Origin of the sequence: Streptomyces sp. NPDC059247, assembly GCF_042754005.1 — a bacterium.
Classification (GTDB): Bacteria; Actinomycetota; Actinomycetes; order Streptomycetales; family Streptomycetaceae; genus Streptomyces.
In genome coordinates, this window is record NZ_JBHYZW010000010.1 from 172,147 (window position 1) to 228,431 (window position 56,285).

At 74.2% G+C, this 56,285-nt stretch carries 53 protein-coding genes (1 of these 53 running past the window's edge); 32 read left to right on the plus strand and 21 right to left on the minus strand.

Features of this window, described 5'->3' with window-relative positions; genetic code table 11:
- Positions 1-1,038: 1,038 nt before the first annotated feature.
- A complete protein-coding gene (locus tag ACFXGN_RS19950; protein WP_384860751.1) occupies positions 1,039-1,968 on the minus strand; it encodes a DUF3027 domain-containing protein in 930 nt (309 codons plus the stop codon).
- A 437-nt stretch (positions 1,969-2,405) separates the two neighbouring features.
- Between ACFXGN_RS19950 and ACFXGN_RS19955 the strand changes: the two genes are divergently transcribed.
- The 4 genes from ACFXGN_RS19955 (at position 2,406) to ACFXGN_RS19970 (ending at position 6,516) form a co-directional block, all read left to right on the plus strand.
- Positions 2,406-3,830 carry an MFS transporter gene (locus ACFXGN_RS19955; protein ID WP_384860754.1) on the plus strand — a complete coding sequence of 475 codons (1,425 nt, stop codon included), beginning with the start codon at positions 2,406-2,408 and terminating at the stop codon, positions 3,828-3,830.
- 589 nt (positions 3,831-4,419) lie between these two features.
- On the plus strand, positions 4,420-4,899 hold the full coding sequence (locus ACFXGN_RS19960; protein WP_384860757.1) for a DUF2771 domain-containing protein: 480 nt from the start codon (positions 4,420-4,422) through the stop codon (positions 4,897-4,899).
- 7 nt (positions 4,900-4,906) lie between these two features.
- The gene (locus ACFXGN_RS19965) at positions 4,907-5,665 is read left to right on the plus strand and encodes a futalosine hydrolase (RefSeq protein WP_384860760.1); all 759 of its coding nucleotides are present in this window, start codon (positions 4,907-4,909) and stop codon (positions 5,663-5,665) included.
- Positions 5,662-6,516 carry a 1,4-dihydroxy-6-naphthoate synthase gene (locus ACFXGN_RS19970; RefSeq protein WP_384860763.1) on the plus strand — a complete coding sequence of 285 codons (855 nt, stop codon included), beginning with the start codon at positions 5,662-5,664 and terminating at the stop codon, positions 6,514-6,516. Before ACFXGN_RS19965 ends, ACFXGN_RS19970 begins: the two co-directional genes overlap by 4 nt.
- Positions 6,517-6,578: 62 nt before the next feature.
- Here ACFXGN_RS19970 and ACFXGN_RS19975 read toward each other — a convergent pair whose 3' ends face one another.
- Positions 6,579-6,962, minus strand: a complete 384-nt coding sequence (locus tag ACFXGN_RS19975) for a cold-shock protein (protein WP_351780786.1) — start codon at positions 6,960-6,962, stop codon at positions 6,579-6,581.
- A gap of 140 nt (positions 6,963-7,102) precedes the next feature.
- Between ACFXGN_RS19975 and ACFXGN_RS19980 the strand changes: the two genes are divergently transcribed.
- A complete protein-coding gene (locus ACFXGN_RS19980; RefSeq protein WP_351780785.1) occupies positions 7,103-7,381 on the plus strand; it encodes a hypothetical protein in 279 nt (92 codons plus the stop codon).
- Here the strand turns inward: ACFXGN_RS19980 and ACFXGN_RS19985 are convergent.
- Positions 7,369-8,112 carry an HAD family hydrolase gene (locus ACFXGN_RS19985; RefSeq protein ID WP_384860767.1) on the minus strand — a complete coding sequence of 248 codons (744 nt, stop codon included), beginning with the start codon at positions 8,110-8,112 and terminating at the stop codon, positions 7,369-7,371. The genes ACFXGN_RS19980 and ACFXGN_RS19985 overlap by 13 nt on opposite strands.
- Before the next feature lie 465 nt (positions 8,113-8,577).
- Here ACFXGN_RS19985 and ACFXGN_RS19990 point away from each other — a divergent pair, with 465 nt between their 5' ends.
- From ACFXGN_RS19990 to ACFXGN_RS20000, 3 genes are read left to right on the plus strand one after another with little or no spacing between them, the layout of a single operon-like run.
- Entirely contained in the window at positions 8,578-9,582 is a 1,005-nt protein-coding gene (locus ACFXGN_RS19990; protein ID WP_384860770.1) for a FecCD family ABC transporter permease, read from the plus strand.
- Positions 9,579-10,661, plus strand: a complete 1,083-nt coding sequence (locus tag ACFXGN_RS19995; protein ID WP_384860773.1) for a FecCD family ABC transporter permease — start codon at positions 9,579-9,581, stop codon at positions 10,659-10,661. The genes ACFXGN_RS19990 and ACFXGN_RS19995 overlap by 4 nt, the downstream gene beginning before the upstream one ends.
- Entirely contained in the window at positions 10,658-11,548 is an 891-nt protein-coding gene (locus tag ACFXGN_RS20000; RefSeq protein ID WP_384860775.1) for an ABC transporter ATP-binding protein, read from the plus strand. The genes ACFXGN_RS19995 and ACFXGN_RS20000 overlap by 4 nt, the downstream gene beginning before the upstream one ends.
- Before the next feature lie 507 nt (positions 11,549-12,055).
- Here the strand turns inward: ACFXGN_RS20000 and ACFXGN_RS20005 are convergent.
- The gene (locus ACFXGN_RS20005) at positions 12,056-13,348 is read right to left on the minus strand and encodes a hypothetical protein (RefSeq protein WP_384860778.1); all 1,293 of its coding nucleotides are present in this window, start codon (positions 13,346-13,348) and stop codon (positions 12,056-12,058) included.
- Positions 13,349-13,420: 72 nt separating this feature from the next.
- Between ACFXGN_RS20005 and ACFXGN_RS20010 the strand changes: the two genes are divergently transcribed.
- Positions 13,421-15,970, plus strand: a complete 2,550-nt coding sequence (locus tag ACFXGN_RS20010; RefSeq protein ID WP_384860780.1) for a helicase-associated domain-containing protein — start codon at positions 13,421-13,423, stop codon at positions 15,968-15,970.
- Positions 15,971-16,115: 145 nt separating this feature from the next.
- The gene (locus tag ACFXGN_RS20015; RefSeq protein ID WP_384860783.1) at positions 16,116-17,756 is read left to right on the plus strand and encodes a DNA repair helicase XPB; all 1,641 of its coding nucleotides are present in this window, start codon (positions 16,116-16,118) and stop codon (positions 17,754-17,756) included.
- A 132-nt stretch (positions 17,757-17,888) separates the two neighbouring features.
- On the opposite strand, the gene ACFXGN_RS20020 is transcribed toward ACFXGN_RS20015, so the two are convergent.
- On the minus strand, positions 17,889-18,095 hold the full coding sequence (locus tag ACFXGN_RS20020; RefSeq protein WP_384860786.1) for a hypothetical protein: 207 nt from the start codon (positions 18,093-18,095) through the stop codon (positions 17,889-17,891).
- Positions 18,096-18,530: 435 nt separating this feature from the next.
- Between ACFXGN_RS20020 and ACFXGN_RS20025 the strand changes: the two genes are divergently transcribed.
- The 3 genes from ACFXGN_RS20025 to ACFXGN_RS20035 all read left to right on the plus strand — a co-directional run bounded on the left by ACFXGN_RS20025 (position 18,531) and on the right by ACFXGN_RS20035 (position 21,630).
- The gene (locus tag ACFXGN_RS20025) at positions 18,531-20,555 is read left to right on the plus strand and encodes a HelD family protein (RefSeq protein ID WP_384860789.1); all 2,025 of its coding nucleotides are present in this window, start codon (positions 18,531-18,533) and stop codon (positions 20,553-20,555) included.
- Positions 20,552-20,968 (plus strand): VOC family protein, encoded by a 417-nt coding sequence (locus tag ACFXGN_RS20030; protein ID WP_384860792.1) that lies wholly within the window; start codon positions 20,552-20,554, stop codon positions 20,966-20,968. Before ACFXGN_RS20025 ends, ACFXGN_RS20030 begins: the two co-directional genes overlap by 4 nt.
- Before the next feature lie 89 nt (positions 20,969-21,057).
- Positions 21,058-21,630, plus strand: a complete 573-nt coding sequence (locus ACFXGN_RS20035) for a dihydrofolate reductase family protein (protein WP_384860795.1) — start codon at positions 21,058-21,060, stop codon at positions 21,628-21,630.
- A 104-nt stretch (positions 21,631-21,734) separates the two neighbouring features.
- Here the strand turns inward: ACFXGN_RS20035 and ACFXGN_RS20040 are convergent, their stop codons facing one another.
- The 3 genes from ACFXGN_RS20040 to ACFXGN_RS20050 all read right to left on the minus strand — a co-directional run bounded on the left by ACFXGN_RS20040 (position 21,735) and on the right by ACFXGN_RS20050 (position 24,826).
- Positions 21,735-22,649 carry an aminoglycoside phosphotransferase family protein gene (locus ACFXGN_RS20040; RefSeq protein ID WP_384860798.1) on the minus strand — a complete coding sequence of 305 codons (915 nt, stop codon included), beginning with the start codon at positions 22,647-22,649 and terminating at the stop codon, positions 21,735-21,737.
- Positions 22,650-23,068: 419 nt separating this feature from the next.
- A complete protein-coding gene (locus ACFXGN_RS20045) occupies positions 23,069-23,767 on the minus strand; it encodes a copper homeostasis protein CutC (RefSeq protein WP_384860800.1) in 699 nt (232 codons plus the stop codon).
- Between the two features lie 51 nt (positions 23,768-23,818).
- Entirely contained in the window at positions 23,819-24,826 is a 1,008-nt protein-coding gene (locus tag ACFXGN_RS20050) for a hypothetical protein (protein ID WP_384860803.1), read from the minus strand.
- Between the two features lie 185 nt (positions 24,827-25,011).
- Here ACFXGN_RS20050 and ACFXGN_RS20055 point away from each other — a divergent pair, with 185 nt between their 5' ends.
- From ACFXGN_RS20055 to ACFXGN_RS20065, 3 genes are all read left to right on the plus strand, one after another.
- Positions 25,012-25,293 (plus strand): heavy-metal-associated domain-containing protein, encoded by a 282-nt coding sequence (locus ACFXGN_RS20055; protein ID WP_366439875.1) that lies wholly within the window; start codon positions 25,012-25,014, stop codon positions 25,291-25,293.
- Positions 25,294-25,375: 82 nt separating this feature from the next.
- Complete coding sequence (locus ACFXGN_RS20060) at positions 25,376-27,640, plus strand: heavy metal translocating P-type ATPase (protein ID WP_384860805.1); 2,265 nt, start codon at positions 25,376-25,378, stop codon at positions 27,638-27,640.
- A 76-nt stretch (positions 27,641-27,716) separates the two neighbouring features.
- Entirely contained in the window at positions 27,717-27,998 is a 282-nt protein-coding gene (locus ACFXGN_RS20065) for a metal-sensitive transcriptional regulator (RefSeq protein ID WP_015035316.1), read from the plus strand.
- A 19-nt stretch (positions 27,999-28,017) separates the two neighbouring features.
- Here ACFXGN_RS20065 and ACFXGN_RS20070 read toward each other — a convergent pair whose 3' ends face one another.
- Positions 28,018-28,197: a hypothetical protein gene (locus ACFXGN_RS20070; protein WP_384860808.1), complete on the minus strand. Its 180-nt coding sequence runs from the start codon at positions 28,195-28,197 to the stop codon at positions 28,018-28,020.
- Between the two features lie 83 nt (positions 28,198-28,280).
- On the opposite strand from ACFXGN_RS20070, the gene ACFXGN_RS20075 reads away from it, so the two are divergent.
- The 7 genes from ACFXGN_RS20075 (at position 28,281) to ACFXGN_RS20105 (ending at position 34,294) form a co-directional block, all read left to right on the plus strand.
- The gene (locus ACFXGN_RS20075; RefSeq protein ID WP_384860811.1) at positions 28,281-28,670 is read left to right on the plus strand and encodes a BlaI/MecI/CopY family transcriptional regulator; all 390 of its coding nucleotides are present in this window, start codon (positions 28,281-28,283) and stop codon (positions 28,668-28,670) included.
- Positions 28,667-29,575, plus strand: a complete 909-nt coding sequence (locus tag ACFXGN_RS20080; RefSeq protein WP_384860813.1) for a M56 family metallopeptidase — start codon at positions 28,667-28,669, stop codon at positions 29,573-29,575. The genes ACFXGN_RS20075 and ACFXGN_RS20080 overlap by 4 nt, the downstream gene beginning before the upstream one ends.
- Before the next feature lie 324 nt (positions 29,576-29,899).
- Positions 29,900-30,181 carry a GNAT family N-acetyltransferase gene (locus ACFXGN_RS20085; protein WP_384860816.1) on the plus strand — a complete coding sequence of 94 codons (282 nt, stop codon included), beginning with the start codon at positions 29,900-29,902 and terminating at the stop codon, positions 30,179-30,181.
- Positions 30,182-30,390: 209 nt separating this feature from the next.
- Positions 30,391-31,284, plus strand: coding sequence for an SAM-dependent methyltransferase (locus ACFXGN_RS20090; protein WP_384860819.1), 894 nt, complete (start codon positions 30,391-30,393; stop codon positions 31,282-31,284).
- A gap of 155 nt (positions 31,285-31,439) precedes the next feature.
- On the plus strand, positions 31,440-31,880 hold the full coding sequence (locus ACFXGN_RS20095; protein ID WP_384860822.1) for a Fur family transcriptional regulator: 441 nt from the start codon (positions 31,440-31,442) through the stop codon (positions 31,878-31,880).
- Between the two features lie 98 nt (positions 31,881-31,978).
- Positions 31,979-33,127, plus strand: coding sequence for a LuxR C-terminal-related transcriptional regulator (locus ACFXGN_RS20100; RefSeq protein ID WP_384860823.1), 1,149 nt, complete (start codon positions 31,979-31,981; stop codon positions 33,125-33,127).
- A gap of 114 nt (positions 33,128-33,241) precedes the next feature.
- On the plus strand, positions 33,242-34,294 hold the full coding sequence (locus tag ACFXGN_RS20105) for a LuxR C-terminal-related transcriptional regulator (protein WP_384860826.1): 1,053 nt from the start codon (positions 33,242-33,244) through the stop codon (positions 34,292-34,294).
- 120 nt (positions 34,295-34,414) lie between these two features.
- On the opposite strand, the gene ACFXGN_RS20110 is transcribed toward ACFXGN_RS20105, so the two are convergent.
- The 6 genes from ACFXGN_RS20110 to asnB all read right to left on the minus strand — a co-directional run bounded on the left by ACFXGN_RS20110 (position 34,415) and on the right by asnB (position 42,046).
- Positions 34,415-34,615, minus strand: a complete 201-nt coding sequence (locus ACFXGN_RS20110) for a hypothetical protein (protein ID WP_384860828.1) — start codon at positions 34,613-34,615, stop codon at positions 34,415-34,417.
- A gap of 216 nt (positions 34,616-34,831) precedes the next feature.
- A complete protein-coding gene (gene mshA, locus ACFXGN_RS20115) occupies positions 34,832-36,217 on the minus strand; it encodes a D-inositol-3-phosphate glycosyltransferase (RefSeq protein WP_384860831.1) in 1,386 nt (461 codons plus the stop codon).
- Between the two features lie 193 nt (positions 36,218-36,410).
- Positions 36,411-37,976, minus strand: a complete 1,566-nt coding sequence (locus ACFXGN_RS20120) for a class I tRNA ligase family protein (RefSeq protein WP_384860834.1) — start codon at positions 37,974-37,976, stop codon at positions 36,411-36,413.
- Between the two features lie 100 nt (positions 37,977-38,076).
- Complete coding sequence (locus ACFXGN_RS20125; protein ID WP_351780725.1) at positions 38,077-38,823, minus strand: SDR family oxidoreductase; 747 nt, start codon at positions 38,821-38,823, stop codon at positions 38,077-38,079.
- Between the two features lie 91 nt (positions 38,824-38,914).
- Positions 38,915-40,039: a hypothetical protein gene (locus ACFXGN_RS20130; protein ID WP_384860837.1), complete on the minus strand. Its 1,125-nt coding sequence runs from the start codon at positions 40,037-40,039 to the stop codon at positions 38,915-38,917.
- A gap of 201 nt (positions 40,040-40,240) precedes the next feature.
- Entirely contained in the window at positions 40,241-42,046 is a 1,806-nt protein-coding gene (gene asnB, locus ACFXGN_RS20135; RefSeq protein ID WP_384860840.1) for an asparagine synthase (glutamine-hydrolyzing), read from the minus strand.
- A gap of 156 nt (positions 42,047-42,202) precedes the next feature.
- Here asnB and ACFXGN_RS20140 point away from each other — a divergent pair, with 156 nt between their 5' ends.
- Together ACFXGN_RS20140 and ACFXGN_RS20145 are read left to right on the plus strand one after the other, a co-directional pair.
- Positions 42,203-42,967 (plus strand): PIG-L deacetylase family protein, encoded by a 765-nt coding sequence (locus ACFXGN_RS20140; protein WP_384860843.1) that lies wholly within the window; start codon positions 42,203-42,205, stop codon positions 42,965-42,967.
- A gap of 170 nt (positions 42,968-43,137) precedes the next feature.
- A complete protein-coding gene (locus tag ACFXGN_RS20145) occupies positions 43,138-44,340 on the plus strand; it encodes a hypothetical protein (RefSeq protein WP_384860846.1) in 1,203 nt (400 codons plus the stop codon).
- Between the two features lie 242 nt (positions 44,341-44,582).
- Here the strand turns inward: ACFXGN_RS20145 and ACFXGN_RS20150 are convergent, their stop codons facing one another.
- A complete protein-coding gene (locus ACFXGN_RS20150) occupies positions 44,583-46,103 on the minus strand; it encodes a glycosyl hydrolase family 18 protein (protein WP_384860957.1) in 1,521 nt (506 codons plus the stop codon).
- 503 nt (positions 46,104-46,606) lie between these two features.
- On the opposite strand from ACFXGN_RS20150, the gene ACFXGN_RS20155 reads away from it, so the two are divergent.
- The 4 genes from ACFXGN_RS20155 (at position 46,607) to ACFXGN_RS20170 (ending at position 51,117) form a co-directional block, all read left to right on the plus strand.
- A complete protein-coding gene (locus ACFXGN_RS20155; protein ID WP_384860848.1) occupies positions 46,607-48,904 on the plus strand; it encodes an FG-GAP repeat domain-containing protein in 2,298 nt (765 codons plus the stop codon).
- Between the two features lie 349 nt (positions 48,905-49,253).
- Positions 49,254-49,859 (plus strand): hypothetical protein, encoded by a 606-nt coding sequence (locus ACFXGN_RS20160; protein ID WP_384860851.1) that lies wholly within the window; start codon positions 49,254-49,256, stop codon positions 49,857-49,859.
- 20 nt (positions 49,860-49,879) lie between these two features.
- Entirely contained in the window at positions 49,880-50,428 is a 549-nt protein-coding gene (locus ACFXGN_RS20165) for a hypothetical protein (RefSeq protein WP_384860854.1), read from the plus strand.
- Positions 50,429-50,505: 77 nt separating this feature from the next.
- Positions 50,506-51,117: a hypothetical protein gene (locus tag ACFXGN_RS20170; RefSeq protein WP_384860857.1), complete on the plus strand. Its 612-nt coding sequence runs from the start codon at positions 50,506-50,508 to the stop codon at positions 51,115-51,117.
- Positions 51,118-51,210: 93 nt separating this feature from the next.
- Here ACFXGN_RS20170 and ACFXGN_RS20175 read toward each other — a convergent pair whose 3' ends face one another.
- From ACFXGN_RS20175 to ACFXGN_RS20185, 3 genes are all read right to left on the minus strand, one after another.
- Positions 51,211-51,525: a DUF2087 domain-containing protein gene (locus ACFXGN_RS20175; protein ID WP_384860860.1), complete on the minus strand. Its 315-nt coding sequence runs from the start codon at positions 51,523-51,525 to the stop codon at positions 51,211-51,213.
- A 183-nt stretch (positions 51,526-51,708) separates the two neighbouring features.
- On the minus strand, positions 51,709-51,999 hold the full coding sequence (locus ACFXGN_RS20180) for a hypothetical protein (protein ID WP_384860863.1): 291 nt from the start codon (positions 51,997-51,999) through the stop codon (positions 51,709-51,711).
- 143 nt (positions 52,000-52,142) lie between these two features.
- On the minus strand, positions 52,143-52,796 hold the full coding sequence (locus ACFXGN_RS20185; protein WP_384860866.1) for a TetR/AcrR family transcriptional regulator: 654 nt from the start codon (positions 52,794-52,796) through the stop codon (positions 52,143-52,145).
- Positions 52,797-52,925: 129 nt separating this feature from the next.
- Between ACFXGN_RS20185 and ACFXGN_RS20190 the strand changes: the two genes are divergently transcribed.
- Both ACFXGN_RS20190 and ACFXGN_RS20195 read left to right on the plus strand, forming a co-directional pair.
- Positions 52,926-54,056, plus strand: a complete 1,131-nt coding sequence (locus ACFXGN_RS20190; RefSeq protein WP_384860869.1) for an ABC transporter permease — start codon at positions 52,926-52,928, stop codon at positions 54,054-54,056.
- Positions 54,053-54,727, plus strand: a complete 675-nt coding sequence (locus tag ACFXGN_RS20195; protein WP_384860872.1) for an ABC transporter ATP-binding protein — start codon at positions 54,053-54,055, stop codon at positions 54,725-54,727. The genes ACFXGN_RS20190 and ACFXGN_RS20195 overlap by 4 nt, the downstream gene beginning before the upstream one ends.
- Positions 54,728-54,849: 122 nt before the next feature.
- On the opposite strand, the gene ACFXGN_RS20200 is transcribed toward ACFXGN_RS20195, so the two are convergent.
- Positions 54,850-55,236 carry a winged helix-turn-helix transcriptional regulator gene (locus ACFXGN_RS20200; protein WP_384860875.1) on the minus strand — a complete coding sequence of 129 codons (387 nt, stop codon included), beginning with the start codon at positions 55,234-55,236 and terminating at the stop codon, positions 54,850-54,852.
- 93 nt (positions 55,237-55,329) lie between these two features.
- On the opposite strand from ACFXGN_RS20200, the gene ACFXGN_RS20205 reads away from it, so the two are divergent.
- Positions 55,330-56,040 carry an NADPH-dependent F420 reductase gene (locus ACFXGN_RS20205; RefSeq protein WP_384860877.1) on the plus strand — a complete coding sequence of 237 codons (711 nt, stop codon included), beginning with the start codon at positions 55,330-55,332 and terminating at the stop codon, positions 56,038-56,040.
- 238 nt (positions 56,041-56,278) lie between these two features.
- On the opposite strand, the gene ACFXGN_RS20210 is transcribed toward ACFXGN_RS20205, so the two are convergent.
- A protein-coding gene (locus tag ACFXGN_RS20210) for a hypothetical protein (RefSeq protein WP_384860880.1) crosses the window boundary here: on the minus strand, positions 56,279-56,285 show its final stretch. It continues 482 nt past the right edge of the window; only the last 7 of its 489 coding nucleotides appear in the window; its start codon lies off the right edge, out of view — the gene reads right to left on this strand; it ends in the stop codon at positions 56,279-56,281.

The window sequence follows — 56,285 nt, forward strand, 5'->3', positions numbered from 1 at the left end:
TCGGGGACTCGCGGCTCGGCCCGGGACCGGGACCGGGCGGGTCCGGCCCACTCCGCGTACGACGAGCGGCCGGGGCTCACAGCCCCGGTGGCGGGCGGGCCCGGTCTGTCCGGCGTACGGCCGCAGTTCCGGCCGACCCCGAGCACGGCAAGCGGTCGGGGACTCGCGGCTCGGCCCGGGACCGGGACCGGGGCCGGGGCCGGGGCCGGGACCGGGACCGGGGCCGGGGCCGGGGCCGGGACCGGGACCGGGGCCGGGGCCGGGGCCGGGACCGGGGCCGGGGCCGGGGCCGGGACCGGGGCCGGGGCCGGGGCCGGGACCGGGACCGGGACCGGGGCCGGGACCGGGACCGGGCGGGTCTGGCGCACTCCGCGTACGACGAGCGGCCGGGGCTCACAATCCCGGTGCCGGGCGGGTTCGGCCTGTCCGGCGTACGGCCACGGCCCGGCGCACTCCCACACGTACGACGAACGGCCGAGCGGCTCGGCCCCGGCGCGGAATCCGATGCCGGACGGCGCCGGATGGCCCGGTGGGCGGCCACGGCCCTGCGGGACCCCGTACGACGAATCGTCGGCACTCACAGGCCCGGCGCCGGGTGGGCCCGGTCTCTCCGGCGTACGGCCACGGCCCGGCGCACTCCCACACGTACGGCGGATGGCCGAGCGGCTCGGCCCCTGCGCCGCGCGGGCGGCCGACGGCGCCGGTCCCGGTCCGGGGCGGGGTCGGCGTACGGCCACGGGTCGGTGAATCCGGTGCCCGGCGGGCGGTCCGGCCCCGGGCGGGGCCGGGGGCCCGCGTGGAGCGCGTACGGATCGGGGCGGGTCCGGCTCACGACCGCCGGGCGCCCGGCGGTCCGGCGTGCGGCCGGTCCGGGGAGTCCGGCGTACGGCCGCCTGGCGGTTCCGGTGCGTACGGCCGCCCGCCGGTCCGGGGTGCGGGGCCGGTGTGGGGCGGGTGGGGCCGGTGGGTCGGGGGTGACCCACCGGGGGGCGGGACGGGTGGCCGTTCCCGGGGCGGGAGCGCCCCGGGGCGGGTGGGCTACGAGTGGCCCAGGTCCTCCGACGCCGCGTCCGGTTCCGTCGTCGAGCCGGAGTCGTCGGCCGGGCGGAGCGGGAAGACGTCCACGCCCACCGAGTCGAGGACCGGGGCCGCCGGGCGCGGCGTGTTCGGCATGACGGCGGCCTCGGAGTGCCCGCCGCAGCCGTACGCGAGGGACACGACCCGGCCGTCCGCCGGGGAGAACTCGTTGGCGCAGATCCCGAACGCCTGCTTCAGCGACCCCGCCAGCGGCACCAGGAAGGCGCAGGAGACGCAGGGCGCGGGCGCGGCGAGGGCCATCGGCGTCCGGGGGCCGAACGCCTCGTCCCAGCGGTCGGCGGCCATGTGGAGCCCGTACCGGGACAGGACACGGGCCCGGCGCGTGCCCAGTTCGTCGGCGACCGAGGCGATCGCGCCGCGCGAGGGCGCGCGGGTGACGATCTCGGCGTCCTCGACGTCGAGGTGCGCGGCCAACTCATCGGAGACGACGGAGTTCGGCGGCGGTTCGTCCTCGCCGGTGTAGCCGGGCTCCAGGCGCGGATCGTCCTCCTCGGTGGGCAGGAGGTCGCCGGGGCCCATGTCGCCGGGGCGCAGCCGCTCGCTCCACGGCACCCACTCGGGGGCGAGGAGGGCGTCGGAGCCGGGCAGCAGGACGGTCTCGTCGAGCGTGACGTTCTTCGCGCGGGAGGCGCGGGTGACCGTCACCGCCCAGCGCCAGCCCCGGTAGCCCGGTTCCTTGGACTCGAAGTAATGGGTGACGACGCGGTCACCCTCGGCGACCACGTCGACATGGGCGCCGACGACGCCCGGGGCGGCCGCCTCCTCGGCGGCCTCCCGCGCGAGGTCTACGGCCTCGGCGCACAGGCGGTCGGGGGTACGCGTGGCTCGCGGGGTACGCGGGGTACCGCTTCGCGTCGTCGCAGCACTCACAGGTCTCGCTTCTCTCCTACGCCGTCTCACGGGTGCGCCGGCCGAGCGACGGGAGCGAACCTCGGGCGGCGGGCGGAGCGGACCTGTGGGCCGCATCGACGTCCGCGCACCCGACTTGTCTCGCGTGTCTCGGGCACACCTATCGCCATCCATTCTGCGGGATGCCGAAGAGGCGCGCGGCCGAAAGCTTCCGCCGGTGACGCGCTACGCACGCTACCCCGTTCCCGGGCCAGAGCCCACCTGCCCGTCCCAAGTGGCCCCGATCACAGGTCACGGATCGGGTGGCGAGGACGGCCGAAAAGGGGTGGACGGCGGGGCGGCGGACGGCCGGGAAGGGTGGTGGGGGACGGGCGGAAGTGGCCGTGGGAGACGGGCGGGAGGCGTGTCCACCGCCGCGCCACGGTTCGTCCGGCGGGCCGGTGGGGCACTATGACGGAGTGGCAGCCGCACGGTCCCCCGCACGATCCGAAGATCATGCCGGGCCGCTCCGCCGAGCGGGCCGGAAGGTCGGTCGTGTCCTGCACCTGCCCTTCACCGGGACGGCGAGGGGCATCCGGAAGGCGACGCACGCGCACGGCGCGGGCGAGTCGGGGCTCGGGAAGCTGATCGAGCTGCACGCCGTGAACGGCGCCGGGGACGTCATGATCACCGTCGCCCTCGCGTCGACGGTGTTCTTCTCCGTGCCGACCGACGAGGCCCGTGGGCGCGTCGCGCTGTATCTGGCCATCACGATGGCGCCGTTCACCCTCCTCGCCCCGGTGATCGGTCCGCTCCTGGACCGCGTCCCGCACGGGCGGCGGGCGGCGATGGCAGGCGCGATGCTGACCCGGGCGGTCCTCGCGCTGGTGCTCTCGGGTCTGGTGGCGACGGGCGGGATCGAGCTGTACCCGGCGGCGCTCGGGGTCCTGGTGGCGTCGAAGGCGTACGGGGTGGTGCGCAGCGCGGTGGTGCCCCGGCTGCTACCGCCGGGCTTCTCGCTGGTGAAGGCGAACTCGCGGGTGACCCTGGCGGGGCTGCTCGCGACGGGGGTCGCCGCGCCGGTGGGCGCGGGGCTCCACCTCCTCGGCACGCCGTACCCGCTGTACGGGGCGTGCGCGCTGTTCCTGCTCGGGACGTTCTGGGCGCTGCGGATGCCGCCGAAGGTGGACTCGGCGAAGGGCGAACGGCGGGCCCATCTGCTGGCGCACGGCGGGAAGGGAGAGAAGGGCGGGAAGGGCTCCAGGGGTGAGAAGGGTGAGAAGCCGCCGAACCTGCGGACGGTGGGGCCGTCCGTGCTGCACGGTCTGCAGGCGAACGCGGCGCAGCGGATGCTGTCGGGTTTCCTGATCTTCTTCCTGGCGTTCCTGCTGCGGGAGCATCCGCTGTCGGGGCAGAGCGCCGCCGTGTCGCTGGGGATCGTGGGCGTGGCGGCGGGCGTGGGCAACGCGTGCGGGACGGCCGTGGGCTCGCTGCTCCGGGACCGGGGGCAGGGACCCGAGGTGATCATCGCCACGATGATCAGCGTGGTGTGCGGTACGGCGGTCCTGACGGCGGTGTTCTTCGGCGGGGTGATGGTCGCGGTGCTGGGCGCGGTCGCGGGGCTCACCCAGGCGCTGTCGAAGCTGTCGCTGGACGCGCTGATCCAGCGGGACGTGCCGGAGTCGGTACGGACCTCGGCGTTCGCCCGGTCGGAGACGGCGCTGCAGATGGCGTGGGTGGTGGGCGGCGGCATCGGGATCGCGCTGCCGCTGAACGGCACCCTCGGCATGTCGGTGGCCGCCGCGATCCTCGCGCTGGGCGCGGCGCTCGCGGTCCGTGGCCTGCTCGCCGAGGCCCGCCGCCCCCCGGGCCCGAAGAACCGCCCGAAGGCCCGGGTGGCCTGACGGGGCCTTCGGCCTGAGCGGGGGGGGCAGGCCGCTGGCCTGTACGGGGGCTGGGCCTCCACCCGGAGCGGGGGCCGGGCCTCCGGCCTGAGCGGGGGCTGGGCCTCCACCCGGAGCGGGGATGCGCCTCCACCCGGAGCGGGGCCGGGCCTCCGGCCGCCGGGCCGTCACCGGGCGGGGCGAGCGCGGCTGGCGCGGCGGCTCAGGCGCGGCGGCTCACCGGACTCCGAGCCCACCGGCCCCTCCGGCCCACGGGGGGCCCACCGGACTCCGGGCCCACCGGCCCCCACCGGCCCCTCTGGCCCACCGGCCCCCTCCGGACCCACCGGTCCTCTCCGGACCGTCAGCCCCCTCCGGACTCTCCGGACCCTCCGGACCGTCAGCCCCCCTCCGGACCCTCAGGGGCGGGCCCCTCCCCGGCCGCCGCGCCCCAAGGGTCCGGGGCTTTCCGGGCCGCGCCCGAAAGGCCCCGGGGGCCCTTCTCGTACCGTCGAGGCGGCCGTCGCGCGGGGGTGCCCCGGAGGTACCCCGGGGCGGCACGCCGTACCCCCTCGTGGCGTGGACGCGACGGCCCGATAGCCTTCGGCTCATGACCGTTGCGTTCTTCTCCGGCTCGGGCCGCCGGGCCGCCGTCGCCCTCGGGGCCGTCTCCGCCGGGCTCCTCGTCCTCTCCGCCTGCGACAAGCCGACGCCTGTCGCGACCCTGACGGTCGGGACCGACTCGATCCACTCCGAGGCCGCCTGCTACAACGACGGCGAAGCCATCAAGGAGTCGCAGATCCAGCAGTGCCTCAACAAGAAGGCCGAGAAGTCCATCTCCGTCGCGATGGACGACAAGATCCGCTTCGGGGTCGACCCCGACATCGCGGAGAACGGCTGGACCATCTTCCTCGGCGGCCAGCAGGCCGAGCCCGAGCCGTACAAGAAGACGTACCGGACCATTCCGGCCAGCGCCTTCTTCTCGACCCAGTCCGGCGAGGCCACCAACTCCAGCCAGGTGACCATCGTCGAGAACACCGGCAAGAAGCTGACCGGCATCTGGCACTTCCAGCTGAAGAAGGAATCCTGATCCTCCGGTGGCCCACCGGAGCCTGATCGTGACGGCCGTGGCGGCTGAGGCGGACTCCGTCTCCGCCGGCCTCGGCCCCCACCTCGGCGGCCCCGCGCTCCTCCCGCTGCCGGGGGGCCTCGTGCTGCGCCGTCACACGGCCGGCACCGACGCCGGTCCCGTACGGGTCGACGTGCTCGTCGGCGGGGTGGGACCCGCCGCGGTCGCCGCCGCCACGGCCACGGCCCTGACCTCCGCCGCGCTCACCGGCCCCGACGCCCCCTACGGGCTCGTCGTGTCCGCCGGGATCGCGGGCGGCTTCCTCCCCCTCGCCCCGCTCGGTTCGGTCGTCGTCTCGGCGTCCGTCGTCGCCGCCGACCTCGGCGCGCGGACCCCCGACGCCTATCTGACCGTCGAGGAACTGGGCTTCGGCCGGTCCGCCCATCCCGTGCCGGACGCGCTGACCGGCCGGATCTCCGCCGCCCTGACGGCGGGCGGCCTCCCGCACGCCGTCGCCCCCGTCCTCACCGTCTCCACCGTCACCGGCACCGCCGACCGCGCCGCCGAACTCGCCGGGCGCCACCCCGGGGCCGGGGCCGAGGCCATGGAGGGCTTCGGGGTCGCCGAGGCCGCCGCCGCGCACGGCCTGCCCGTCGTCGAGATCCGGGCCGTGTCGAACGCCGTCGGCCCCCGCGACCGTGCCGCCTGGCGCATCGGCGACGCCCTGGAATCCCTGCGGCACGCCTTCGAGCTGCTCAGCAGCACCGTCCTCGTGGAGCCGTCGTGACCGAGCTGAAGATCGCCTACTCGCCCTGCCCCAACGACACCTTCGTCTTCGACGCCTGGGCCCACGGCCGCGTCCCGGGCGCGCCCCGGCTCGACGTGACGTTCGCCGACATCGACGTCACCAACGGCTGGGCGGAGGGCGGCACCGACGACCACGACGTGCTGAAGGTGTCGTACGCCGTGCTGCCCTGGATCCTCGACGAGTACGCGCTGCTGCCCTGCGGCGGCGCCCTCGGCCGGGGCTGCGGGCCGCTCGTCCTGACCCGGGAGGCGGCCACCGGAGCGGACCTGGCCGGGCGGACGGTCGCGGTGCCGAGCGAGCGCTCGACCGCGTACCTGCTGTTCCGGCTCTGGGCCGCCGACCAGGTGCCCGGCGGGGTCGGGAAGGTCGTCGTGATGCCGTTCCACGAGATCATGCCCGCCGTCCGCGACGGGAAGGTCGACGCCGGGCTCGTCATCCACGAGGCCCGCTTCACCTATCAGGAGTACGGGCTGCGCCGCCTCGCCGACATGGGCGAGCACTGGGAGGCCACGACCGGGCTCCCGATCCCCCTCGGAGCGATCGTGGCCCGCCGCTCGCTGGGCGCGGAGACCCTGCGGCGGCTCGCCGACGCGGCCCGCGCGTCGGTGCGGATGGCCTGGGACGACCCGGCGGCCTCCCGCCCGTACGTCCTCGAACACGCCCAGGAGATGGACCCGGGCGTGGCCGACCAGCACATCGGTCTGTACGTCAACGAGTTCACCGCCGACCTCGGCGAGGACGGCTACGCGGCGGTCCGCGGGCTGCTCACCCGCGCCGCGGCCGAGGGACTCGTACCGCCCCTCGGCCCGGACGCGCTCGCGTTCCCCTGAGGGAGACGGCCGGGCGCGTTCCCTGACGGGGGCGGCCCGGCGCGCCGCCCGTCAGGAGGGCGTCACACGTCCAGCTGGTCGGCGACCGCGCGCAGCAGACCCGCGATGTTCTTGCCCTGGGTCTTCTCCGGGTACCGGCCGCGCTCCAGCATCGGCGTGATGTTCTCCAGGAGCGTCGTCAGGTCCTGGACGATGGACGCCAGTTCGTCGGGCTTGCGGCGCTGGGCCGCCGCGACGGACGGGGTCGGGTCGAGGATCGTGACGGACAGGGCCTGGTCGCCGCGCTGTCCGGCGACGACGCCGAACTCGACCCGCTGTCCGGGCTTCAGCGCGTCGACTCCGGCAGGGAGCACCGACGAGTGGACGAAGACGTCGCCGCCGTCGTCACGGGAGAGAAAGCCGAAGCCCTTCTCACTGTTGAACCATTTGACCTTGCCGGTAGGCACGTCTTTCCTCGTCCTCGTCCTTGTCGATGGGGATGGCAGACAGCGGGCCGACCGGCCCGCCGGGACCAGGCTAGTGCTCCCGGGACCGGTGACAAGACGTCGCCGGTGTGTTCCTGTGGCCTGGGAACTACCCTGGCCGGATGCGTAGTGAAACCCCCGCCGCCCCGGCGGACGACAGCGCCCCCGGCGACGGCCTCGTCAAGGCCGGTGTGATCATCTTCGCGGTGGGCGCGGTGGCGACGCTGGTCACCGTGGCCCCGCTGTTCCTGGGCACCGACCCGTTCCCCACCGTGGCGTACACCGTGTCCATGCTGATGGGCGTCGGATTCATGGTCGCGGGCGCGGGCGTGCTGCGCGCGATCGCCGCCCAGCGGCGGCAGGCGCGCGACGGCGGGGCCGTACCGGTTCAGGCCAGGTAGCCCGCCCACCACTCCCGGAAATCCGTCAGGTCCGTCAGGACCACGTCCGCCCCGGCCGCCGTCAGCTCCCCGGCGGCGCAGGGGCCGGTGGCGACCGCCACCGAGAGGGCCCCGGCCGCCGCCGCGCCCCGGACGTCGCCGACGTGGTCCCCGACGTACACCTGGGCGCCGTGCGCGCGCAGGGCCTCCGCCTTGCCCTCCGCCCACAGGCTGCCGACGACCGCGTCCGGCTCGATGCCCAGGTGCGCCAGGTGCAGCTCGGCGTGCGGGCCGTTCTTCGCGGTGACGACGATCGTCCGGCCGCCCGCCTCGCGGACCGCCCGGATCGCGTCCCGGGCGCCCGGCATGGGGTGCGAGGGCTCGATCGCGTACGCCGGGTAGAGCGCGCGGTAGCGGGCGGTCATCGCGGTCACCGCCTCCTCGGGCACCCAGTGCGCCATCTCGTGCTCCAGCGGCGGGCCGAGCCGGTTGACGACCAGGTCGATGTCGGCCGTGACACCGGTCTCGGCACAGAAGGCCTCCCAGGTCGCCCTGATGCCGGGCCGGGTGTCGATCAGCGTCAGGTCGAGATCGAACCCGACGGTGAGCGGTACGCCGCCGGGCCCCGCCGCCGTCTCCGTCTCCGTCTCCGTCTCTGCCTGCGCTTCTGCTTTCGCCTTTGTCTTCGCCGGACTGCTGGCGGGGGGCGTGGCCGGGGACGGGGTGGCTGAGGTCGTCGTCATACGCCCCATTCTCCGGGGTCGCCCCTGAGACGGACCGGGGCGATCCCGGACCTCCTGTCCGGGGCCGGATCCCTTTCGGGGGGGGCCAGCCCGGGAGCGGTCGCTCTGGGAGCGGTCGCTCCGGGGCCGGTCTGTCCGCGGGCGCTCCCGGAATCTCCCGCGTGAGGTGCGCCACCCGGCTCCCGCCCCAGGACGGGGCCTGGGCCCTATGTCCAGCGCGCGCGGACCCCTGAGCGCCCCGGCCCTCAGGAGCCGCCCGTAGGGGCCCGGCCGCACGGGGCCCGCCAGTACCGGCCCCGGCCCCACCGGTCCCGCCCCACAAGGTCCCGCCCTGCCCGCCCCGACCCGTAAGGGCTCCCGTACGCGCTCCCGCGAGGGCTCCCGCGAGGGTCCTCCGGCCCGCGTCCGGGGTGGTGAGTGGTGCTTACACTGAGCCAAGCCTTACCAAACCCGTACTCCCCCCGATGGGTCCCGATGCCAGCCGCTCTCCGTACCAGACGGGTCCTCGCGACCTCGGCGGCTGTCGTCGCCCTCCTCCTCGCCGTCCTCCTCAGCCTCGCCGTCGGCGCCCGCGCCATCGCCCCCTCGACGGTGTTCGACGCCCTGCTGCATGGCGGCACGAGCGCCGACGCCGAGGTCGTACGGGGCCTCCGCGTCCCCCGTACCCTCATCGGCCTCATGGTCGGCGCCGCGCTCGCCCTCGCGGGCACCGCCCTCCAGGGCATCACCCGCAACCCGATCGCCGACCCCGGCATCCTCGGCATCAGCCAGGGCTCCGCCGTCGCCGTCGTCGTCGCCATCGCCTTCTTCGGCGTGCACGGACTCAGCGGCTACGTGTGGTTCGCCTTCGCCGGTGCCGCCGTCGCCGCGGTCGCCGTGCACGCCGTCGCCTCCGGCGGGCGCGGCGGCGCGACCCCCGTGAAACTGGCCCTCGGCGGCGCCGCGATCAACGCCCTGCTGCTCTCCGTCACCACCGGCATCCTCACCACCCGCGCCTCCGCGCTCGACGAGTTCCGGTTCTGGCAGACCGGCTCCCTCGACGGGCGCGACGCGCAGATCGTCGCCCAGGTCTGGCCCTTCCTGCTGGTCGGCGCGCTCCTCGTGGTCTCCGTGGCGCGCGGCCTCGACGCGCTCGCGCTCGGCGAGGACGTCGCCAAGGGCCTGGGACAGCGCGTCGCGACGGTACGGATCGTGGGCGGGGCCGGAGCGACCGTCCTCACCGGCGCGGCCGTCGCCGCCGCCGGACCGGTCGCCTTCGTCGGCCTCGCCGTCCCGCACATCGCCCGCGCCGTCGTCGGCTCCGACCACCGCTGGGTGCTGCCGATGGCCGCGCTCATCGGCCCGGTCATGCTGCTCGTCGCGGACGTCGCCGGACGGATCGTGTTCCCGCCGGGCGAAGTCCCCGCCGGAGTGATGACCGCCCTCATCGGCGTGCCGTTCCTGGTCGCCCTCGTCCGTCGCAAGGCGGTGGCCGCGTGAGCACCGGAACCGCCGCCCGCCCCGCCGCGACCCGCCCGAGCCCCCGCCCCGCCGGGTACGGCCTGGTCCGCGCCGGGAGCGCCTCCTTCCTCGTGCACCGCCGTTCGGCCCTGGTCGCCGGGGCCCTGCTGCTGCTCCTGGCCGTGTCCTCGGTCGCGTACCTCTGTGTCGGCGAGAAGTTCGTCGCCCCCTCCGAGGTCCTGCGGATCCTGCTCGGGCACTCCTCGCCGTCCGCGTTCGTCGTGGCGGAGCTGCGCGAGCCCCGGCTCGTCGTCGCCCTCGCCGTCGGCGCCGCCTTCGGCATCGCGGGCGGGCTCATCCAGACCGTGGCCCGCAATCCGCTCGCCAGCCCCGACATCATCGGCATCAGCCAGGGCGCCGGGGCCGTCACCGTCGCCGCGATGACCTTCGGCCTCACCTCGTACACCGTGCTGCCGTACCTGTCGATCGCGGGCGGTGTCCTCGCCGCCGCCCTCGTCTACGCCTTCGCCTGGCGCGGCGGACTGCACGCCACCCGCTTCGTCCTCATCGGCATCGGCTTCGCCATCGCGCTGCGGTCCCTCACCACCCTCTTCATGACCAAGGGCGACTACCTGGTCGCCCAGCAGGCCCAGATCTGGATGACGGGCTCCCTCAACGGGCGCGGCTGGGACGAGTCCGCGCCGGTCCGCTGGACGCTGCTGCTCCTGCTGCCCGCCGTGCTGTGGGCGGCCCGCGCGCAGCGGACCGTCTCCCTCGACGACGACACGGCGACCGGGCTGGGCGTCCGGCTCGGGCGGGTCCGGCTCGGGCTGGTCGCCGTCGGCGTGGTCCTGGCGTCGGTGGCGACCGGGGTCGCCGGGCCCGTCGACTTCGTCGCGCTGCTCGCCCCGCAGATCGCCCGCCGCATGACCAGGACCGCGCAGATCCCGCTGTTCTGCTCGGCGCTCGCGGGCGCCCTGGTCGTGGTCCTCGCCGACCTGCTCGGCAGGCGGCTCCTCTCCCCCGTCGAACTGCCGGTGGGAGTCCTGACGGCGGCGGTCGGCGCCCCGTATCTGATCTGGCTCATCGTCCGCAGCCGTACCGGAGGGAAGGCATGACCAGCAGGCTCACCGCGCGCGGGCTGACGCTCGCCTACGAGGACCGCACCGTGGTCCACGAACTGGACCTCGCGATTCCCGACGGCCGGGTGACCGTGATCGTCGGCCCCAACGCCTGCGGCAAGTCCACCACCCTCCGGGCGCTCGGGCGGCTCCTCAAGCCCCGGGGCGGCGCCGTGCTGCTCGACGGCGAGGACCTCGCGAAGCTCCCGACGAAGAGCGTCGCCCGCTCGGTCGGACTGCTCCCGCAGACCCCGGTCGCGCCGGAGGCCATCACCGTCGCCGACCTCGTCTCGCGCGGACGGCAGCCGCACCAGGCGTGGTGGAAGCAGTGGTCCGAGGAGGACGAGCGGGCCGTCACCGACGCCATGGAACGCACGGACGTCGCCGCGCTCGCCGACCGGTCCGTCGACGCGCTCTCCGGCGGCCAGCGGCAGCGGGTGTGGATCGCGATGGCCCTCGCGCAGGAGACGGAACTGCTGCTCCTCGACGAGCCCACCACCTATCTGGACATCTCCCACCAGGTGGAGGTCCTCGACCTGGTCCGCCGCCTCAACCGGCTGCGCGGCCGGACCGTCGTCCTCGTCCTGCACGACCTGAACCAGGCGGCGCGGTACGCGGACCACCTGATCGCCATGAAGGAGGGCCGGGTCGTCGCGGAGGGCCCGCCGTCGGAGATCGTGACGGAGGACCTCGTCCGGGACGTCTTCGGCCTCGCCTCGGTCGTCGTCCCCGACCCGGTGACGGGCTCCCCCCTGGTGATCCCGGGAGCACCGTGGAGGTCGGACACGGACACGAGCGCGGACGCGCGTCCGGATGCGGGTACGGGTACGGGGGCCGTGCCCGGGTCGCGGCCCGGGTCCGAGCCCGAGGTCTCCAAGGGCTGACGGCCCGGACACGGGCGCGGACGCGCGTACGGATGTGGATACGGGTACGGGGGCGATGCCCGAGTCACGGTCCCGCGAGGGAGCCCGGTCCCGCGCGGCCCGAGCCTGAGCCCGAGGTCTCCCAGAGCTGACGCCCCAGGGACGGCGGGCCGGATACGGGTGCGGATGCGGGCGTAGGCGCGCGTACGGATGTGGGTACGGGTACGGGTACGGGCCCGTGCCCGAGTCACGGCCCGGTGCCGGGCCTGGGACCGCACGGAACCCGGTCCCGGGCGGCCCGGGTCCGACCCGAGCCGAGGTCTCCCGGGGCTGACGGGCCCGGATACGGACACGAGTGCGGACGCACATACAGGTACGGGTCCGTGCCCGAGTCGCGGTCCGGCGCCGGGACCGGGACCGGGACCGCGCGGGAATCCGGTCCCGGGCGGCCCGGGTCCGAGGTCTCCAAGGGCTGACGCCCCGGCGAGCTCGGCGAGCACGGACCCGGGGCGCGGCGGGGCGCCGGGCTCAGCGGCGGCGGGACCGCCACAGCAGGAACAGTGCCGAGGCGACCGCCGCGCCCCGCAGGACCCACGGCCAGGTCTCCGAGACCGCCGCGCCCATCGCCTCGCCGCCCGCCACGACGGGGGCGCCCCAGCGGCCGTCGACCCTGCCCCACAGCCAGAGGACGCCGGAGGCGGCGGCGAGGCCGGGGATCACCAGGACGGCGGTCTTCGCCTCGCCGGGGGTGAGCCGCCGGGAGGCATACGCGAGGAGCCAGCCCGCCGCCAGGGCGAGGAGCGAGCCGAAGAGGGCGCCGCCGAGCAGCAGCAGGGCGGCGAGCAGCACGAACGGGTTCGAGAGACGGAAGCGGGCGGCGGGCACCTCCGGTGCCGCCTCGGGTTCCGGTGCGGCGGGCGCCTCGGGCTTGCGACGGCGCAGGACCCGGACGAGACGGCGGCGCACGGGCGCGGCGGCCCCGGGACCGTGACCCCCCTCGCCCTCCCCGTCCCCCTCGGTCCCGTCCCCGTCCCCGTTCTCGTCGTCCTCGTCCTCCGGGAGGGGTTCCTTGAAGAGGTCGGGGCGTTCGACCCCGCCGAAGAAGCCGGGCAGTCCGTCGGCGGCGTCCACCGCCTCGGCGTCCCGCCACCAGTCGGACCCGGTGTCGGACCCGGTGTCGGACCCGGCGCCGCCGAAGCCGGTGGGGCCGGACCCGGTGGACGGGGCGGCGGACACGGGTGCGGCGGGTGGGCCGACACGCCCGGCGGGCCGTCGGCCGTCCGCCGGAGTCCCGGCACCGTCCGCGAGGGCGCCGGAGCCGTCCCGGGGACGGCGGCGGCCCGGCAGCCATCCGGCGCCCCGCCCGGCCCGCGCCCCCGGGACCTCTCCCCGCCCCGACGCCCCTCCCGTACGGGTCCGAGGAGATTCCGCACCGGGTCCCTGGGCGGACCCCTGACCCGGTCCCTTACGGCTTCCCGTACGGGGTGCCTCGGGGGAGTCCGCGCCCGGGGACCCGCCCCGGCCCGTGCCCCCACCGGGTTCCCGCCGCTCTCCCTGACGGGGTGCCGGGACCCCGGGTCCGGGGCGCGGCGGCCGGTCGCCCGCCCGGTCCACCACCTCGTCGGGGGTCCCGAGGGAGCCGAGGATGCCCCGGACCGCCGCCGGACTCTCCTCGCCGCGCGTGGCGCGACGGCGGTCGATCTCGTCGCGGAGGCCCGACACCAGACGCATCCGCTCGCTCGCGGGAAGCTGCCGCTGCTGGGCCAGATCGCCGACCCGGCTCAGATAGTCGTAGACCAACTGGTCGCTCTCGATCCCCATGCTGCCCCTCCACGGCCGGTTCGCCCGGTACGGCCCGACGTTAGCGCCTGAACAGCGGCTAACGTGGTCCGGATGGGGATCGGTGAGCTCGACCGGGAGGCGCACGTGCCCGAGGTAACTGGCGCCACCGCGCCGCGCACGCTCGCGGAGGCGCTGCGCGCACGCGGTGACGAGGGGCTCGCCGCGCTGCTGCGGGCCAGACCGGACCTGCTGAACCCGGTCCCGAACGACCTGACGCAGTTGGCGACGCGCGCCGGGACGCGGGGCTCGGTGGTCCGCGCCCTCGAACGGCTCGACCGGTTCGCCCTCCAGGCGGCGGAAGCGCTGGCGGTGGCCCCGGACCCGGCACCGTACCCCCTGCTCCTGGGCCTGCTCACCGGTGACGAGGGCGATCCGGGGATCGAGGCGGCGCTGCCGGGCACGGTGGGGCTGCTGCGCGAACAGGCCCTCGTGTGGGGGGACGACGACCGGCTGAGGCTGGTGCGGACGGCCCGCGAACTGCTGGCGCCCTCGCCGCAGCACCCGTCGCCGACCGGTCTCGGGCCGACGGTGGCGGAGGCGACGTCGGGGATGTCGCCGGGCCGGGTGCAGGAGATCATCGCGGCGGCGGGACTGCCCACGACGCACGACCCGGTGTCGGCGGTGGCGCTGCTCACGGGGCTGTTCACGGACCGGTCGCGGATGGAGGCGCTGCTCGACACGGCGCCGCCGGAGGCGCTGACGGTCCTCGACCGGCTGGTGTGGGGTCCGCCGTACGGGGAGGTGACGGCGAATCCGGCGCCGCCGGTGCGCTGGCTGCGGGACCGGGGGCTGCTGCTCCCGGTGTCGGCGCGGACGATGGTGCTGCCGCGCGAGGTGGCGCTGCACCTGCGGGGCGGGCGGGCGCACCGGACGCCGGAGCCGTACGCGCCGGAGATCGGGGTGGAACGCGACTACCGTCCCCAGGTTGTGGACAGTGCCGCGGCCGGGCAGGCGCAGCTCGCGGTGGCGACCGCCGAGGAGCTGCTGAAGTCCTGGGACCGGGGCGGGCCCCCGGTGCTGCGCGCGGGCGGCATGTCGGTGCGGGACCTGCGGCGGGTGGCGGTGGCGCTGGACGTGCCGGAGGAGACGGCGGCGTTCTGGCTGGAACTGTGTCTGGGTGCCGGACTGCTCGCGTCGGACGGGGAGGCGGACGAGCGGTACGCGCCGACGCCCGCGTACGACGCGTGGCTGGACCTGCCGCCCGCCGAGCGGTGGGCGCGGCTCGTCGCGCCGTGGCTGACGGCGACCCGTACGGCGGGGCTGGTCGGCGGGCAGGACGCGAAGGGGCGGACGCTGTCGGTGCTGGGTCCGGACCTGGACCGGGCGCCCGCGCCGGAGGTCCGGCACCGGGTGCTCGTCCTCCTGGCGACGCTGCCGCCGGGTGCGGCGGCCGATCAGGGGTCGCTCCTGGCCCGGCTGCGCTGGGAGCGTCCGCTGCGGGGTGCGGCACCGGCCGGGCCGGACGAGGTCCAGTGGTCCGGCGGGGCGCCCACGGACCTGCGGTCGCGGCTCGCCCGCTGGACGCTCGCGGAGGCGGAGCTGCTGGGGCTCACGGGGCGGGGGGCGTTGTCGGGCCCGGCTCGGGCGCTGCTGAACCTGCCGCTGGCGGAGGCGGCTCCGGCGGACGGGGACGGCGGCGGGGTGGAGCTGTCGGTGGCGGCGGGGCGGGCGGCGACGCTCCTGGCGCCGCTGCTGCCCGAGACGGTGGACGAGGTGCTGTTGCAGGCGGATCTGACGGCGGTGGCGCCGGGTCCGCTGCGACGGCCGCTCGCGGACGCGCTCGCGGTGCTCGCGGACGTGGAGTCGAAGGGCGGCGCGACGGTCTACCGGTTCACTCCGGGGTCGGTGCGGCGGGCGCTCGACGCGGGCCGGTCGGCGTCGGACCTGCACGAGTTCCTGCGGACGCATTCCCGTACGCCGGTGCCGCAGCCCCTGTCGTACCTGGTGGACGACGTGGCGCGGCGGCACGGGCACCTGCGGGTGGGGACGGCTTCGGCGTACGTCCGCTGTGACGACGACGCGGTCCTCGGGGAGATCCTGGCGGACCGGCGGTCGGCGGCGCTGGGCCTGCGGAGGCTGGCGCCGACGGTGCTCGCGGCGCAGACGGACCCGGGGTCGCTGCTCGACGGGCTGCGGTCGATGGGGTACGCGCCCGCGGCGGAGTCGGCGGCGGGCGATGTCCTGATCACCCGGGCGGACGTGTACCGCACGGGCCCGAGGAAGGCCCCGGTGCCGGTGCCGGACGGCCCGCCGTCCCCGGACGGGACGCTGCTCGGCGCGGCGGTCCGGGTGATCCGGGCGGGCGACCGGGCGGCGACGGCGGTACGGAAGGAACCGGCGTCGTCCCCGACGACCCCGGGCGCCCTGCCCCGCACCTCGGCGGCGGAGACCCTGGCGACGGTCCAGGCGGCGGCGATGACGGGCTCGGCGGTGTGGATCGGCTACGTGAACGCGGAGGGCGCGGCGAGCCAGCGGGTCATCGCCCCGGTCCGCGTGGAGGGCGGCTTCGTGACGGGCTACGACCACACGGCCGACGAGGTCCGCACGTACCCCCTGCATCGCATCACGGGCGTGGCGGAACTGGCGGACGACCAGGTGTGAGACGCCCGCCCCGGAGCCGGGCGGGTAGTGCGGCGGGTGTGGTGGGGGCGGGCCGGGCCGGGTCCTGAGCAGGGGGGTGGGTGATGCGGCACACTGGAGGATTGGCCGTTACCGGAACGGCAGGGTGTCGGAAGGACCTGATCACGTGAGTGGACCGCTCATCGTCCAGAGTGACAAGACGCTGCTCCTGGAGGTCGATCACGAGCTGGCCGGGGCCTGTCGGCGGGCCATCGCGCCGTTCGCCGAGCTGGAGCGGGCGCCGGAGCACATCCACACCTACCGGGTGACGCCGCTCGGGCTGTGGAACGCGCGGGCCGCCGGGCACGACGCCGAGCAGGTCGTCGACGCGCTCGTCGCGTACTCGCGCTACCCGGTGCCGCACGCGCTGCTCGTGGACATCGCCGAGACCATGGACCGGTACGGGCGGCTCACCCTGTCCAAGCACCCCACCCACGGTCTCGTCCTGACCAGCACCGACCGGCCGGTCCTGGAGGAGGTGCTGCGCTCCCGGAAGGTGCAGCCGCTCGTCGGGGAGCGGATCGACGCCGACACCGTCGCCGTGCACCCCTCCGAGCGCGGGCAGATCAAGCAGACCCTGCTGAAGCTGGGCTGGCCCGCCGAGGACCTCGCCGGGTACGTCGACGGCGAGGCGCACCGGATCGACCTCGCGGAGGACGGCTGGAGCCTGCGCCCCTACCAGCAGCAGGCCGTCGAGGGGTTCTGGCACGGCGGTTCCGGGGTGGTCGTACTGCCCTGCGGCGCGGGGAAGACGCTGGTCGGGGCCGGTGCGATGGCCCGCGCGAAGGCGACGACCCTGATCCTCGTCACCAACACCGTCTCGGCCCGGCAGTGGAAGCACGAGCTGGTGAAGCGGACCTCGCTCACCGAGGACGAGATCGGCGAGTACAGCGGGACCCGCAAGGAGATCCGGCCGGTCACCATCGCCACCTACCAGGTGCTCACCACCCGGCGGAAGGGCGTCTACCCGCACCTGGAGCTCTTCGACTCCCGGGACTGGGGGCTGATCGTGTACGACGAGGTGCACCTGCTGCCCGCGCCCGTCTTCAAGTTCACCGCCGACCTCCAGGCCCGGCGGCGGCTCGGCCTGACGGCGACCCTCGTACGGGAGGACGGGCGGGAGTCCGACGTCTTCTCGCTGATCGGCCCCAAGCGGTTCGACGCGCCCTGGAAGGAGATCGAGGCGCAGGGCTACATCGCGCCCGCCGACTGCGTCGAGGTCCGGGTCAACCTGACCGACTCGGAGCGGCTCGCGTACGCCACCGCCGAGGCCGAGGAGAAGTACCGCTTCTGCGCCACAACCGCGACGAAGCGGAAGGTGACGGAAGCGCTGGTGAAGAAGTTCGAGGGCCAGCAGACCCTCGTCATCGGGCAGTACATCGACCAGCTCGACGAACTGGGCGAGCACCTGAACGCCCCGGTCATCAAGGGCGAGACGCCGAACGCGCAGCGGGAGAAGCTGTTCGACGCCTTCCGCAACGGTGAGATCAGCGTCCTCGTCGTCTCGAAGGTCGCCAACTTCTCGATCGACCTGCCCGAGGCCACGGTCGCCATCCAGGTGTCGGGGACGTTCGGCTCCCGGCAGGAGGAGGCGCAGCGGCTGGGCCGGGTGCTGCGGCCGAAGGCGGACGGGCACAAGGCGCACTTCTACTCGGTGGTCGCCCGGGACACCATCGACCAGGACTTCGCCGCGCACCGGCAGCGGTTCCTGGCCGAGCAGGGGTACGCGTACCGGATCGTCGACGCGGACGAGCTGCTCGCCCCGTAGTTCCCCGTCGCCCCCGTAGCCGGGTGGCTTCGTCGCCGAGTGGGTCCGTAGCCGGGTGGCTCCGGGCTCCGGGCTTCCCGTGAGGGCTCGGGCTTCCCGTGAGGGTTCCGGGCTCCCCGTGAGGGTTCCGGGTCAGTCCGGGGCCGGGCCGTGGCCCGGGCCGACCCGGCCCGTGTGCGTGGGGTGCGGGTTCCTGACGGCCGCTCCCGGCGGGCCGCAGTCGCCCAGGAGGACCACTCCGGCGACGGCACCGCCGAAGGCGCGTATCGCGCGCAGGGCGGAGGCGGTGCGCCGGAGGCGGGGCACGGTGGTCACGAGGGTGAACGTCGTCGCGGTCATGTCTCCATGATGGAATTCGGACATTACGAACACATCGGTCTGGGGGCTGAACCGGGGCCCGACCGCCGTCCGACGTGAGACGGACCCCCTCCCCTACGGGGATGACCCGGGGGCGGCCCGGGACCCGTAGGGGTCGGACCCGCCCCGTACGGGCCCCCGGGTCACACCGGTACGGGCCCCCGGGTCCCACCCGTACGGCTCCCCAGGTCACGGCCCGTACGAGTCCCCAGGTCACGCCCCCTGCGGGCTCCGGGACGCCCCCGTACGGGCTCCGGCGCCGGTCCCGTATTCGTTCGCCTTCGCGTCCCGCCGGAGCTACACTCGCCAGCTTCCCCGCCTCCCTCCGCGGAGCGCCGCCGCCCGGTCGGAAACCGGCGGCCACCTCGACGTGTCCGCGCATCCACGCATCCGCGTGTCCGACCCGGAGGCTCCACCGTGCCCGTATCCGACGATCCCCTCGCGCGCGAACGCGCCCACCTGGCGTCCTCGCGCGCCGCCCTGCGCGCGATGCGCGAGGACGTGGAGGCGCTCGACATCAAGGACGTCACCGCCAACTGGGTCAACTCCCTCGTCCTCGGGCGGCAGATCGAGGACCGCGTCAAGGCGCTGGCCGACCTCTCGCACACCCCCCTGTTCTTCGGGCGCCTCGACTACCTGCACACCACGCAGGAGGGGCAGCGCTTCTACATCGGACGGCGGCACGTCCACGACGCCGACGGCGACCCGATGGTGATCGACTGGCGCGCGCCGGTCTCCCAGCCGTACTACCAGGCGTCCCGGAAGGACCCCAGGGACGTCGGGCTCCGCCGCCGCTTCGGCTACACGGGCGGCGAGCTGACCGCGTACGAGGACGAGCACCTGTCCGATCCGGCGGAGCTGGAGACCACCAGCCGACTGCTCCAGGCGGAGATCGAACGGCCCCGCGTCGGCCCCATGCGGGACATCGTCGCCACCATCCAGCCCGAGCAGGACGGGATCGTCCGCTCCGGTCTGTCGGGGACGGTCTGCGTGCAGGGCGGCCCCGGCACCGGCAAGACCGCCGTGGGCCTGCACCGGGTCGCCTACCTGCTGTACGCCCACCGGGAGCGGCTGGCCCGCACCGGCGCCCTCGTCATCGGCCCGAACCGGTCCTTCCTCCAGTACATCGAGCAGGTGCTGCCCGCCCTGGGCGAGCTGGAGGTGCGGCAGGCGACCGTCGACGACCTCGTCGCCCACGTCGAGGTGCGGGGCACCGACGAGGCGCCGACGGCCGTGGTCAAGGGCGACGCCCGGATGGCGGAACTGCTGCGGCGGGCCCTGCGCTCCCACGTGTCGCCGCCCACCGAGCCCCTGATGGTGATCCGGGGCTCGCGCCGCTGGCGGGTGCCCGCGTACGAACTGGAGGAGATCGTCAGGGAACTGACGGACCGTGACATCCGGTACGGGGCCGCCCGCGAGGCGCTTCCGCAGCGGGTCGCGCACGCCGTCCTGGTCCGGATGGAGCAGGCGGGCGAGGCCCCCGACGACCGGGTGCAGAACGCCGTCGCCCGCGACACCGCCGTCAAGGCCCTGGTGAACGCGTGCTGGCCGGCCGTGGACCCCGCGAAGCTGGTGCTGCGGCTCCTCGGCGACCCGGAGTTCCTCGCCGAGCACGCCGAGGGGCTGTTCACCGGGGACGAGCAGAAGCTGCTCCTGTGGGCGAAGCCCGCCCGTGGCGTGAGGACGGCGAAGTGGTCGGCGGCCGACGCCGTCCTCGTCGACGAGGCGCGGGACCTGGTGGAGCGGACCCACTCGCTCGGCCATGTCGTCCTCGACGAGGCGCAGGACCTGTCCCCGATGCAGTACCGGGCGGTGGGCCGCCGCTGCACGACCGGCTCGGCGACCGTCCTCGGCGACCTCGCGCAGGGCACCACCCCGTGGGCGACGGAGAGCTGGGCGCAGGCCCTCGCGCACCTGGGCAAGCCGGACGCGCTGGTGGAGGAGCTGACCGCCGGTTTCCGCGTGCCGCGCGAGGTCATCGCGTACGCCTCCCGGCTCCTGCCGCACATGTCCCCCGGGCTCGCCCCGGTCGAGTCCGTGCGGGAGAACCCCGGCTCCCTGGAGGTGCGTCCCAGCGAGGCGCTCGACACGGACGTGGTCGCGGCCTGCCGGGAGGCGCTGGCGCACGAGGGGTCGATCGGTCTGATCGCGGCGGACGCCCGGATCGCGCCGCTCGCGGCGGCCCTGGCGGACGCCGGGCTCGCGCACCTCTCCCCCGGTGAGGAGACGACCGCCGAGTCCCGGCTGACCCTGGTCCCCGCCTCGCTCGCGAAGGGCCTGGAGTACGACTACGTGGTCCTGGACGAGCCCGCCGCCGTCGTCGGCGGCGAGCCGGACGAGCGGACCGGGCTGCGACGGCTCTACGTGGCCCTGACCCGCGCGGTGTCCGGCCTGACGGTCGTTCACTCCGCTCCCGTTCCCCATCAGTTGGGGGAGGTGTGAGCGCTCCTGTCGGGGCGCTGCACCACATCGAGGTGTGGGTGGCGGACCTGAAGCGCGCCGAGGAGAGCTTCGGCTGGCTGCTCGGCGCCCTCGGGTACCGGCCGTTCCAGCGCTGGGAGGGCGGCCGGAGCTGGGCGCTCGGCCCCACCTACCTCGTGGTCGAGCGGTCCCCGGCGCTCAGCTCCGACCGGCACGACCGGCTGCGGCCCGGGGTCAACCACCTGGCCTTCCACGCCGGGGACAGGGCCGCCGTCGACGCGCTCGCGGCGGCGGCACCGGCGCACGGCTGGCGCCTGATGTTCGCCGACCGGCACCCGTACGCGGGCGGCGAGGGCGTCTACGCGGCCTATCTGGAGAACGCCGACGGCTTCGAGGTCGAACTCGTCGCCGAAGACCTCCGCGACGACCGATGAGTTTTCGGACACGGCCCGGTCTGACAGGGTGAAGTGCCGCTCGGCGGTCATGCTGAGCGGCAGGAACGAACCGAAACGGGAGAACCCAGATGCGCACCCTGATCAGCTCCGCCTTCGTCTCGCTCGACGGCGTCGTCGAGGCTCCCGGCGGCGAGGAGGGCTACCGGAACGCGGGCTGGACCTTCAAGGACATCGAGTTCGTCCCCGAGGCGTTCGCGCTCAAGGGCGCGGAGCAGGAGCAGGCCACGGCGATGCTGCTCGGCCGCACCAGCTACGAGGCGTTCAGCGGTGTGTGGCCGGACATGGAGGACTTCGCGCGCTACAAGGCGCTGCCGAAGTACGTGGTGTCGACGACGCTCACCGAGGACGGTCTGGTCGACAACTGGGGCGACACCACGATCCTGCGGTCGCTCGACGAGGTCGCCGCGCTGAAGGAGACCGAGGGCGGTCCGATCATCGTGCACGGCAGCGCGAGCCTGAACCGGGCGCTGTCCGACGCCGGGCTGATCGACCGCTACCACCTGCTGGTCTTCCCGCTGCTCCTCGGCGCGGGCAAGCGCCTGTTCAGCGCCACCGACAAGGACGCCCAGAAGCTGAAGCTGGTCGAGCACGAGACGTACGCCAACGGCATCCAGAAGAACGTCTTCGACGTCGTACGGTAAGCCCCCCCGCAGTCGTACGGCGGGCCCCGCCATCCCGGGGCGGGGCCGTGGGGCAGCCCCCGCCGCCCCGGGGCGGGGCCCTGCGGTGAGACCGTCACCGCGGGTCAGAGCGGTACGTCCGCCGCGTACTCCCCGAGGGCCTCGGTGCGGGTGCGGCGGGCCACGGACGCGAGGACCGGGTTCGTGTCGCGGTAGTGGTGCTCGGTGACCAGGCCCCAGGCCAGGGCCCAGCCCCGGCCGCGCGCCCAGGTGGCGTCGTCGGCGCGGGCCGCCTCCCGGAACAGGGGGCGGCTGTCGGCGGTGAGCAGCGACCAGGCGGGCAGCAGGTCGCAGGCCGGGTCGCCGGTGCCGAGGCCGCCGAAGTCGATGACGGCGCTGAGCCGTCCCGCGCGGCCCAGGAGGTTGCCGGGGAGCAGGTCGCCGTGGAGCCAGACGGGCGGGCCGTCCCGGCGCGGGAGCCGCAGGACCGCCGCCCAGGCGGCGGTGGCGAGGTCCGCGTCGACGGCGCCGTCGGCCGCCAGACCCCGGACCGCGCCCGGCAGTTGCCCGGCCTCCCAGTCGGTGACGGGGCCGCCCCGGAAGGAGGCGGGTCCGCCGCTCGCGTCGACGGCGCGCAGGGCCGTGCCGAAGCGGCCCAGCTCCTCGGCCGCGTGGGCGAGGTCGGTGAGCGGCACGGTGTGGGTGTCGTCGCCGTCGAGCCAGCGGTAGACCGACCAGGGCATCGGGAAGCCGGGGCCCGGTCCGGCCCTGCCGACGGGGACGGGGACGGCGAGCGGCAGGTGCGGGGCGAGCAGGGGCAGCCAGCGCTGCTCCTTCTCCACGTGGTGGGCGGCGTACGGGACGCGGGGCAGGCGGACGACGAGGTCGTCGCCGAGCCGGAACATCAGATTGTCCGTCCCGGCGGACGGTACGGCCCGCACCGGCAGCCCGGCCCACTCGGGAAACCTCCCGGCGACGAGCCGCCGGACGGCCTCCGCGTCGGGCCGGGGCCGTACCGGGGTGTCGCCGTCGTCCGTCACGCGCCGAGGCTAACGACCGCGCGCCGACCGGGTCGAAGGGTTTTCCGGACCGTACGGGACGGGTCCGAGAGCTTTCGGGACCGTACGGGACGGGCCCACGCCGGAGCCCGCGCCCCGAACCCACCCGTGGGGGAAGTCCCGTACGGGGAAGGGACCTTGACCGCGCCCGTACGGGCAAGTGCCGTACAGGGAAGGCGCCTTGACCGCACCCGTACGGGCAAGTGCCGTACGGGAAGCGCCGTACGGGAAGGCCCGTAGGGGCACGGGACCCTGCCCGCGCCCGTACGGGAAAGCCCGTACGGGAAGACCCGCAGGGGAAGCCCGCAGGGGAAAGCCCGCAGGGGAAGCGCCGTACGGGTGCGGTCAGGTCCCGGAGGCCGCCCGCACCCGTCCGCGCCGTCCGGCGCCGTCCGGCGCCGTTACGCGTCCACCGCCGCCCGCCAGGTGCGGACCGCGTCGGCCGAGAGCGGGGCGGCCCAGCCCTGGGGGCGGGCGGCGCCGCCGATGTGGAAGGCGTTCAGGCCCGCCGCGCGGAGTCCGGGGAGGTGGTCGAGGCGCAGACCGCCGCCGACGAGGATCTGGGGCTCGTAGCCGGGCTCGCCCGTGCGGGCGGCTTCGGCCTCCAGGGTGGCGAGACCGTCGTCGACACCGCCCGCCGCGCCCGCCGTGAGGTAGGTGTCGAGGCCGGGCAGGTCGGCGAGGGCCTTGCGCAGCCGGTCGCGGTCGGCGGCGCGGTCGATCGCCCGGTGGAAGGTCCACCGGCAGCCGTCGAGGACGGTGATCAGCCGCTCGACGGCCACCAGGTCGGGCTCGCCGTCCGCGGTGAGGAAGCCGAGGACGAACTCGTCCGCGCCCGCCTCGCGGAGTTCGGCCGCACGGGCCACGAGGGCGTCGGTGCCCCCGGGCCCGCCCGCCGAGAATCCGTCGGTGAGCCGGAGCATCACACGCAGCGGGATGTCGACGGCGGCGCGGATGGCGGCGAAGCCGGTCCGGGACGGGGTGAGTCCGTCGGCCGCCATGTCGGTGACGAGTTCGAGCCGATCGGCCCCACCGGTCTGGGCGGCGACCGCGTCTTCCTCGTCGAGGGCGATCACCTCAAGGACTGCACGGTTGCTCATCGAGCCCATTCCTCCATGAATGACGGCTATAGGTCTAGTCCAATGACCAGCCTAGCCGTGCGCGTGCTCTCCCGCATCGCTTGTGGCCTCACCCGGCGCGGGCGCGGGGGCCTTCGCGGGAGCGCCCGTGGCCCCCGCGGTGACCGTGAAGGCGGCCGTGCGGACCTTGCCCTCGTGCTGGAAGTCGAGGAAGAGACGGTACGTTCCCGCGCTGGGCGGCGTCGCGGTGAAGGAGACGTCGGGGCCGGGCCCGCCCTCGTTCGGGTGCACGTGGAGGTAGGCGAGGTCGCCGTCGCGGAGGGCGACGAGGTGCCCGTACGCGCCGAGGTAGGGCTCCAGGTTCGTGACGGGCTTGCCGCCCTTGGTGACGGTGAGCCGCAGCTCACCCGCCTTGCCGGGGTCCAGGGTGCCGCCGAGGCGGACCTGGTAGCCGTCGACGGCGGCGGTCGGGGCGACGGCGGGCAGCGGCTTCGGCGCGTACCCGCCCGGCACGGACAGGTCGGCGCCGAGCGTGATGCCCTTGGCGCCGGGCGCGGCGGGCTTGAAGTCGGCGAAGGCCTTGTAGCCGCCCGCGGCGGGCAGGTCGACGGGGGTCGTCCAGGTGCCGTCCGCCGCCTTCACGGGGTGCAGGTGGCGGAAGGTCGTCAGGTCGCGGGAGGCGACGATGAAGTGCAGCTCCTTGCCGTGCTCGGTGGTGAAGGCGGTGACCTTCTTGCCGCCCGCGTCCTTGACGGAGAACTTCAGGACGCTCTTTCCGGCGGGGGTGACGGGGGTCTCCAGGGCGAGGGTGTAGCCGCCGTCGGAGATCTGGAGCCCGCCGGGGAGGTCCGCGGCGGGGGCGGTCCCCTTCGTGCCGCCCTCCTCGTGTCCGGCGTGCCCGCCGGGCTTCTCCGGCTTGGCCCCCTCCCCCGTCGTGCCGGGCTTCGCGGCGGCGTGCTCGCCGTGTCCGGCCTTCGCGGGCTCCGCGACGGGGCCGATGCCCTTGCCGACCCCGTACGCGGTCCCGAAGGTCGCGGCGAGCGTGGCGGCAAAGGCAGTGATCTTCACTCCGGTGTTCATGACTGCTCTCCCGGTACGTGGGGGTGGCGCGTGGACCGTTCCATGCACTTCACCATACCCCTGGGGGGTATCAAGTCAAGTCGGGGAAATACTTGCGTCCGATACCACCGGGGGGTATACATGGACTCATAACGAATACCCCCCGAGGGTATTCGGGTCCACAAGAACCGACCGAGGAGGAAGCCATGGGCTCCTGCTGCACCCCCGACAACAGCTGCTCGACCACGGAGGCCACCGCTGTCGCGGTCGTCGACAGCACCGCCACCGTCTACGCCGTCTCCGGCATGACCTGCGGACACTGCAAGACCGCGATCACCAAGTCCGTCAGCGCCCTGGACGGCGTCCTCGCCGTGGACGTCGACGTCGCCGGCGGCCTGGTGACCGTCACCACGGGCGGCGAGCCCGACGACGCCGCGATCACCGCGGCGGTCGACGACGCGGGCTACGAGCTCACCGGCCGCGCCTGACCGACAGCCCCCCTCGGCCGCCGGGGCCCGCCCGACCCGTTCGGGCCCCGGCCCCCGAACCCGTTTCACGAGGAGCAGACGCATGACAACGACGACACCGGGCACCGCCCAGGTCGAGCTCGCCATCGGCGGCATGACCTGCGCCTCGTGTGCGGCCCGCATCGAGAAGAAGCTCAACCGGATGGACGGGGTCGAGGCCACCGTCAACTACGCCACCGAGAAGGCGAAGGTCACCTTCGACGCCGACATCGACGTCGCCGCCCTGATCGCCACCGTCGAGGCCACCGGCTACACCGCCGCCGAGCCCGCGCCCCCGAAGTCCGAGACCCCCGGCGCCGAGGGCCCCACCGACGAGGAGAAGGCCGACGAGGAGCTGCGGCCCCTCAAGCAGCGGCTGATCACCGCCGTCGCGCTCGCCGTGCCGGTCATCGCGATGGCGATGACCCCCGCGCTCCAGATCGAGTACTGGCAGTGGCTGAGCCTCACGCTCACCGCGCCGGTCGTCGTCTACGCCGCCTGGCCCTTCCACAAGGCCGCCTGGACCAACGCCAAGCACGGCGCGGCCACCATGGACACCCTGATCTCGGTCGGCACGATCGCCGCGTTCCTGTGGTCCCTGTGGGCGCTGTTCTTCGGCACCGCCGGTACGCCGGGCATGACCCACCCGTTCGAGTTCACCATCGCCCGCTCCGACGGCGCCGGGAACATCTACCTGGAGGCCGCCGCCGGAGTCACCGCCTTCATCCTGGCGGGCCGCTACTTCGAGGCCCGCTCGAAGCGCAAGGCGGGCGCCGCGCTCAAGGCCCTGATGCAGCTGGGCGCCAAGGAGGTCACCGTGCTGCGCGGCGGCCAGGAGGTCACCGTGCCCACGGCCGACCTCCAGGTCGGCGACCGCTTCCTGGTCCGCCCCGGCGAGAAGATCGCCACCGACGGCACCGTCGTCGAGGGTTCGTCCGCCGTGGACGCCTCCATGCTCACCGGCGAGTCCGTCCCGGTCGAGGTCTCCGTCGGCGACTCCGTCACCGGCGCCACCCTGAACGCGGGCGGCCGACTGGTCGTCGAGGCCACCCGGGTCGGCTCGGACACCCAGCTCGCCCGGATGGCGAAGCTCGTCGAGGACGCGCAGAACGGCAAGGCCGCCGCCCAGCGCCTCGCCGACCGGATCTCCGCCGTCTTCGTACCGATCGTGATCGCGCTGGCGCTCGGCACCCTCGGCTTCTGGCTCGGCACCGGACAGGGCCTCACGGCCGCCTTCACCGCCGCCGTCGCCGTCCTGATCATCGCCTGCCCCTGCGCCCTCGGCCTGGCCACCCCGACCGCCCTCATGGTCGGCACCGGCCGCGGCGCGCAGCTCGGCATCCTGATCAAGGGACCCGAGGTCCTGGAGACCACCCGCAAGGTCGACACCATCGTCCTCGACAAGACCGGCACCGTCACCACCGGCCGGATGACCCTGATCCGCACGCACGTCGCCGAAGGCGTCGACGAGCGGGACGTCCTGCGGCTCGCGGGCGCCCTGGAGCACTCCTCGGAGCACCCGATCGCCCAGGCAGTCGCCGCGGGCGCCGCCGCCAAGGTGGGCACCCTGCCGACCCCCGAGGACTTCGTGAACGTCCCCGGTCTCGGCGTCCAGGGCGTCGTCGACGGCCACGCCGTCCTCGTCGGCCGCGAGAAGCTGCTCGAAGAGTGGGCGATGGACCTCCCGGCGGACCTCAAGTCCGCGAAGGACGCGGCCGAGAAGGCGGGCAAGACCGCCATCGCGGTCGCCTGGGACGGCGAGGCGCGTGCGGTCCTGGAGGTCGCCGACGCGGTCAAGGAGACCAGCGCCGAGGCCATCCGGCGGCTGCGCGGACTGGGGCTCACCCCGATCCTGCTCACCGGTGACAACAAGGCGGTCGCGGAGGCCGTCGCCGCCGAGGTCGGCATCGACGAGGTCATCGCGGAGGTCATGCCGCAGGACAAGGTCGACGTCGTCAAGAAGCTCCAGGCGGAGGGCCGTTCGGTCGCCATGGTCGGCGACGGCGTCAACGACGCCGCCGCGCTCGCCCAGGCCGATCTGGGTCTGGCGATGGGCACGGGGACGGACGCCGCCATCGAGGCCGGCGACCTGACCCTCGTACGAGGTGACCTGCGGGCCGCGGCCGACGCCATCCGGCTCTCCCGCAAGACGCTCGGCACGATCCGCTCGAACCTCTTCTGGGCCTTCGCCTACAACGTGGCGGCCCTGCCGCTGGCGGCGGCCGGACTGCTCAACCCGATGATCGCGGGCGCGGCCATGGCCTTCTCCTCGGTCTTCGTGGTCGGCAACAGCCTGCGGCTCCGGGGCTTCCAGGCCGCCGACCGCTGACCCGCCGCACCACCGCCCCGCCCCGCACTTCCCCGCCCATCCCCTCCCTCCCCCTCCCCTCCCCGAGGAGCCCGTCGTGGCAGGTTACGGACAGCACAAGGAAGACATCATCAGACGCCTGCGCCGCATCGAGGGCCAGGTCAGGGGGGTGCAGCGGATGGTGGACGAGGACGTCTACTGCATCGACGTCCTCACCCAGGTCTCCGCGATCAACGCGGCCCTCCAGTCCTGCGCGGTGGCCCTCCTGGACGAGCACCTGAGCTGCTGCGTGACGGAGGCCATCGCCCAGGGCGGGGACCAGGCCAAGGTGAAGGTGGGCGAGGCCTCGAAGGCCATCGCCCGGCTGATCCGGACGTAGGGCCCCTCGGAGGGGGAGATCAACCGCTCTTGCGCGAAGGGCAGTCGGCGGACAGCGTGGGACTCGGCCGGAGACAGCGGCCGAGCGGCTGCCGGAGGAGCACCGGCTTCACCGCACCGGGGACACCGGGGCCGGGGACCTTCGCGCGGGGGCGGTTCTTCTCGCGTGGTGACGCGAGGAACCCGATGAGGGCCGACATCCCGCCACCGTACCCCTAGGGGGTATACCTGAGCGGGGGAGGCGGCCCGTACGATGAGCCGCCCGTAGGGGGAGGGGATGCACGTGCGCCGCCTTGGAGACCTGGAGACCGAGATCATGGACCGGCTGTGGGCCTGGCAACGGCCCGCCACGGTCCGCGAGATCGTCGACGACATCAACCGGGGACGGCGGGTCGCGTACACGACCGTGATGACCGTCGCCGACATCCTGCACCGCAAGGGCTGGCTGCGGCGCGAGAAGGCGGGCCGGGCCTGGCTGTACGAACCGGTCCGCAGCCGCGAGGAGTACACGGCGGGACTCATGCGGGACGCCCTCGGCGACAGCCAGGACCGCCCCGCCGCCCTGCTGCGCTTCGTCGAGGTCATCTCGGACGAGGACATGGCCGCCCTGGACGCCGCCCTGCGCGCCGCCCGGGGCTGTCACGGACCCCGCGAGGACGGGGGCCGCCCGTGAACCACCACCTGCTCGTCCCGGTCGGGCTCGCCCTGCTCTCCGGGTTCGCGGTCCCCTGGCTGGTGGTCCGGGCCCGCTGGGCCCAGCAGGCGCCCCGGCTCGCCCTCGCCGTGTGGGCCGCCTGCGGTGCCTTCTTCGCCGCCGCCACCGCCCTCCTCCCCGCCCAGCTGGTGCTGCCCGCCGAGAGCAGCCACCGGCTGGGCGAAGCGCTGTTCGCCCTCCAGCCGCCCACCCTGGAGCAGGTGCTCCACCTCGAAGGACGCGAACGGCTCGCGTTCTCCCTCTCCCTCGCCGCGCTCTCGCTGCCCGTCGCCGCGTTCGCCCGCCGACTGGCCAGGGCCCGCCGGATGCGGGTCCGGCACGCCGGGGTGCTGCGGCTGGTCGGCCGGTACGACCCCGCCCTGCGGGCCACCGTCCTGGACGACGAACGGCCCGCCGTCTACTGCCTGCCCGGCAGCTCCCGCCGGGTCGTCGTCTCCTCGGGCGCGGTGCACACCCTCACCCCGGCGCAGCTCGCGGCGGCGCTCGCGCACGAGCGGGCCCACATCACCGGTCGCCACCACCTCCTGGTGGCGGCGACCGAGGCGTTCGCGGCCGTCTTCCCGCGTCTGCCGCTGGCCCGGCACGGCGGCACGGCCGTACCGCTGCTCCTCGAAATGGCGGCGGACGACCGGGCGTTGCGCCGCTGTACCCGGGACGCGCTGGCCACCGCGCTGTACGCGCTCGCCTCGGGCCGGGCGCCCCGGTCCGCCTTCGCCGCGGGCGGCCCTTCGGCCGCGCTGCGGATGCGCCGCATCCTCACCCCGCACAGCGCGGGACACCCGGTCCTGCTCGGTCTGCTGACCATCGCGTCGGCGGCGCTCGCGATGGCGCCCCTGGTCATCGCCTGCTGCTCGTTCCCCTGATAAGCCACGGTTATTTACTAAGCGAATTCGTAGATTTCGCATCGGTCACGGACAACTGAATTCCCCGCTATTGTGGGTATGTTGGGGCTCACGCTCGGCACGTCGAAGGGTACGAAACCAATGCAGCTGGCTGGCGTACGGACGGCCGCGGCCGGCGATGCGACGACGATATCCAGGCTGCTTGCGGACTCCATTCGTAGCAGCTACACCGAAATACTGGCCGAAATCCCGATGCGGAGGCTGATCTCCGCACAATGCGCACTCCCCCGCATACGAGCGGAAATTGAAATTCCGGGTGGCGCGCCGGGCTGGCTCGGCTGGCTGGTGGCGACCGACGCGGAGGGCGTGATCGTCGGAGCCACCGCCGGCGGGGTCCCCGTACCGGGCGAGGGCGAGGTGTACGCGCTGGCCGTGACGGACGGCTCCCGGCGCCGGGGCGTGGGGACCGCGCTCCTCACGGCGGCCACCGAGCGGATGCGCGACCACGGCGCCCTCGACCAGCGGGTGGAGCTCCCCGCGGCGGCCGATCCCGCGCTCCCCTTCTACACCCGGCTCGGTTTCTCGGCCCTCTCCCCGACCCGCTGGAGCCGCCCGCTGGCCCCCTAGGGGCACCCCAGGGACCCCGCTCCTCGAACTCCTCTTCGCGCGCTCACCCCTCAGGGGGACGTGGCAGATCCACGCCATCGCGTGTTCACGCAGCCCGATCCGGTAGATCGGCGTTCCCTCCCCAGGTCAGGATGGGTCCAGCGGCGCGATCCCGGCGGCACGGGAACCACGCCCGGACGGCATGGACCGAGCGAGCCCCTGGAGGAGCGATGCACACACCGAGCGGCACTTCCCTGCCCGTCGTGCCCGCGACGCTCGCGCCGGTCCTGCCGTCCCGATACGACCGGGAGCGGGAACCCGCCCCCGGAGCGGGCATCCGGGTCACCCCGGACACCCTCCCCGGGCTCGAGTCGGTCTCCCCCTCGGACGAGCACTCCGTCTGGCTGCACGACGCGTTGCTCGGCCCGCACAGCGCGGACATCGTCCGGTACCTCAGCCTCGCCCGCTCCACCGGCGGACCCGTTCTGGACCTCGGCTCCGGCGCCGGGCGGCTCGCCGTCCCGTTCGCCCGCCACGGCTTCGCCGTGGAAGCCGTGGACCGGGACGCCTCGGCCCTTGAGCGCCTCGAAAGCTGGGCACGCCGGATCGGTCCGCAGGTGGCCGGGCTCGTCGTCACCCACCGGGCGGACCTGGCCGGGCTGCGGCTGAGCGGCAGCTACCGGCTCGCGCTCCTCGCGGGCGCCATGGTCTCCGCGGTGCCCCCCGCCCGGCGCCCCGCCCTCCTGCGGGAGGTCGCCGCGCACCTGGACACGGGCGGGGCACTGGCCCTGGACTACACGGCGCACCAGTTGCCGGGGCTGATCGCGGAGCCGCGCAGGACCTGGGCCTTCCAGGTGCCGCGCTTCGACGGCATCGACGAGTGGGTGGTGGCCCGGCAGGTCTTCGACCTGCCGTCGATGAGCGAGCGGATCACGTACTACGCGGCGCGGACCGGGAAGGTCTCGACCGAGCGGGTCGTGCTCACCACCGACAAGTGGATCGTGGACCCGGAGCGGCTCGCGGCGGAGCTGCACTCGGCGGGCCTGCACATCGAGGGGCGGCGGCGGCACCGGATCGACGAGCGGACGGAGTCCGTCCTGCTGGTGTGCAGGACGGACGACTGAACGGCGGGTACGGGGCGCCCGCCTCGTACGACCGGGCGGCGGGCGGCACCCGGCGCGGACGGCCGGGCGGCGACCACGGGACACCTGACGACGTTGACGAGCAAGAGGTACGATGCCTACAAAAGTTTGAGCCGACCAGGTGGCGGGCGGAGAAGATGGCAGTCGTGGAAGAGCTGACGGGCCGCGAGGCGGTGATCCAGCGCCTGCGCGATGTCGGGCTGCGGGTCACGGGCCCGCGCCTCGAAGTGCTCACGGTGCTCGCCGCGGGCGGCCATCTCGACGTCGAGGCGATCACCACGACCGCCCGGGAGCGGCTCGGCACGCTGACCAGTCAGGCCGTGTACGAGATGCTGCGGCACTTCCAGGAGACGGGCCTGGTCAGCAAGTTCGACCGGCCCGGTCTGCCCGCGGTCTTCGAGGTGTCGGGACCGCCCCACCAGCACGCCCTGTGCACGGTGTGCGGCCGGGTGGAGAACGTGTCGGCGACCGCGCCCGAACCCCCGCGCGGAGCCCTGCCGGAGTGGCGGGTCGAGGACGCGGAGATCGTGTTCAAGGGCCTGTGCCCGGAGTGCCGGGCGAGCGCCTCCGCCGTCTGAGCAGTGGTCAACTCCGTGCGTGTCGTTCGAATTTGTGGCACTGTCTAGCGGGGCGATTCAACAGGGTCCGCCGGGATCCGAGGGGAGTCTGCTGCGCCGTGTCAAGAAACGCCGCCGTGTCCCGGGTGGGCAGCGAGCAGGCCCTCGCCGTGTACCAGGAGCTCCGTTGCCGTCCGGAGGCCACGTTCGACGAGGCCGCGGACCGGCTTGAGCTGTCCGCCGACGAGCGCGACCGCTGCCGGGGGGAACTCGCTTCCTTAGGCCTCACCGAGCCGCGCCCGCACGCGCCGGACGGTCCTTCCGCCGGGGGGTCCCCGGGCACGGGGGGCGCGGTGACCACCGGGTGCGACCAGCCCGTTCGCGGGGACGGGAGCCCCGGGGCGGACGCCGCCGGAGTGCCGGGCGGGACCGGTGAGTACACCGTCGTGGAACCCGATGTCGCCCTGCTGCGGCTGCTGCGGCGGGAGCGCGACCGGCTCCAGGACCGGCTGGCGGCGGCGAGCCGGGCGCACACCGCCCTCGAAACCCTTGCCGGACCGTTTCTGCGGGCCGGAGCCGCGCCCTGTTCCGAGGTCGAGGTCGAGATCGTCACCGATCCGCAGCGGGTGCTACGGGAGCTGACGGAGCTGACCGCTTCCGTCCGGGGCGCCGTCCATGTGATGCACACCGGATCGGTGCGCCGCGAGGACATGGCCGCCGAGCTGGAGCGGGACCGCTCGCGGGCGGCCCGGGGGGTGCGGGTGCGCGCCATGTACAGCCGCCGGGTCGGCACCGTACCGGAGATGACCCAGCACCTGGAGGAGCGCGCCGCCCTCGGGGTGGAGCTGCGGCTCTCGCCGGTCGTCCCGATGAACATGGTCCTCGCGGACGAGAACTTCGCGCTGCTGCCGACGGATCCGCACGATCCGCGGTCGCCCACCATCCTGGCCCGGGGTCCCGGGCTGGTCCGCTCGTACCTCGCGCTGTACGAGTACTGCTGGCAGGCGGCGTCCCGCTACGGCGAGGAGCCGGGCGAGAGCGGCGGCGACGGACTGTCGGTCCAGCAGCGCGCGGCGCTCCAGATGCTGGCGTCCGGCATCAAGGACGAGCAGATCGCGCGCAGTCTCGGGGTGTCGTTGCGGACCGTCAGCCGGCTGCTCTCCGAGGTCATGCAGGAACTGGGTGCGGCGAGCCGCTTCGAAGCCGGGGTGAAAGCGGCCCGGCTCGGCCTCCTGGACGGCGAGGGGTCCGAACAGGGGGCCGGTTAAGAGGAGTTCGTTTTGCTTCACGGTAGGTGCAGACAACGCACGACGGACTCCCGCCGAGCCGTATGACAGGGTGAGGGCGGGGGCGACTCGGAGGATGAGGGGGGTCACTTCGCCATGGTCACCGCGGGAGACCACAGGGGGGACGGCACGACCGACGTCCTGCTGACCGTGTACCAGGAGCTGCGCCGCCGGGGCGTCTCGGACTTCGAGGAGGTCCGGGGGGAGCTGGGACTCGCGGCGGAGGAGTACGAGCGATGTCGCCGCGAGCTGCTGGAGCTGGGCCTCATCGTGCCCACCGGGCAGGCGCACGCCACCGTGACGGCCGTGGCGGACGGCAGTTGGCGCTCCGAGACGGACACGGTCGCGGCGATCGATCCGGAGATCGCGCTGCTGCGGCTCCTGGAGCGGGAGCGGGAGCGGCTGCGGGAGCACCTGGCGGAGGCGGACGAGGCGTACAGCACGCTGGAGATCCTGGCGGGGTCCTATCTGCGGGCGGAGGCGCTGACCCGGGCGGAGGCGCATGTGGAGGCGCTGACCGATTACCGCAGGATCCAGCAGGCCATCGAGGACATCACCGATGTGATGCAGGAGAGTTCGGCGGCGATGCACCCGGGGATGCCGGGGCGGCAGAATCCTGAGCGGATGCTGGACCGGGACCGGCGGCAGATCGCCAACGGGGTGCGGGTCCGCGCCGTCTACGGCCGTCAGGAGGCCACGGACCCGTACATGGAGAAGTTCCTGGGGCTGCGGGCGGAGGTCGGCGTGGAGATCAGGCTGGCTCCGGTGGTGCCGATGAACATGATCATCGCGGACCAGCAGTTCGCCCTGGTGCCGATCCGGCCGGACGATCCGGGCGAGGGCGCGATCCTGGCGCGGGGCAGTGCGCTGGTGCGGCCGTATCTGAGCCTGTACGAGCACTGCTGGCACACGGCGACGCCGTACGGGAACGAGACGGCGGCGGAGGCGGGCGGCGACGGGCTCTCGGAGCAGCAGCGGGCGGCCCTGCACATGCTGGCGTCGGGGATGAAGGACGAGCGGATCGCGCGGACGCTGGGGGTGTCGCTGCGGACGGTCAGCCGGATGATCTCGGAGCTGATGCAGGAGCTGGGGGCGACGAGCCGTTTCGAGGCGGGGGCCCGCGCGGTGCGGCTCGGCTGGCTGGACTGAGCCTCCGGAATTTCCGGGGCGGTGAATTGCGTGGGGGAATTGCCGAGGCCCCACAATCGTGGCAGCGATTGCGGGGCCTGGGGGGCACGAATTACCGGGGCAATGTCCGGTGGTGGTAGGTCAGTTGGTCGGGGTCGGCTTCGGGGGGACGACCGGCCAGCCGTTGTCCTCGGCGACGCCCGCGAAGGTCTGGGGGGCGACGGGGGCGTTGCCCGAGTCGAGGGCGAAGGCGGCGCCGCCCGCGACGGCGGTACAGGCGACCATGGCGACCAGCAGCTGACGGACGGCCTTGCGGATTCCGGTGTTCTGCGCAACGGACATGATTCCTCCAGGATTTGGAATGTCGAATTCTCTTCTGGGGGCCCGTGCCGCCGGGCGTTCCCTGAAGACATCTCTATTCTGTCCCGGCGTTCGAATCGAATCCAGGGATCCTCTCTGCGTGGACCCGCCATGGCGTGGATGCGTCAATCCGCCATCTCCACAACGGAATTGGCCGATCCGGAGCGCGCCATATCTTTGGTTCGACCAAAAGAGATGCTAGACTTGTGCTACGGCCTTCTCGTTCCTCCAGGAGAGAGGGGCCGCCGGGGCAGGGGCGTGCCGCCGCCCCTGCCCCACCCCCCCGGGAAGGACCGGCCGGCGCGTCTCCGCGAGCGCGGCCCGGTACACCTCCACGGTCCGTGCGGCCGACGCGCGCCAGCTCATCCCGCGCGCGTGGCCGACCGCCGCCGCCCCCATGGTCACGACCGCCGCCGGGTGCTCCGCGAGCCACCGCAGCCGCCGGGCGTACTCCACCGGGTCGTGGCCGTGCACGAGCAGACCCGTCACCCCGTCCCACACCGCCGTCGGCAGCCCGCCGACCGCCGCCGCGAGCACCGGGGTCCCGCAGGCCTGCGCCTCCAGGGCCACCAGTCCGAACGACTCGCTGCGCGAGGGCACCACCAGGACGTCCGCCGCCCGGTACCAGTCCGCCAGGACGTGCTGGGCCACCGGCGGACAGAGCCGCAGCACATCGGTCACGCCCAGCTCGCGGGCCAGCTGCCACGCGGTGCCCTCCCGGGTCGCGCCCGAGTGGCCGCCGATCACCGGCACGAGGAGCCTGCGGCGCAGGTGCGGTGCCCCGGCCAGCAGTTCGGCGACGGCCCGTACGAGCACGTCCGGGCCCTTCAGCGGCTGTATGCGGCCCGCGTAGAGCGGGACGAACGCGTCGGCGGGGAGTCCCAGCCGGGCGCGGGCCGCCGCCCGGCCGTCCGCCGGGTGGAAGGTCCGCAGATCGACCCCGGGCCGGACGATCTCGGTGCGGGGCTCCTCCGCCCCGTAGAGGTCGCGCAGCGCCTCCGCCTCGTCGGGGCTGTTGGCGATCAGCCGGTCGGCGGCGGCCACCACCTGGTGTTCGCCCAGGACCCGCAGTTCCGGCTCGGGGGTGTCACCGGCGGCCAGCGAGGCGTTCTTCACCCGGGCCAGGGTGTGGGCGGTGTGCACCAGCGGGACGCGCCAGCCGACCGAGGCGATCCGGCCCGCCTGCCCGGAGAGCCAGTAGTGCGAGTGGACCAGGTCGTAGCGGCGTTCCTCCTTGAGGAGCGCGAGCGAGAACGGCACCACCAGGTCGGGCATGGCCTCCTTGGGCAGCGGCTCGCGGGGCCCGGCGTTCAGGTGCAGGACCTCCACGCCGGGGGCGAGTTCGACCCGGGGGGCGCGGTCCTCGCCCCGGCAGCGGGTGAACAGGTCGATCTCGGCGCCCTGTTCGGCCAGGGCCCGGGCCAGCTCGACCATGTAGACGTTCATCCCGCCCGCGTCCCCCGTTCCGGGCTGGTGGAGCGGGGAGGTGTGGACGCTGAGCATGGCGACGCGCAGGGACACGAGGGGCTCCTGGGGAGAGGGGCCGCGGGTGTCCCTGCGCGTCGCTCGCGCGCGCACGGACACACGCGGCGGGGAGGGGCGAACGGTCTGATGCGATCTTCTTCGCTCTGGACTCTTCTTTTTCTGGCTCTTCTTTTTTCTTGCTCTTCTTCAGTTCTGGTCTTTGTTTGGTTCTGGTCTTTTTTGTTCTGGTCGCGCTCGGAATTCCACGTATGTACTTAGTGGATTAGTAGTTGAGGGCCGTCGTGTGGGCCGGTCAGAAGCCGAAGACCGGACCCGACGGCGGTTCGAGCCGGGCCCCCGGCAGGGGCGCGGTCAGGGCGTGCCAGTCGACCGGACGCCCCGGTGCCACCTGGAGCGCCGCCGCCAGCCGGTCGGAACCCTCCGGCATCACCGGCCGCGCCCACGCCGACAGGGCCGAGGCCACCGCCAACTGAGCCGCGAGCGCGGGCAGATGACGGCAGGAGGTGCTGGGACGGCAGCGCTCATGGGCGTTGACGTACCCGAAGTCGGCCACCGACCGGACCATCTCGTCCAGGACCGCCACCGCCCGGCGCGGGTCGAACGCGTCGGGGCCGTACGCCTCGCGCAGATCGTCCACGCCCCGGTGCAGCCGCCGCTCCAGGACCTCCCAGCCCGTGCCGCCGGGCAGTGCCTGCGGCGCGAGTCCGGAGCACTCCTCCCGCACGGCGGCGAAGAGCCGGGCCAGCCAGCTGTTCCAGTTCTCGTCCAGCTCCCGCCTGGCCGATGCCAGGCGCTCCCGCTGGAAGACCGTGCGGCGGCCCAGCGGGCGGGCCTGGAGGACGTGCCTGCGCAGGGTGTCGGAGCCGTACTCGGTGAGCAGGTCCAGCGCCCAGACGTTGCCCTCCCGGACGCCTTCCTCGATGACGTACGACTCGTTCACGTTGAAGTCCTGCGGCAGCTTGACGTCCTGCGCGAGCAGCAGCACCGGCAGCAGCACGGCGTGGCAGAAGGCGTGTCCGAAGCCGCAGAAGTGGATGGCGCGGCGGGGCAGCGGACCGGTCACGTCGTAGCCGAAGAGGTGCATCGCCGCCGCCTCGAAGCAGCCGTCGATCCGGTGCTCGGGGAAGCCCTCGACCGGGACCGGCAGGCCCCAGTCGGCGGGGTGGCCGACCGCGATGTCCGGCAGCCCGTCCTCGACGAGCGACTCGCACAGCGCCGCGAGCCGGGGCGGCAGGCCCGCCGTCGCCCAGTACTCCGCGAGGGTCTCCCGGAACGGCTCCAGGGGCACGTACAGCCTGCGGCAGCGGCGGGCCACCGCCGGGGTGTCGCAGAGCGCGCAGCGGGCCGCGATCAGGTCGCCGCCGTCGTTGGGGCGGGCGCACTCGTGGCACATGCCGCCGTCGCTGGCCGCCCCGCAGTGCGGACAGGTGCCGGTGGCGTGCGCCCCGTGCAGCCAGCGGTCGCACGGCTCGCAGTAGGGCAGCAGCCGGGTGCGCGGGGCGATGACGCCCTGCGCGTACAGACGGCCGAAGAGGTCCTGCACCCAGCGCGCGTAGCCCTTGTCGCGGCGCGGGCGCACGATGTGGTCGAACTCCACGCCGGACCGCAGCCAGTCGGCGGTGATCGCGGCACGGTAGCCCTCCGCGACCTCCTCCGGCTTGCGGTGGTGGCGCAGCGCCCTGACCTCGACGGAGCTGGCGTGGTCGGCGGTGCCGGTGGTGAACCGCACCGCCTCGCCCTCGGCGCGCAGATAGCGGGTGAGGACGTCGGCGGCGACGTACGGCCCCGCGAGGTGGCCGATGTGCAGCTCGCCGTGGGTGGCGGGAGGGGTCGCGGTGATCCAGACGGGGGTGCTCATGGGACCTCCTTGACGCTGTGGTGCGGTGGGCTTCAGCGGTCGCGGTCGGCGGAGCGCTGTCGGCGCAGGGCGGCCAGCGGGGTCGGGTCGGCGGTACGGGTCAGCGGGGCTCGAAGTGGAAGGACCGGATGAAGCAGTCGCGCGGCTGCTCGACCGCGTAGACGATGCATTCGAAGAGGGCCTGCGTCGTCAGCTTCTCGTCGGGTGCTATGCCGTCCGGGTTCGATCCGTCCCATTCCGCGAAGCGCGGGTCGGAGATCGAGAAGTCGGGCGGGAAGAGGGAGAACACGCGGACTCCGGAGGGCCGCAGGCGGCGCGAGAGGATGTCGGCGAATCCCGCCTGGGCGCTCTTCGCCGCCCAGAAGGCCTCGTGCGCGGCGCCCGCGGTGGCGGCGGAGGCGCCCTCCGCGTCGCGGACGGCGACCATGTTGACGATGTCGGGCCGCAGCGAGCCGCGCAGCAGCGGCAGGAAGTGCTTCACCATGAGGACCGTGCCGCCGGCCGTCGACTCGATCGTCTCGACGATCTCGGCGTCGCTGGCCGCCTCCAGGTCCATGCCGTCGAGCCAGCGGGCCCCGTTGTTCACCAACAGGTCTACGCGGTCGGTGTGTTCGGAGACCCGGGAGGCGAACTCCCTGATCTCGGAGGGCTTGCTGAGGTCACAGCCGAAGGCGTGGATGCGGTCGCGGGCGGAACCCATGACCTCCGCGCGGGTGCGTTCGGCGGCCTCGACGGTACGTGCCGAGACGTACACCTCGGCGCCGAGATGGGCGAATCCGACGGCGAGCGCGCGACCGAAATAGCGGGACGCTCCGGTCACGACGACACGCAGATTCTCGAATTTCATGTGTGTCTGCTCTCCCCACGGATACCGATTGCCGGTCCCGTCCAGCGTGGCAGAGGGAGGCGGCTCCCCACCTGGTGAGAGGGGTGCGCGTTCACGCCGTTGCGTGGACACGCCAGGGTAGTTCGAGCCTGTCGAGCACGTCCGCGCGCTTGTGGTGGACCCCCACCCGGTCGGGTCCCGCCGTCACCGTGACCGGCCCGCCGGGGGTGCGGACGGGGCCGTGGACCGGCGGGACGACCGTGCCGTCGAGGGCCCCGGCGGCGGCGAGGGCGGCGGCGCCCGTGAGGGCGAGCCGGGGGTGCCAGCCGCCGACGGTCAGGGCCCGTACGGACAGCCCGCCGGGCCCCGCGCCGAAGGCGGCGATCTTGGGGAGCGCGGAGTGCGGCGGGTGCCCGAGGAGCCGGGCGGCCTCGGCGCGCAGCACGAGCAGCCGGTCCCGCAGGGCGTCGTCGCCCCGGTGCGCGGACAGGTGCCGGACGTCGACGAAGACGTACGGGTTGCCGTACGACACGAGGGAGACGGGCGTCCCGTCGAGCACGTCGACGGGCCGCCCGCTGGGCAGCCCGCCGGGCGCGCCGGGGGCCCGCAGGAAGTGCAGGGTGTACGGGGTCGAGGGGGCGGGACCGGGGGCGTACGGCGGTGGGGGCGGGGGCCCGGGGGTGGTGTGCGGCGGTACGGGGCCGGGTTCCGGTGTGCAGAGGACCGTGTCGCCGGTGGTGACCGCGCGGACGGTGACGGGCCCTGGGCGGCCCTCGGCGACCACGCAGGCGAGGAGGGAGTGCCCGCAGCCGGTGCGGAAGTCGAACCGGCCGTCCGGGAGCGCCTGGACGAACCGGTAGTCGAGGTCCCGCCCGGGGCGGGCGGCGGGGCCGTACAGGGCGATCTTGTTGAGCCGCGCGTACGGCGTCCCGGCGAGCGCCCGGCGCAGTCGGGCCAGTTCGCCCCCGAGCGCGAGGGCCCCGGCGGGCAGTTGGTCGAGCCGCACGACGAGCGTGGGCCCGGGGGCGTCCCGCGCCCGGACGACGGTGGCCCGGACGGTGGCGGGACGGAGGGTGGTGGGACGGGCGGTGGTGGGGTGGGTCGTGTTCCCGGGTCCGGGCGGGGTCCTCGGCCCGGCGGCGGGTCCGGGCGCGGGTCCGACGGCGGGTCCGGACGCGGGCCTGACGGCCGGTCCGGACGCGGGTCCGAGGGCAGGTCCGGACGCGGGCCTGGTCACGGCCCGGACCCGGATCGGGACGCGGGACCGGACTCAGCCACGGCCCCAGCCTCGGACACGGTCCCGGCGGCGGGCCCGGCAGCAGGACCGGCGGCGGGCCCGGATCCGGACACGGGCCCGGACGCGGGCCCGGACGCGGGCCCGGACCACGGCCCGGCCCCAGCCCCGGGCCCACGCCGGGGCCCGGACCCGGGCCGGTGGTCAGGCCGCACAGCCGACCGGGATGCGCATTCCCTGGACCACCTCCGTCCACAGCTCGTGGACGGCGAGGGCCCACAGGGCCTGCGCGTCGTGGCGCGAGGGGCGTTCGAGCTGACGGGCGAGGAGCTTCTGGACGCGGTCCGCGCGGACCTTCCCGCCGAGGACGAGCCGGGCCGGGGAGAGGAGTTCGCGGACGGTTTCCAGGAGCGGGCTGCCGGGCGTGAGCATCGCCGCGACCGGCAGCGTGAAGGGCTGCTTGGGGCGCCGCAGCACCGTGGCGGGCAGCAGTTCGGCCCCCGCCTCGTACAGCGCGCGCTTGCCCGTCCGCGCCGCCGCCGGAAGTCCGCGGGCATGGGCCACGACGGACGGCTGGCAGAACGGCAGGCGCGCCTCCACGGCCCAGGCCATGGAGAGGTGGTCGACCCGCCGCAGGTGGTACGCGGGGAGCCGCCAGCGGGTCTCGAAAGCCGTCATGGCGGTGAGCCGGTCCTCGCCGACGGCCTCGGCGGAGCGCAGCTCCTGCTCGATGCGGTCGGCCGCGGAGCCCTGATCGGCGATGTGGGCACGGTAGTTGGCGGTGTAGAGGTGTTCGCGGAGCAGTCGGGGGGCGGCGGACAGGGCGTCGGTGTAGAGCGCGGCCCAGTCGGACCCGGCGGGCGCGGTGAGCGCCTCCCGCATCCGGTCGTAGCCGCCGAAGAGTTCGTCGGCGCCGTCGCCGGTGAGGGCGACGGTGAAGCCGCTCTGCCGGACGGCGCGGAACAGCGCGTACGTGGAGAGGGTGATGGGGTCGGCGTTGGGCTGTCCCAGGTGGCGGACGGTCCGGGTGAGGAGGGAGCCGAGTTCGTCGGGGTCGACCACGACCTCGTGGTGGACGGTCCGGGTGCGGCGGGCGACGGAACGGGCGTACGCGGCCTCGGAGTCGGGCCACCGGCCCCGGTAGGTGAGGTGGAAGGTGTGCAGCGGCGGCGCGTCGGCCTCCCGGGCCTGCTCGGCGGCGAGCGCGGTGACGAGGCCGGAGTCGAGCCCGCCGCTGGTGATCGCGCAGACGGGCACCTCGGCCTGGGCGAGCCTGCGCACCTCGTGCCGCAGCACGTCCTGGGTGTCGCCGACGGGAACGGCCCGGTGGGGTCCCCGGCGGCGGACGACGGGTGCGGTGCCGGGCCGGACGAGGGCGGTGGCGCCGGGCGGCAGGACGCTGACGCCGTCGAGCGCGGTGTGGGCGGAGAAGGAGGTGCGGGTGGCGAGGACGGTGTCGAGGGAGTCCTCGCGGGGGGCGATGCGCACCCCTTCGAAGGCGAGGAGGGCGGGGATCTCGGAGGCGAAGCGGGTGGAGCCGTCGTAGGGGTCGTGGTGGAGGTGGAGCGGCTTCATGCCCATGTCGTCGACGGCCAGGACGAGTTGGGTGCTGCCGGGGCGCAGGTCGAGGACGGCGACGGCGAACATGCCGTCGAGGTGTTCGGCGAAGGCGGGGCCGTACTCGGCGTAGAGCGCGGGGAGCACGGTGCCGTCGCAGCGGTCGGGGAAGCGGTGGCCGCGCGCGGCGAGGGTCCGGCGCAGCTCGACGTGGTTGTAGATCTCGCCGTTGAGCACGGCGAGGATGCCGGGGAGATGGGGCAGCCGGTAGGGCTGCTGTCCGCCGCAGGGGTCGGTGACGGCGAGCCGGTCGCAGCCGAGGGACCAGCCGGGCCCGCTGAGCACCTGGTGTTCGTCGGGCCCGCCGTGGCGTTGGCGCGCGGAGACCGCCGCGAGCTGGGCCGGCTCGGGGCGGTCCGCCCCTGCGGCGAAGGAGCCGAGAACTCTGCACACGCCGATCGCCTCCTGATCCGAAGTCACTGCCTGTCATGACGCGTTGCACCCAATGATTTGAATCTACCAAGCTTTTGAATGGCGCGTAAGTGCCATGTCCAGTTCACGCCACGACGTGACCTTGCGACGCCCCCGCCGCCCCCACAGGCTGGCCCCATGAGGGACATGGAGGACCACGCGACGAGCGCCCTGGCGGACACGGCCCCCGACCGCGGCGCACCGGAATCTCTGCTGGTCGTGGCCGCGCACCCGGACGACATCGAGTTCTGTGTCAGCGGCACGGTCATGCAGTGGATCGAGCGCGGCACCCGTGTCACGTACTGCATCGTCACGGACGGCGGCGCCGGTGGTTACGACGAGCGGCTGCCCCGGCAGGCGATGGCGGACCTGCGCCGCGCCGAGCAGGTCCACTCCGCCAAGCTCAGCGGAGTCGCCGACGTCCGCTTCCTCGGCTACCCCGACAGCTTCGTCGAGGCGTCCGTCAAGCTCCGCCGCGACCTGTGCCGGATCATCCGCGAGGTACGGCCGCAGCGGGCCATCATCCCCTCCCCCGAGATCAACTGGTCCCGGGTCGCCGACCTCCACCCCGACCACCGCGCCGTCGGCGACGCCTGTCTCCGCGCGATCTACCCCGAGGCCCGCAACCCCTTCGCCCACTCCGAACTCCTCAAGCACGAGGGCCTCAAGCCCTGGACGGTCCACGAGCTGTGGCTGATGACGGGACCCACCCCCAACCAGTACGTGGACGTCACCCCCGTCTTCGAGCGCAAGGTCGAGGCGCTGCGCATCCACACCTCCCAGACGGCCCACTTCGACGACCTGGCGGGGCTGCTCCGCACCTGGCTCGGCGAGCACGCGACGGCGGGCGGACTGCCCCCGGGCCGGATGGCCGAGGCGTTCCAGATCGTGCACATCGACTGACGGCGCCGCCCGTGCGTGGACCGGCCGCCGCCGCGCGCCCCGGGCCGTGGGTCCGTGCGCTTCGGGTGCCTCCCGTACGCCCCCGGCGGGCCGCCGCGCGCCTTGTGGGGTGATCGGGCCCATGAGACCGTTTGCGCCCAAAACAGCTTCCGCTGGGGGGAGTTCACTCGGTGACGATCGAGCGCACGCACGGGGAGCGGGCCCTGTCGGACGAGCACGGCCTGCCCTGGCCCACGGCGGACGAGGACGCCGCGAGCCGGGCGGCGAGCAGTCTGCGCACCTGCGCGGACCACCTCGCGGACGACGGCGCGGACACCGCCAAGGCCCTGCAGGGGCCGCTGTCCGGCGGTCGCGGGGAGGCCACGGAGGCGCTCGCCGCGCACGGGGCCCGCGTCCGGGGCCATTTCACCCGCGCGGACGAGGCCGCCGTCCTGATCGCCTCGGAGCTGCTGAACTGCGGTGACGTCATCGCCGTGCACAAGGACATGGCCCGTGACGCCGTCGCCCGCCTCGCCGCCGTGCTCCCGCCGCCCTCCCCCGTGCCCGGAAGCATCCGGCCGCCGCTGGACGCGGCGGGGCGGAACGCCGTCGCGGACGCCCGCGCCGCACTCCGGTCGATCGAGGCGGAGGCGTTCGACGGCTGCCGCGCCCGGTCGGCCGCCGCCCGCGCCGACCCGGCGGTCGCGGGGCTCCCGGACGTCCCCGCCGACCTGGCCGGCGGGCGCCGGGCGACCGGCGGCGCGGGCCCCGGCATCACGGGCGGAACGGGGATCGTGGGCGGAGGCACGGGCGGGACGGGCGGCGGAGTCGGCGGAGTCGGTGCCGGTGCCGGTGCCGGTGCCGGTGCCGGTGCCGGTGCCGGGGGGAGCGGTGGAGCCGTCGGGGGCGGCGGCGCGGTCGTCGGAGGCAGTGGCTCGGCGATCGGAGGCGGCGGCGCGGTCGTCGGAAGTGGCGGCGCGGCGGTCGGAAGCGGCGGCGCGGTCGTCGGTGCCGGGCGGCGGTCGTCCGACCGGCTGCCGGGCGAACTCCCGGGGTACGGGCCTCCGGTGGGCACCCCGTGGAGTTTCCGCATCGACTTCCAGGAGCACGAGCGGGCGGCCACCCGGCTTTCCGAGATCGCCGACAGGATCTCCGGCCGGACCACGAACGCGCTGGCCCGCGCCCTGTACGACCTGGAGGAACTCCGGCGGAGCGGCTCGCTCGGCGCCTCGGTCGCCGCCGGGTTCGCCCCGCTCCTCGACGACCTCGACCGTGCCGTCCGCGCTCTGGGCCGTCATCTCGCCGGTCCCCTGCGCGACGCGGTCCGCGCCGCCGGGGAGGACCAGGAGCGCACGGAGGACGACAACGGGAAGCGCTTCGACCGGACGCGCTAGCCGCCCGTACAGCCACGGGCCGGGCGGTCGGCCCGTACCCGTAGGGGTCCCGGCTACCGACCCTCCCCGTAGGGGTCTCCCTACGGACGGACCCGCCCCCGGGAGTTCTCGGGGGCGGGTCCCTCAGGTGGGGGCAGGGGGCCGGGTCAGCAGACGCCGGGGTCCTGCCAGACGGCGGTCACCAGGCGTCGGGGTCCCGCCAGGTGGCGGTCAGCAGACGTCCAGGCCCCGCCGGGCGGCGGTCAGCAGGCGCCGAGGTCCTGCCAGACGCCCCACTGGCCGGTGGTGCCGGGCTCCTCGCCCGTCGTCCACCACTTGGCCTTCCAGGTGTGGCCCTTGTGCGAGACGGTCTGGCCGCCGGTGTAGACCGAGGAGGTGATCCACGGTCCGGCGGTGCACTGGGTGGCGCCGCCGTTGACGGTCAGGGTGAGGACCGCCGCGTGACCGGCCGAGGCGCTCGCCCCGTTGACGACGATCTGGTAGGTGCCGGAGACCGTGGTCGCGGCGGTGTTCACGGTGAGGGTCGAGGAGCCGCCCGCCGTCACCGAGGCGGGGCTCAGGGCGGCGGTGACCCCGGCGGGCAGACCGCTGACGGAGAGGTTCACCGTCTGGGCGGTACCGGCGGTGACGGCCGTACCGATGGTGGCCGTGGTGGAGCCGCCCGCCGTGACGGTCGCGGCGGCCGGGTTCGCGGTCACCGAGAAGTCGTCGGTGGGGGCGGTGGTGCCGCTGGTGAACGGCGCGAAGATGTGCGAGAAGTCCCAGGTGTTCTGCTGGATGCCGGAGCAGTTGTCGGCGGCGGCGCCACCCGGGCAGCTTCCGTTGTCGCGCTGGAGCGCCCAGAACGACAGGGTGTTGATGCCCTTGGAGACGGCCCAGTCGTAGACCGTGCGCGCGTTGGCGAGGGTGAAGGTCTCGGCGGGGCCGAAGTCGTCGACGCCGATCATCTCGGTGATGCCGACCATGCCCCAGAGCTGGGCGGGGGTCTTGGCGGGGTAGAGCTTGGCGAGCTGGTCGTAGAGGCCCTGGCCCGCGGTCTTGGTGTCGGCGGCCATGTCGTGGGCCGCGTTGTCGTAGTAGTCGAAGGTCATCATGTTGACGACGTCGACCTTGGCGCCGTTGGTCACGGCGTTCTTGAGCAGGGCGACTCCGTTGGCGGCGAGGCCCCGGGTGGTCGTCGGCAGGGTGTACGAGATCTCGATCTTGCGCCCGTTGGCGGCGGCCCAGTCCTGGAGGACCTTGATGGCCTTGTTGCGGCGGTCGATCCCGGCGGTGTTGTCGAGGGAGTCGACCTCGATGTCCATGTCGAGCCGGGTGATGTCGTAGGTCGTGATGACCTTCTGGTAGACGGCCGCGATCTGGTTGACGTCGGTGCAGCTGTCGGCGATCTCGGTGCCGGTGGTGTCGGCCGTGTACCCGCCGAAGGAGGGGATGACGTCCCCGCCGCGCGACTGGATGGTCTTGATGTCGGCGCCGAAGGAGGACGGGGCGACGGGGGTGCCGGTGTCGCCGTTCCAGTACGCGGTGCACGAGCCCTTGGCGGCGGTCTGGAGGAACGCCATGGTCAGGTGCTTGGCGCCCGACTGGGCGCTGAGGGCGGCGGGGCTCTCCCCGGTCCAGGCCTCGAAGTAGGGGGCGAAGACGTGGGCGGGCAGCGGGGTGGCCGCCTGGGCGGGGGCGGTGGTGGTCGCGGCCAGGCCCAGGGCGGCGACGGCGGTCGCGGCGGCGGTGAGGGCGGAGCGGAGCGGCCTCATGCGTCTCATCATGGCCATCCAATGGCTGTGGGGGGGGTGCGTGGGGGTGCGGCAACGCCGTTGTCGCGCACGGCTGTTGGGATACGGAAACCCCGGCCGCCGGGTCGCGTCAACGACTTGGGCGGCACTTGAACAAACCTTGGACTAGACCAATTCGGGTCATGGGTGTGTGGTGCATCCACCGACGGCGGGCCCTGCCTCGCGCGTTGGCGCGGGGCGCGCGGATTGGTCCAGTGAGCCACGCGTACGGCCCGGCGGGGACGGGACCGGAGACGGAAAGGACCCGGTCGGCGCGGGGAACCGGTTCCTCCGGGAGGAGACTCCACCCGGAGGACCGGGAGAAGACTCCGCCCACCGACCGGGAGAAGGCCCCGCCCACCGACCGGAAGAAAGCCCTGTCCGCCGACCAGGAGAAGGCCCCGCCCGCCGTACAACCTTTCCCCCTCCCCGTGAGTCATGCGGTCGTGGCGTGTCGGCGCCATGCCTCATGAATCGGCTGGAGGAACAGCGCGTTGTCCCACGGAAACAGACATCGACGGCTCGGTACGGCGACCCTGGTCGCGCTCGCGGTGACGGCGGGCCTGCCGGGCGGGACGGCGACGGCGGCCACCGGCCCCGGGACGACCACGGCCACGACCACGGCGACGACCACGGCGACGACCACGGCGACGGCGGCGGCCCAGGCGGGCGGCTTCGCCCCCGGCGACCACCTCGTGAGCCTCGGCCGGACGGGGGTGCTGACCTGGGACCAGAAGGACCCGGACATCGCCCGCTGGACGCGCTTCGCCGACGGCAGCGTGACGACCTTCCCCCGGGGCCACTTCGTGTTCGGCTCGCGGGACTCCGACCTGGTCGTGGACGAGGTGCGCGGTCTCATCGCGCTCAAGGACATGACGACCGGGCAGAACGTCTACCAGGTGTCCACCGCGAGCGCGGGTCCGAACGGACAGTTCGCCGGGGCCGTACGCACCCACCTCTTCGTCTCCGTCAAGGACGCCGGCGCCTCCCGCTCGGGCCTGTACGTGTACTCCCCCGGCGCGGCGGGCGCGCCCCCGGTCCGGCGGACCGTGACCGGTCTCCCGGCGGACGCCACGGGCCTGTTCGCGATCGGTGCGGCGGGCGACGACGTCCTGCTCTCGTACCGGACGGGCACGGACGGCTCCCGGACCCACTGGGCGGTCATGAACCTGACGACGGCCGCCGTCACCGCGCACCGGGACATCACCTCGCCCGCGTACGGGCACGCCTCGGCCGTCCTCTCGGAGACCCATGTCGCCTGGGCCCGGCACACCGCGCGCGACACGGTCGTCCACGTCCTGGAACGGGCCACCGGGAAGGTCCAGCAGATCACCCTCCCCGGCACGGGCGACGTCACGCTCGGTCTGGTCGGGAAGTGGGTGACGTACGCCAGGAAGGGCGGGCTGCTCGACACCTCCGCCAACGCCTCCCACGCGGTCACGGCCCGCCACCTGTACGGCACGGCCACCCGGAAGCTCCTCGACCACGCCGTCTCCGGCATCGACGCCCCCGGGGACGCGATCGGGATCCTCGGCGGCACGGTCGCGGGCGGCGAGGGCGTGTACCGGATCGCGCCCGGCGCGGACGGCGCCCCGGTCGCCACCCGGGTCGCCGCCACGGGTGCGCCGACCAAGGTCGCCCTGCTGGGACACAACATCCCCGCCACCCTGGACCTCGACCGCTCCGGCGGCCGGTTCACCCTGAACTGGCGGCTCAGCCGCACCAACGTCACCATGACGGCGAAGCTCCGCAACACGCGCACCGGCGAGTACATCACCGAGAACCCGCTCCCCTGGAGCGGCGTCGAGTACGACCCGCAGACCATGACCTGGGCGTGGCGGGGTGAGCTGCGGTGGGAGGGCGTCGGCGACCAGTGGACCGGCGCGTCGCCGGGCCCGTACACCTGGGAGATCACCGCGAAGCCGCTGAACGGCATCGGACCCGACCTGCGGGCCTCGGGATCGTTCACGGTCACCCGGAAGCCCGGCGCGCACGACTACGACGGCGACGGCTCGCCGGACGTGCTGGCCCGTGACACCAAGGGCCGCCTGTGGCTCAGGGACACCTTCGCGATGTGGCCCGAGGACCGGCAGCTGGACGTGAACCCGAAGCGGCTCGTCGGCTCCGGCTGGCAGGTCTACGACCGGATCGAGGCGACCGGGAACGTCGGCGGTACGGCGACGGGCGATCTGGTGGCCCGGGACCGCTCGGGCGTCCTGTGGCTGTACCGGGGCACGGGCGACGGCCGGAAGCCGTTCGCACCCCCGGCCAGGATCGGCGGCGGCTGGGGCGGGTACGACAAGCTGACCGGTGGTTCGGACGTCACCGGCGACGGCAGGCCCGACCTGCTCGCCACGGACCGGTCCGGAGTCCTGTGGCTCCACCCCGGCACCGGCAACGCGAACGCGCCCTTCTCGGCCCGCAAGCGGATCGCGGGCGGCTGGGGGACCTACAACGAGATGACCGCCGTCGGGAACCTCGCGGGCGGCCCCGCCGGTGACCTGGTGGGCCGCGACCGGGCGGGCGTCCTCTGGCTCCACCTCGGCAAGGGCGACGGCACGTTCGCGCCGCGCACCCGGATCGGCGGCGGCTGGGGCACTTTCGGCCACCTGGTGGGCCTCGGGGACGCCGACCGCGACGGACGCCCGGACCTGTTCGCCACGACGGCGGGCGCCTACCCCTCCTCGTCCCTGTACCGGGGAAGCGGCACCTGGAAGCACCCGTTCCACTCCCCGTGGATGGCCGCCGGCCCCGTGACCTCACCCGAGGTCGTGACCGACCTGTACGCCTGACCGGACCCCCGGGCGCCCGGCTCCGGGCGCCCGGCTCCGTACGAATACCCCCCGCACGAACACCCCCGTACGAGTGCCCTTGTACGAGCGTCCCGTACGAGTCCCCCGAGCGGTCCCGCCTACCGCCGGGGACGTGACGGGAGGGTCAAGAGGGGAGGGTGCGGCGCATCGTTTCCCCGGTGATCCGATACCGCCATACGGGTGGCGATATCCGTCATGAGCTGGTCCGGTGCCGGTCCGCCCCGCTAGACCCTCCGTGTGACGGGATCTGCGGCATATGACTGGCCGGCCGTGGTGTCCCGTCACCCCATCAGCGCCTGGAACGGCGCGTACGGAGACGGAGAAGACCATGACCACCACCGCAGTCCCGCAGCTCTCCAAGGCGGAGATCCTCGAAGCGCTCGAAGCCATCGACCTCCGCGCCATCGAGAGCGTCAACGCGCACCGCGAGGGACGCCAGGCCCAGTTGGTCCCGCTCCCGCGCGCGGCGCAGGAGGCACTGGACACGGCCTCGGACGACGAGACCTACGAAGACCTCCCGGAGCCGGTGCTCGCCATCTTCAAGGGGGACAAGGAGGGCAACGACGGGATCGGGTCGGAGAACGAGGACACCACCAAGGACAAGGTCGGGCAGTACCGCGACGGAAGCCTGACCAAGGAGGAACTCGAAGCCCAGCTGGAGACCAAGGACGACAAGTCGGTCAAGGATCTGAAGGACCAGCTGGCCAAGTCGAGGGAGAACCTGGCCGACGAGCTGGCGAAGTGCCCCTCGGACGTGCAGCAGAAGGGGCTCAACGGCCGCCAGAAGTCGAACGGCGGCTTCACCGACTGGTGGCAGAGCATCTCGGACGAGGTCAGCAGCTGGTTCAAGAAGATCGTCGACGAGGTCGTGGACTGGTTCAAGGGCGCCTTCAAGAGCATCGCCGACTTCTTCATGACCTGGTTCAAGTTCTAGCGGACGGGCGGGAATCCACCATGACAGCAGCGGCTGAGAAGCAGCTCACCCGGGCGGATCTTCTCCACGCCCTCGAAGCGGTCGACAAGCGGGCCCTGGACGGTGCTTCCGCCCCCGGCGGGAACGGGAGCGGCGCCGAGGAGACCTACCAGGATCTGCCGACGCCCGTCCTGGACATCTTCCACGAGGACGGTCGGCAGTTCGACGCCATCTTCGCGGTCAACATCGGCAAGACCCGGGACAGCATCCAGCAGTACCGGGACGGGCAGATCACCGAGGCCCGGTTCAAGGAGTTGCTGAAGGCCAAGGACGAGGCGTCGCTCGCGGCCGTCGACGCCCGGCTCGACCAGTCCCGCGAGGAACTGGCCGACGAGCTGACGAAGTACTCCTCGGAGGTCCAGCAGGAAGGTCTGCGCGCCCGGAGCGCGGAGACGGCGGCGATGGGGGACGCGTTGGACAAGGTCTCCGCGCAGAAGTCGTGGACCACGATGACGCCCGACGAAGCCGAGGCATGGCTGCGGGGCGTGCTCAAGGAGTACGACGACCACATGAAGCGGCTGTTCGGCTGACGCCGTGACCGGCCCCTTCCCGGCACGGGGCGCCATGCCCCGTGCCACCACCCGAAGAGCGGGACGGAGCGACTTCCATGAGTGACACCGAAGAGCGTCTGACACGGCAGCAGATCGGCGAGACCGTCGAAGCCCTCGACAACCACACCGTCGAGCGCCTGCGGGCCCGGCTGGCCGGTCGGCCCCTCCCGTCCCCGGACGACCTGCCCCCGCTGGCCAGAGAAGCATGGGAACGGGCGCGGGCCGGAACCGACGACGACTACTCCGACCTGCCCCAGCCCGTCCTCCAGGTCTTCGAGGGCGACAAGGGCGGCAACGGGGACGACACGACAGAAAACTGCAACAGCACGAAATACTCTATCCACTGGTATCTCGTGGGAACCGCGACGAAGGAGCAGATCCTCCAGCAGCTCAAGGACAAGGACGATCAGTCCGTCGCTTCCCTGCAGCAGCTCCTCGACAAGTCCAGGGGCCAGTTGGAGACCGAACTGGAAGGGCTGGACCGCACGACCCAGGACCACGCCCACGACGGCCGCGCGACGGAGAACACCCACCTCGACGACCACTGGGGCAAGATCATCGACAACGTCGAGAACTGGTTCGACCAGACCGACGACGAGATCGACGAGTGGTTCGACACGGCAGCCACCGCCATCAGCGACTTCTTCGAGAACGCCTTCGGCTTCTGACGAAGCACGCGCCCGCACGCGCCCGCGCGGATCGCGGCGCGAGGGCCGTGTCCGGCGGGCGGGCCCGCCGTCGGCCTCCGGGCACCGGACCGGTCACGCGACGGCGGGGACCGTGTCCGGGGAGGAGTCGGGGCGCTGCTGCCGACGGTAGGCCGAGCCGTCCTTCGTACGGGCGAGGAAACCGCCCTCGACGAGGTACCGGCGCAGGGCCGGGTAGTCCGCGTGCACGCCGACGAGGGCTTCGTTGACCTCGGGCTCGCGGTAGTCGCGGCCGGTCTCGAAGAGGGTCTCGGCGAGGTGCGCGAGGAGCGCCTCACGGCGGGCCGGACGGCGCGGGACCGCCTTGAGGCGCCCGTCGGCGGCGAACAGGTCCGCGACGGGGCGGGCGGGGGAAGCGGTGCTGGTCATGGTCGAGAGCGTGCCGCTCACGGCCCGACCCCGCAAAGGGTTTTCAGCGCGGGCCGCCCCACGAAGGGGTCTCAGCGCGGGCCGGGCGGCAAAGGGTTTTCAGCACGGGCCGTCCCGCGAAGGGTTTTCAGCACGGGCCGCCCCGCAAAGGGGTCTCAGCACGGGCCGCCCCGCGAAGGGGTCTCAGCGCGGGCCGGGCGGCACCATGACGTGGGTCGCCTCCTGGACGGTCGGCAGGACCGTACGGACGCCCTCGCGTTCGAAGACGGGCCTGCCCTTCTCCATGAAGGCGAGGAAGTCGTCCTCGGAATCCCAGAAGTCGACGACCCGCCATCCGCCGTCGCCGTCGGGCCCGGCGGCGTGCGCGAGGAGCCCGGCGGGCGGGAACCAGTCGGTCTCTCCGAGGCGCCGGGTGGTCTCCTCGTACTGCTCCCGGGTGCCGCCGGGGATCTCGATCGTGACGATGACGGCCATGCCCTGCTCCTGGGGGTGGGGGGACGCGGGAGTACGGGGTTCGGGGATCGCGTCCAGCTCAGCAGGCGCCGGGAAGGGCCGCACGGCGACGGACCCCGAACGGGCGAGGGGACACCGCCCCTGCTCCCCCGCGCGCCCGCCCCCTACTCCCCCGCGCGCCCGCCCGCCGGAGGCACGGCCCCGCCCGCCCCGGGGCCACCGGTTCCACCGATTCCACCGATTCCACCGAGGGCCGCGACGGACAGGCGGACGGCCCGGTCGGTGACGGCGGCCCAGTCGGCGCCGTTCTCCAGGGCGGTGGTAGCGGCGTTGACGAAGCCCTGGAGGAAGCGGGCGGTCAGGAGCGGATCGTCGTCGCCGAGGTCGCGGAGGGCGGCGACCAGAGGGTCGAGGAGGGCCCGGTGGGCGGTGTCGGCGCCCGCGCGGAGGGCGGCGGCGTCCTGCTCGTCGGCGACGGCGCGGGCGATGCGGTGTTCGCCCTCGCGGACCATGAGGAGCTGGGCGGTGACGTAGGCGGCGACCCGGTCCCCGGGGGTGTCCCCGGCGGCGGCGAGCGCCTCGTGGATGCGCTCGGTCCAGCGGGGGGCCGCCTCGTGGACGACGGCGGTCAGCAGGTGCTGCCGGTCGGGGAAGTACTTGTAGACGCTGTTGCGGGCGAGCCCGGTGCGGCGGGCCACCTCCGCGAAGGTCACCCGGGAGGCGTCGCCCTCCTCCAGGATCTCGCGGGCCGCCCCGAGCAGTGCGGCGCGCTGCTGGGAGCGGTGGTCGGCGACCGTGGCGGCGTGGATCTTGGGCACGGGCCAAGTCTAGGCGCGCTCTCCGGGGACCCCTCTTGGAGACGCCGCGTCCCCATCTTCTATCTTAGGGACGCTCCGTCCCCATCCTGGGGCGGAGGCATCCCAGAGATCACCGGAGGAGGGAACACCGTGTTCCTCGCCCTGCTGGAACTGAGAGCGGCCCGGGGCCGCTTCCTGCTGATGGGCAGCGTCGTCGTCCTGGTCGCCGCGCTCGTCGGCATCGTCTCCGGCTTCACCACCGGCCTCGGTGACGACACCGTCTCCGCCCTGCGCCGCCTGCCCGCCACCCATGTCGCCTTCGCCCCGGGCTCGGACTCCGACCAGTTCGCCCGGGGCCTGGTGGACGCCCGTACCGCCGAGGACTGGGGCCGGGAGGACGGCACCGAGGCGACCCCGCTGGGCGTGACCATCACGCGCGGCACCACCGGCCGGGGCACCGAGGTCGACCTCGCCGCGTTCGGGGTCGTGCCCGGCGCCTTCACCGACCCCGGCGCCGACGACGGCCGACCGCTCGACCCCGCCCGCCCGCAGGGCGTCGTCGTCTCCCGCCAGCTCCTCGACGAGGGCGTCCGGATCGGTGACGCCCTCGTCGTGGACCGCCTCGGCATCCGCCTCGACGTCGTCGGCGCCACCGGCCGTTCCTCGTACGGGCACGTGCCCGTCGCGTACATGACGGCCGACACCTGGCGGCGCGTCCGCTTCACCGCGCCCGGAGCGGCCTCGGCCGCCCCCGCCGGGCTCCCGGCCCAGTACAGCGCCGTGGCGCTGCGGCTCCCCGACGGGACCGGCGGCGACGCCCTCGCCGCCGCCGACCGGCGCCACGACACCACGACCGTCCCCCTGGAGACCGCTTTCGCGGCAGCCCCCGGCTATGACGGCGAGCGTCTGACGATGACGTCGATCCAGACGTTCCTGTTCCTGATCGCACCGCTCGTCGTCGGCGCCTTCTTCGCCGTGTGGACCGTCCAGCGCACCCCGGAACTCGCCCTGTTGCGCGCGATGGGCGCCTCCCGGCGCAGGCTCCTGGGGCACACCCTCGCGCAGGCGGCGGTGGTCGTCGCCACCGGCACCGCGGTCGGTGCCGCCCTCGCGGCGGGCGTCGGCCTGCTCGTCGGCGAGCAGGTGCCGTTCAGCCTGCCCGCCGGGACGCTCGCCGCCACCATGCTCGCGGTGGCCCTGGTCGGCCTCGCCGGTTCCGCCCTCACCCTGCGACGGGTCGCCACCGTCGACCCGATGACCCTGCTGGGAGCCGGACGATGAGCCTCCATCTCCACGACGTCACCGTCACCCTGGGCCGGGGCGAGTCCCGTACGACCGCCCTGCGCGGTCTCGACGCGCGCTTCCCGCCGGGCGCGCTCACCGCGCTCGTCGGCCCCTCGGGCTCGGGCAAGTCGACGCTGCTCGCGGTCGCCGGGGCACTGCTGCGGCCGGACGCGGGCCGGGTCCTGCTCAACGGGACCGATCTCGCCGCGCTCACCGACCGGGAGCGGGCCCGCGCCCGCCGGGAGCGCATCGGCTACGTCTTCCAGAGCGGCAACCTGCTCACCGGGCTGACCGCAGAGGAGCAGCTCCTCGCCGCCGTCTCGCTGACCGGGCGCAGCCCGCGGGCCCTGCGCCCGAGGGCCCGCGCGCTGCTCGACGAGGTCGGGCTGGGACATCGCGGGTCCCACCGCCCGGACCAGCTCTCCGGCGGCGAACGCCAGCGGGTCGCCCTGGCCCGCGCCCTCCTCCTGGAGCCCGAGCTGCTCCTGGTGGACGAGCCGACGGCGGCCGTCGACCGGGCCCGCGCGGAGGACCTGACGGCCCTGATCGCCCGCACGGCGCACGAACACGGCTGTGTGACCGTCGTGGCGACCCACGACCCGGTGGTCACGGAGGCCGCCGACGGGACGGTGGACATGGGGGACCACGCGCCGCCGCTCGCGGCCTGACCCCGGTCCGGTGGGCGGCACCCCGGGTCCGGCGCCGCCCCCGGACCGGTCCCGGCGGCCGGAGGTCTGACCCCCCGGACCGTCCCGGGGCGCGCGCCGTCGCCAGACGTACGGCCCCGGCGTCAGCCCCCGCCCCCGCCTCCGGTCCCGGGGGTGGCGGTCTCGCACGCGCGCTCCCGGGCCGCCATCACCTCCTCGCCGTGCTCGAAGCCCCAGGCGCCCACGAACTCGACCGGGCCCAGCAACGTCCTTCCCAGGGCGGTGAGTTCGTATTCGACGCGGGGTGGTGAGCCGGGGCGGGGGTGCCGCTCGACCAGGCCGTCGGACCCGAGCCGCCGCAGGGTCTCGGTGAGGACCTTGGAGCTGATGCCGCCGATCCGCTCCCGCAGCTCGACCGGGCGCAGGGGGCCGTCGCGCAGGGCCCACAGCACCACGGCGTTCCAGGTGTTCGCGAACAGGTCGAAGGCGAGGCGGGCCCGGCAGTCGGCGAGGCGGGGGTCTGGGGTCACGTACCGAATGGTGCCCGAGCCGCTCCCTAGCGTCGGTACGGACAGCCGAACCCGGCTGCCCCGTAAGGGATTTCACGGCGGAGGGGACACACCATGAGGATCGGCGTACTGGGCACGGGGAGCATGGCGGACGCGCTCGCCGCGCACTGGGTGCGGGCCGGGCACGAGGTGACGGTCGGGGGGCGCGACCCGCGCGCGGCGGAACGGCTCGCGGCGCGCCTCGGCGGGGGCGCGCGGCCCGCCGGGCTCCGGGCGGCGGCCGGGTCCGGCGAGGTGGTCCTCGCGGCGCTGCCGTACGGGGCCGGGGCCGGGGTGGTGCGGGAGCTGCGCGGGGCGCTGGACGGCCGGGTGCTGATCGACTGCTCCAACCCGGTCGGGCCCGGCTTCCGGCTGCTGACCGAGGGCGGGCCGTCGGCCGCGCGGCGGCTGGCGGAGGCCGCGCCGGGGGCCCGGGTGGTCAAGGCGTTCAACCTGTGCCACGAGGACGTGTGGCGGATGCGGCCCCCGGTCTTCGGCGGAAGGCCGCTGGCCGTGCCGGTCTGCGGGGACGACCCGGCGGCCCTCGCCCTCGTCCACGGACTGGTCCGGGACGCGGGCTGCGCCCCGGTGTCCGGCGGCGGTCTGGACCGCGCGGGCCTCCTGGAGGCGACCGCCGCGCTGTTCATCGGCCTGTGGGTCGGGGAGGGCGCGGACGCCCAGGCGATCGCCCCTCCGCTGGCGTACGCGTCGGGACCGGGCGGCGCCGGGGGCGGGCGGGGCCGTACGCCCGTAGCGGGGGACGGCCGTAGCGGGGGACGGCCGTAGCCGGGGACGGCCGTGGACGGTGGCCGCCCAGGGGCGCGACCGGGGCCCGTACGGGAGGCGGTGTCCGTCACCCGTACGGGAGGCGGTGTCCGCTCGACCCGCCGATCACCCGGGCCACTCATCCGGGCCACCCCCCGAACCGTTCCCCCGGACCGCTCCCCCGGACCGGGCCCCGGGCCACACCCCCAGACCGCTCCCCGGACCGGACCCCCGAGCCGCTCCCCCGAACCGGGCGCCCTCACCGC

Bases quoted from the DNA above. Each gene is read 5' to 3' on its own strand.
- ACFXGN_RS20035 (WP_384860795.1), top strand. From the start codon at position 21,058: ATGCGCACCCTGATCAGCTCCGCCTTCGTCTCGCTCGACGGCGTCGTC.
- ACFXGN_RS20055 (WP_366439875.1), top strand. From the start codon at position 25,012: ATGGGCTCCTGCTGCACCCCCGACAACAGCTGCTCGACCACGGAGGCC.
- ACFXGN_RS19960 (WP_384860757.1), top strand. From the start codon at position 4,420: ATGACCGTTGCGTTCTTCTCCGGCTCGGGCCGCCGGGCCGCCGTCGCC.
- ACFXGN_RS20205 (WP_384860877.1), top strand. From the start codon at position 55,330: ATGAGGATCGGCGTACTGGGCACGGGGAGCATGGCGGACGCGCTCGCC.
- ACFXGN_RS20095 (WP_384860822.1), top strand. From the start codon at position 31,440: ATGGCAGTCGTGGAAGAGCTGACGGGCCGCGAGGCGGTGATCCAGCGC.
- ACFXGN_RS20120 (WP_384860834.1), bottom strand. From the start codon at position 37,976: ATGAGCACCCCCGTCTGGATCACCGCGACCCCTCCCGCCACCCACGGC.
- ACFXGN_RS20175 (WP_384860860.1), bottom strand. From the start codon at position 51,525: ATGACCAGCACCGCTTCCCCCGCCCGCCCCGTCGCGGACCTGTTCGCC.
- ACFXGN_RS19990 (WP_384860770.1), top strand. From the start codon at position 8,578: ATGCCAGCCGCTCTCCGTACCAGACGGGTCCTCGCGACCTCGGCGGCT.
- ACFXGN_RS20170 (WP_384860857.1), top strand. From the start codon at position 50,506: ATGAGTGACACCGAAGAGCGTCTGACACGGCAGCAGATCGGCGAGACC.
- ACFXGN_RS20140 (WP_384860843.1), top strand. From the start codon at position 42,203: ATGAGGGACATGGAGGACCACGCGACGAGCGCCCTGGCGGACACGGCC.
- ACFXGN_RS20020 (WP_384860786.1), bottom strand. From the start codon at position 18,095: ATGACCGCGACGACGTTCACCCTCGTGACCACCGTGCCCCGCCTCCGG.
- ACFXGN_RS20150 (WP_384860957.1), bottom strand. From the start codon at position 46,103: ATGAGACGCATGAGGCCGCTCCGCTCCGCCCTCACCGCCGCCGCGACC.
- ACFXGN_RS20125 (WP_351780725.1), bottom strand. From the start codon at position 38,823: ATGAAATTCGAGAATCTGCGTGTCGTCGTGACCGGAGCGTCCCGCTAT.
- ACFXGN_RS20090 (WP_384860819.1), top strand. From the start codon at position 30,391: ATGCACACACCGAGCGGCACTTCCCTGCCCGTCGTGCCCGCGACGCTC.
- ACFXGN_RS20165 (WP_384860854.1), top strand. From the start codon at position 49,880: ATGACAGCAGCGGCTGAGAAGCAGCTCACCCGGGCGGATCTTCTCCAC.
- ACFXGN_RS20050 (WP_384860803.1), bottom strand. From the start codon at position 24,826: ATGAACACCGGAGTGAAGATCACTGCCTTTGCCGCCACGCTCGCCGCG.
- ACFXGN_RS20000 (WP_384860775.1), top strand. From the start codon at position 10,658: ATGACCAGCAGGCTCACCGCGCGCGGGCTGACGCTCGCCTACGAGGAC.
- ACFXGN_RS20005 (WP_384860778.1), bottom strand. From the start codon at position 13,348: ATGGGGATCGAGAGCGACCAGTTGGTCTACGACTATCTGAGCCGGGTC.
- ACFXGN_RS19980 (WP_351780785.1), top strand. From the start codon at position 7,103: ATGCGTAGTGAAACCCCCGCCGCCCCGGCGGACGACAGCGCCCCCGGC.
- ACFXGN_RS20105 (WP_384860826.1), top strand. From the start codon at position 33,242: ATGGTCACCGCGGGAGACCACAGGGGGGACGGCACGACCGACGTCCTG.
- ACFXGN_RS20045 (WP_384860800.1), bottom strand. From the start codon at position 23,767: ATGAGCAACCGTGCAGTCCTTGAGGTGATCGCCCTCGACGAGGAAGAC.
- ACFXGN_RS19985 (WP_384860767.1), bottom strand. From the start codon at position 8,112: ATGGGGCGTATGACGACGACCTCAGCCACCCCGTCCCCGGCCACGCCC.
- ACFXGN_RS20160 (WP_384860851.1), top strand. From the start codon at position 49,254: ATGACCACCACCGCAGTCCCGCAGCTCTCCAAGGCGGAGATCCTCGAA.
- ACFXGN_RS20110 (WP_384860828.1), bottom strand. From the start codon at position 34,615: ATGTCCGTTGCGCAGAACACCGGAATCCGCAAGGCCGTCCGTCAGCTG.
- ACFXGN_RS20060 (WP_384860805.1), top strand. From the start codon at position 25,376: ATGACAACGACGACACCGGGCACCGCCCAGGTCGAGCTCGCCATCGGC.
- ACFXGN_RS20070 (WP_384860808.1), bottom strand. From the start codon at position 28,197: ATGTCGGCCCTCATCGGGTTCCTCGCGTCACCACGCGAGAAGAACCGC.
- ACFXGN_RS20010 (WP_384860780.1), top strand. From the start codon at position 13,421: ATGGGGATCGGTGAGCTCGACCGGGAGGCGCACGTGCCCGAGGTAACT.
- ACFXGN_RS20195 (WP_384860872.1), top strand. From the start codon at position 54,053: ATGAGCCTCCATCTCCACGACGTCACCGTCACCCTGGGCCGGGGCGAG.
- ACFXGN_RS20180 (WP_384860863.1), bottom strand. From the start codon at position 51,999: ATGGCCGTCATCGTCACGATCGAGATCCCCGGCGGCACCCGGGAGCAG.